59 protein-coding genes (1 of these 59 only partly in view) are annotated in these 55131 nt (G+C 66.4%); 37 read left to right on the top strand and 22 right to left on the bottom strand.

Going from position 1 to position 55131, the window contains the following annotated elements:
• The 3 genes from ACQI5H_RS16290 to kstD form a co-directional block, all read right to left on the bottom strand.
• Positions 1-200, bottom strand: the start of a protein-coding gene (locus tag ACQI5H_RS16290; RefSeq protein ID WP_427080374.1) for a patatin-like phospholipase family protein. The gene continues 1555 nt to the left of window position 1, outside the view; only the first 200 of its 1755 coding nucleotides appear in the window; it begins with the start codon at positions 198-200; the stop codon falls past the left edge of the window.
• Positions 201-281: 81 nt separating this feature from the next.
• Positions 282-1142, bottom strand: a complete 861-nt coding sequence (locus ACQI5H_RS16285; RefSeq protein ID WP_427080373.1) for a MaoC/PaaZ C-terminal domain-containing protein — start codon at positions 1140-1142, stop codon at positions 282-284.
• 1 nt (position 1143) lies between these two features.
• Positions 1144-2838: a 3-oxosteroid 1-dehydrogenase gene (kstD, locus tag ACQI5H_RS16280; protein ID WP_427080372.1), complete on the bottom strand. Its 1695-nt coding sequence runs from the start codon at positions 2836-2838 to the stop codon at positions 1144-1146.
• 72 nt (positions 2839-2910) lie between these two features.
• Between kstD and ACQI5H_RS16275 the strand changes: the two genes are divergently transcribed.
• The 7 genes from ACQI5H_RS16275 to ACQI5H_RS16245 all read left to right on the top strand — a co-directional run bounded on the left by ACQI5H_RS16275 (position 2911) and on the right by ACQI5H_RS16245 (position 9177).
• Positions 2911-3696, top strand: a complete 786-nt coding sequence (locus ACQI5H_RS16275) for a 2-keto-4-pentenoate hydratase (RefSeq protein ID WP_427080371.1) — start codon at positions 2911-2913, stop codon at positions 3694-3696.
• 44 nt (positions 3697-3740) lie between these two features.
• Positions 3741-4655 carry an acetaldehyde dehydrogenase (acetylating) gene (locus tag ACQI5H_RS16270; protein WP_427080370.1) on the top strand — a complete coding sequence of 305 codons (915 nt, stop codon included), beginning with the start codon at positions 3741-3743 and terminating at the stop codon, positions 4653-4655.
• Positions 4652-5692, top strand: a complete 1041-nt coding sequence (gene dmpG / locus ACQI5H_RS16265) for a 4-hydroxy-2-oxovalerate aldolase (RefSeq protein WP_427080369.1) — start codon at positions 4652-4654, stop codon at positions 5690-5692. The genes ACQI5H_RS16270 and dmpG overlap by 4 nt, the downstream gene beginning before the upstream one ends.
• Positions 5693-5725: 33 nt before the next feature.
• The gene (locus ACQI5H_RS16260) at positions 5726-6031 is read left to right on the top strand and encodes a hypothetical protein (RefSeq protein ID WP_427080368.1); all 306 of its coding nucleotides are present in this window, start codon (positions 5726-5728) and stop codon (positions 6029-6031) included.
• Between the two features lie 88 nt (positions 6032-6119).
• Positions 6120-7247 carry a hypothetical protein gene (locus ACQI5H_RS16255; protein ID WP_427080367.1) on the top strand — a complete coding sequence of 376 codons (1128 nt, stop codon included), beginning with the start codon at positions 6120-6122 and terminating at the stop codon, positions 7245-7247.
• A gap of 2 nt (positions 7248-7249) precedes the next feature.
• A complete protein-coding gene (locus tag ACQI5H_RS16250) occupies positions 7250-8032 on the top strand; it encodes an SDR family oxidoreductase (RefSeq protein ID WP_427080443.1) in 783 nt (260 codons plus the stop codon).
• The gene (locus tag ACQI5H_RS16245) at positions 8032-9177 is read left to right on the top strand and encodes a sulfotransferase family protein (protein WP_427080366.1); all 1146 of its coding nucleotides are present in this window, start codon (positions 8032-8034) and stop codon (positions 9175-9177) included. Before ACQI5H_RS16250 ends, ACQI5H_RS16245 begins: the two co-directional genes overlap by 1 nt.
• Here ACQI5H_RS16245 and ACQI5H_RS16240 read toward each other — a convergent pair whose 3' ends face one another.
• On the bottom strand, positions 9178-9468 hold the full coding sequence (locus ACQI5H_RS16240) for a hypothetical protein (RefSeq protein ID WP_427080365.1): 291 nt from the start codon (positions 9466-9468) through the stop codon (positions 9178-9180).
• Positions 9469-9577: 109 nt separating this feature from the next.
• Here ACQI5H_RS16240 and ACQI5H_RS16235 point away from each other — a divergent pair, with 109 nt between their 5' ends.
• Complete coding sequence (locus ACQI5H_RS16235; protein WP_427080364.1) at positions 9578-10150, top strand: TetR family transcriptional regulator; 573 nt, start codon at positions 9578-9580, stop codon at positions 10148-10150.
• Positions 10151-10152: 2 nt separating this feature from the next.
• Here ACQI5H_RS16235 and ACQI5H_RS16230 read toward each other — a convergent pair whose 3' ends face one another.
• Together ACQI5H_RS16230 and ACQI5H_RS16225 are read right to left on the bottom strand one after the other, a co-directional pair.
• The gene (locus ACQI5H_RS16230; RefSeq protein ID WP_427080363.1) at positions 10153-10605 is read right to left on the bottom strand and encodes a hypothetical protein; all 453 of its coding nucleotides are present in this window, start codon (positions 10603-10605) and stop codon (positions 10153-10155) included.
• A gap of 4 nt (positions 10606-10609) precedes the next feature.
• Positions 10610-11779 (bottom strand): Rieske 2Fe-2S domain-containing protein, encoded by a 1170-nt coding sequence (locus tag ACQI5H_RS16225; protein ID WP_427080362.1) that lies wholly within the window; start codon positions 11777-11779, stop codon positions 10610-10612.
• A 110-nt stretch (positions 11780-11889) separates the two neighbouring features.
• Between ACQI5H_RS16225 and ACQI5H_RS16220 the strand changes: the two genes are divergently transcribed.
• Positions 11890-12414, top strand: a complete 525-nt coding sequence (locus tag ACQI5H_RS16220) for a gamma carbonic anhydrase family protein (RefSeq protein ID WP_427080361.1) — start codon at positions 11890-11892, stop codon at positions 12412-12414.
• Here ACQI5H_RS16220 and ACQI5H_RS16215 read toward each other — a convergent pair.
• The 4 genes from ACQI5H_RS16215 to ACQI5H_RS16200 are packed head-to-tail and all read right to left on the bottom strand — an operon-like array spanning position 12411 to position 16100.
• Positions 12411-12836, bottom strand: coding sequence for a nuclear transport factor 2 family protein (locus ACQI5H_RS16215; RefSeq protein ID WP_427080360.1), 426 nt, complete (start codon positions 12834-12836; stop codon positions 12411-12413). The genes ACQI5H_RS16220 and ACQI5H_RS16215 overlap by 4 nt on opposite strands.
• A 2-nt stretch (positions 12837-12838) precedes the next feature.
• A complete protein-coding gene (locus ACQI5H_RS16210) occupies positions 12839-14026 on the bottom strand; it encodes a thiolase domain-containing protein (protein ID WP_427080359.1) in 1188 nt (395 codons plus the stop codon).
• Entirely contained in the window at positions 14026-15090 is a 1065-nt protein-coding gene (locus tag ACQI5H_RS16205; RefSeq protein WP_427080358.1) for a thiolase domain-containing protein, read from the bottom strand. Before ACQI5H_RS16205 ends, ACQI5H_RS16210 begins: the two co-directional genes overlap by 1 nt.
• Positions 15091-15104: 14 nt before the next feature.
• Positions 15105-16100: a Zn-ribbon domain-containing OB-fold protein gene (locus tag ACQI5H_RS16200; protein ID WP_427080357.1), complete on the bottom strand. Its 996-nt coding sequence runs from the start codon at positions 16098-16100 to the stop codon at positions 15105-15107.
• A 64-nt stretch (positions 16101-16164) separates the two neighbouring features.
• On the opposite strand from ACQI5H_RS16200, the gene ACQI5H_RS16195 reads away from it, so the two are divergent.
• Genes ACQI5H_RS16195 through ACQI5H_RS16185 form a run of 3 tightly spaced genes read left to right on the top strand, consistent with a single transcriptional unit; the run spans position 16165 to position 19155 of the window.
• Positions 16165-17196, top strand: a complete 1032-nt coding sequence (locus tag ACQI5H_RS16195; protein ID WP_427080356.1) for an LLM class F420-dependent oxidoreductase — start codon at positions 16165-16167, stop codon at positions 17194-17196.
• Between the two features lie 43 nt (positions 17197-17239).
• On the top strand, positions 17240-17956 hold the full coding sequence (locus ACQI5H_RS16190) for an acetoacetate decarboxylase family protein (protein ID WP_427080355.1): 717 nt from the start codon (positions 17240-17242) through the stop codon (positions 17954-17956).
• Between the two features lie 8 nt (positions 17957-17964).
• Entirely contained in the window at positions 17965-19155 is a 1191-nt protein-coding gene (locus ACQI5H_RS16185; RefSeq protein WP_427080442.1) for a cytochrome P450, read from the top strand.
• 207 nt (positions 19156-19362) lie between these two features.
• On the opposite strand, the gene ACQI5H_RS16180 is transcribed toward ACQI5H_RS16185, so the two are convergent.
• A complete protein-coding gene (locus tag ACQI5H_RS16180; RefSeq protein ID WP_142245456.1) occupies positions 19363-20205 on the bottom strand; it encodes a crotonase/enoyl-CoA hydratase family protein in 843 nt (280 codons plus the stop codon).
• Between the two features lie 34 nt (positions 20206-20239).
• Between ACQI5H_RS16180 and ACQI5H_RS16175 the strand changes: the two genes are divergently transcribed.
• The 4 genes from ACQI5H_RS16175 to ACQI5H_RS16160 all read left to right on the top strand — a co-directional run bounded on the left by ACQI5H_RS16175 (position 20240) and on the right by ACQI5H_RS16160 (position 25158).
• Positions 20240-21892 carry an acyl-CoA synthetase gene (locus ACQI5H_RS16175; RefSeq protein WP_427080354.1) on the top strand — a complete coding sequence of 551 codons (1653 nt, stop codon included), beginning with the start codon at positions 20240-20242 and terminating at the stop codon, positions 21890-21892.
• A gap of 13 nt (positions 21893-21905) precedes the next feature.
• A complete protein-coding gene (locus ACQI5H_RS16170; RefSeq protein WP_427080353.1) occupies positions 21906-22670 on the top strand; it encodes a fructosamine kinase family protein in 765 nt (254 codons plus the stop codon).
• Between the two features lie 116 nt (positions 22671-22786).
• On the top strand, positions 22787-23611 hold the full coding sequence (locus tag ACQI5H_RS16165) for an amidohydrolase family protein (protein WP_427080352.1): 825 nt from the start codon (positions 22787-22789) through the stop codon (positions 23609-23611).
• Positions 23608-25158, top strand: coding sequence for an acetolactate synthase large subunit (locus tag ACQI5H_RS16160; RefSeq protein ID WP_427080351.1), 1551 nt, complete (start codon positions 23608-23610; stop codon positions 25156-25158). The genes ACQI5H_RS16165 and ACQI5H_RS16160 overlap by 4 nt, the downstream gene beginning before the upstream one ends.
• On the opposite strand, the gene ACQI5H_RS16155 is transcribed toward ACQI5H_RS16160, so the two are convergent.
• Genes ACQI5H_RS16155 through ACQI5H_RS16140 form a run of 4 tightly spaced genes read right to left on the bottom strand, consistent with a single transcriptional unit; the run spans position 25144 to position 29669 of the window.
• On the bottom strand, positions 25144-25857 hold the full coding sequence (locus ACQI5H_RS16155; RefSeq protein ID WP_427080350.1) for a serine hydrolase: 714 nt from the start codon (positions 25855-25857) through the stop codon (positions 25144-25146). The two genes, ACQI5H_RS16160 and ACQI5H_RS16155, sit on opposite strands and share 15 nt — an antisense overlap.
• Before the next feature lie 4 nt (positions 25858-25861).
• Entirely contained in the window at positions 25862-27376 is a 1515-nt protein-coding gene (gene fadD17 / locus ACQI5H_RS16150) for a long-chain-fatty-acid--CoA ligase FadD17 (protein WP_427080441.1), read from the bottom strand.
• Positions 27369-28466: an acyl-CoA dehydrogenase family protein gene (locus ACQI5H_RS16145; RefSeq protein ID WP_427080349.1), complete on the bottom strand. Its 1098-nt coding sequence runs from the start codon at positions 28464-28466 to the stop codon at positions 27369-27371. The genes fadD17 and ACQI5H_RS16145 overlap by 8 nt, the downstream gene beginning before the upstream one ends.
• A 21-nt stretch (positions 28467-28487) precedes the next feature.
• Positions 28488-29669 (bottom strand): acyl-CoA dehydrogenase, encoded by a 1182-nt coding sequence (locus ACQI5H_RS16140; RefSeq protein ID WP_427080348.1) that lies wholly within the window; start codon positions 29667-29669, stop codon positions 28488-28490.
• A 202-nt stretch (positions 29670-29871) separates the two neighbouring features.
• On the opposite strand from ACQI5H_RS16140, the gene ACQI5H_RS16135 reads away from it, so the two are divergent.
• The 13 genes from ACQI5H_RS16135 (at position 29872) to ACQI5H_RS16075 (ending at position 42232) form a co-directional block, all read left to right on the top strand.
• Positions 29872-30063, top strand: a complete 192-nt coding sequence (locus ACQI5H_RS16135; protein WP_076064349.1) for a ferredoxin — start codon at positions 29872-29874, stop codon at positions 30061-30063.
• 45 nt (positions 30064-30108) lie between these two features.
• Positions 30109-31023: a 3-oxoacyl-ACP reductase gene (locus ACQI5H_RS16130; protein ID WP_427080347.1), complete on the top strand. Its 915-nt coding sequence runs from the start codon at positions 30109-30111 to the stop codon at positions 31021-31023.
• A 237-nt stretch (positions 31024-31260) separates the two neighbouring features.
• Positions 31261-32025 carry an MlaE family ABC transporter permease gene (locus ACQI5H_RS16125; RefSeq protein WP_427080440.1) on the top strand — a complete coding sequence of 255 codons (765 nt, stop codon included), beginning with the start codon at positions 31261-31263 and terminating at the stop codon, positions 32023-32025.
• A gap of 19 nt (positions 32026-32044) precedes the next feature.
• Positions 32045-32890, top strand: a complete 846-nt coding sequence (locus ACQI5H_RS16120) for an MlaE family ABC transporter permease (protein WP_076122714.1) — start codon at positions 32045-32047, stop codon at positions 32888-32890.
• Between the two features lie 18 nt (positions 32891-32908).
• Complete coding sequence (locus ACQI5H_RS16115) at positions 32909-34111, top strand: MCE family protein (protein ID WP_427080346.1); 1203 nt, start codon at positions 32909-32911, stop codon at positions 34109-34111.
• Positions 34111-35166 carry an MCE family protein gene (locus ACQI5H_RS16110; protein WP_427080345.1) on the top strand — a complete coding sequence of 352 codons (1056 nt, stop codon included), beginning with the start codon at positions 34111-34113 and terminating at the stop codon, positions 35164-35166. Before ACQI5H_RS16115 ends, ACQI5H_RS16110 begins: the two co-directional genes overlap by 1 nt.
• Positions 35156-36223, top strand: a complete 1068-nt coding sequence (locus ACQI5H_RS16105; RefSeq protein ID WP_427080344.1) for a virulence factor Mce family protein — start codon at positions 35156-35158, stop codon at positions 36221-36223. Before ACQI5H_RS16110 ends, ACQI5H_RS16105 begins: the two co-directional genes overlap by 11 nt.
• On the top strand, positions 36220-37656 hold the full coding sequence (locus ACQI5H_RS16100) for a virulence factor Mce family protein (RefSeq protein WP_427080343.1): 1437 nt from the start codon (positions 36220-36222) through the stop codon (positions 37654-37656). Before ACQI5H_RS16105 ends, ACQI5H_RS16100 begins: the two co-directional genes overlap by 4 nt.
• Positions 37653-38816, top strand: a complete 1164-nt coding sequence (locus ACQI5H_RS16095; RefSeq protein ID WP_427080342.1) for a virulence factor Mce family protein — start codon at positions 37653-37655, stop codon at positions 38814-38816. Before ACQI5H_RS16100 ends, ACQI5H_RS16095 begins: the two co-directional genes overlap by 4 nt.
• Positions 38817-38828: 12 nt before the next feature.
• Positions 38829-40553, top strand: a complete 1725-nt coding sequence (locus ACQI5H_RS16090) for a virulence factor Mce family protein (RefSeq protein WP_427080341.1) — start codon at positions 38829-38831, stop codon at positions 40551-40553.
• A 10-nt stretch (positions 40554-40563) separates the two neighbouring features.
• Positions 40564-41250, top strand: coding sequence for a mammalian cell entry protein (locus ACQI5H_RS16085; protein WP_427080340.1), 687 nt, complete (start codon positions 40564-40566; stop codon positions 41248-41250).
• On the top strand, positions 41251-41760 hold the full coding sequence (locus ACQI5H_RS16080; protein ID WP_427080339.1) for a mammalian cell entry protein: 510 nt from the start codon (positions 41251-41253) through the stop codon (positions 41758-41760).
• Positions 41761-41806: 46 nt separating this feature from the next.
• Positions 41807-42232, top strand: a complete 426-nt coding sequence (locus tag ACQI5H_RS16075) for a nuclear transport factor 2 family protein (protein WP_427080338.1) — start codon at positions 41807-41809, stop codon at positions 42230-42232.
• Between the two features lie 124 nt (positions 42233-42356).
• Here the strand turns inward: ACQI5H_RS16075 and ACQI5H_RS16070 are convergent, their stop codons facing one another.
• The 3 genes from ACQI5H_RS16070 to ACQI5H_RS16060 all read right to left on the bottom strand — a co-directional run bounded on the left by ACQI5H_RS16070 (position 42357) and on the right by ACQI5H_RS16060 (position 44663).
• Entirely contained in the window at positions 42357-42935 is a 579-nt protein-coding gene (locus tag ACQI5H_RS16070; protein WP_427080337.1) for a hypothetical protein, read from the bottom strand.
• Positions 42936-43016: 81 nt separating this feature from the next.
• Positions 43017-44498 (bottom strand): alpha,alpha-trehalose-phosphate synthase (UDP-forming), encoded by a 1482-nt coding sequence (locus tag ACQI5H_RS16065; RefSeq protein ID WP_427080336.1) that lies wholly within the window; start codon positions 44496-44498, stop codon positions 43017-43019.
• A complete protein-coding gene (locus ACQI5H_RS16060; protein WP_156763737.1) occupies positions 44499-44663 on the bottom strand; it encodes a hypothetical protein in 165 nt (54 codons plus the stop codon).
• Between the two features lie 198 nt (positions 44664-44861).
• Here ACQI5H_RS16060 and ACQI5H_RS16055 point away from each other — a divergent pair, with 198 nt between their 5' ends.
• Positions 44862-45785 (top strand): enoyl-CoA hydratase, encoded by a 924-nt coding sequence (locus tag ACQI5H_RS16055; protein ID WP_427080335.1) that lies wholly within the window; start codon positions 44862-44864, stop codon positions 45783-45785.
• Between the two features lie 70 nt (positions 45786-45855).
• Positions 45856-46686, top strand: a complete 831-nt coding sequence (locus tag ACQI5H_RS16050; protein WP_427080334.1) for an SDR family oxidoreductase — start codon at positions 45856-45858, stop codon at positions 46684-46686.
• Here the strand turns inward: ACQI5H_RS16050 and ACQI5H_RS16045 are convergent.
• On the bottom strand, positions 46669-47562 hold the full coding sequence (locus tag ACQI5H_RS16045; protein ID WP_427080333.1) for an NAD(P)-dependent oxidoreductase: 894 nt from the start codon (positions 47560-47562) through the stop codon (positions 46669-46671). The two genes, ACQI5H_RS16050 and ACQI5H_RS16045, sit on opposite strands and share 18 nt — an antisense overlap.
• Before the next feature lie 48 nt (positions 47563-47610).
• Here ACQI5H_RS16045 and ACQI5H_RS16040 point away from each other — a divergent pair, with 48 nt between their 5' ends.
• Entirely contained in the window at positions 47611-48402 is a 792-nt protein-coding gene (locus ACQI5H_RS16040; RefSeq protein ID WP_427080332.1) for an SDR family NAD(P)-dependent oxidoreductase, read from the top strand.
• Between the two features lie 11 nt (positions 48403-48413).
• Here the strand turns inward: ACQI5H_RS16040 and ACQI5H_RS16035 are convergent, their stop codons facing one another.
• Both ACQI5H_RS16035 and ACQI5H_RS16030 read right to left on the bottom strand, forming a co-directional pair.
• Positions 48414-49970, bottom strand: coding sequence for an LCP family protein (locus ACQI5H_RS16035; protein WP_427080331.1), 1557 nt, complete (start codon positions 49968-49970; stop codon positions 48414-48416).
• Between the two features lie 291 nt (positions 49971-50261).
• Positions 50262-50531 (bottom strand): hypothetical protein, encoded by a 270-nt coding sequence (locus ACQI5H_RS16030; RefSeq protein WP_170874549.1) that lies wholly within the window; start codon positions 50529-50531, stop codon positions 50262-50264.
• A 94-nt stretch (positions 50532-50625) separates the two neighbouring features.
• On the opposite strand from ACQI5H_RS16030, the gene ACQI5H_RS16025 reads away from it, so the two are divergent.
• On the top strand, positions 50626-51504 hold the full coding sequence (locus ACQI5H_RS16025) for an alpha/beta fold hydrolase (protein ID WP_427080330.1): 879 nt from the start codon (positions 50626-50628) through the stop codon (positions 51502-51504).
• Here the strand turns inward: ACQI5H_RS16025 and ACQI5H_RS16020 are convergent.
• The gene (locus ACQI5H_RS16020; protein ID WP_427080329.1) at positions 51476-52138 is read right to left on the bottom strand and encodes an MFS transporter; all 663 of its coding nucleotides are present in this window, start codon (positions 52136-52138) and stop codon (positions 51476-51478) included. The two genes, ACQI5H_RS16025 and ACQI5H_RS16020, sit on opposite strands and share 29 nt — an antisense overlap.
• A gap of 158 nt (positions 52139-52296) precedes the next feature.
• Here ACQI5H_RS16020 and ACQI5H_RS16015 point away from each other — a divergent pair, with 158 nt between their 5' ends.
• From ACQI5H_RS16015 to ACQI5H_RS16000, 4 genes are all read left to right on the top strand, one after another.
• Positions 52297-52956, top strand: coding sequence for a S1 family peptidase (locus ACQI5H_RS16015; RefSeq protein WP_427080328.1), 660 nt, complete (start codon positions 52297-52299; stop codon positions 52954-52956).
• A gap of 81 nt (positions 52957-53037) precedes the next feature.
• A complete protein-coding gene (locus tag ACQI5H_RS16010) occupies positions 53038-53685 on the top strand; it encodes a S1 family peptidase (protein ID WP_427080327.1) in 648 nt (215 codons plus the stop codon).
• A 218-nt stretch (positions 53686-53903) separates the two neighbouring features.
• On the top strand, positions 53904-54329 hold the full coding sequence (locus ACQI5H_RS16005; protein WP_427080439.1) for a lipoprotein LpqH: 426 nt from the start codon (positions 53904-53906) through the stop codon (positions 54327-54329).
• Between the two features lie 49 nt (positions 54330-54378).
• Positions 54379-55131: MAP_0585 family protein (locus ACQI5H_RS16000; protein ID WP_427080326.1), on the top strand; the 753-nt coding region annotated here is incomplete at its 3' end.

The raw sequence follows: 55131 nt of genomic DNA, 5'->3' as shown, positions 1-55131 counted from the left end.
CCCGAGGCGATGACATAGAAGGCGTCGGGCGGGTCTCCCATGCGAAAGAGCCACTCGTTGGCGGGGATGTACTGGCGAGCTACGGCGCTCGAGAGTCGATCGAGTTGCTCGTCGTCGATCTCAGCGAATATCGGAATACTCCGCAGTGCGGTTCGCTCATCGACCGCACGCGGTACGGGTGACTCCCGTTTGGGGCTCATGACGTGCTGCTATTGGTGTCCCGGCCCAAGGACGGAAAGCATGTTCCGCAGTTTAGCGGTAACCCGCCGCGCACAAAGGCGCTATGCGGGCAGAAGCTCGACGCCGCTCAATACGACGGCGTTGTCACGCGAAGGCGCGACGACGCTGGCCAGGAATCGGCCGTTCTCCTTCCAGATGCCGACCGTGAGCGTTTCACCGGGGAACGCCACACCGGCGAAACGCGCGCCGTAGGCCGCCACCGCGCCAGCGTCGCCGTCCAGCAGCGCGTCGGTGATCGCCTTACAGGTCATGCCGTAGGTGCACAGGCCGTGCAGGATGGGCCGGGAAAAGCCTGCGGCCGCGGCGAATTCCGGATCCGAGTGCAGCGGGTTGCGATCGCCGCATAACCGGTAGAGCAGCGCCTGCTGCGGCAGGATCGGCATGTCGACCTCCAGGTCGGGGGCGCGGTCCGGCGCCGCATCAGCCGAAGACGGCCCGCGCTCCCCGCCGAATCCGCCCTCGCCGCGGGCGAAGATCGATCGCTTCTGGGTCCACAGCAGGGTTCCGTCGGGCGCGCTGACCGTCGTCTCGCTCCAGATCACTGCGGCCTTGCCCTTGTCCCAGATGTCGGTGAACCGCGTGACGGCGCGCGCGGAACCCGACGGCGGCAGCGGCCCGGGCACTTCCACCCGCTCGCTAGCGTGCAGCACCTTGCCCAGCTCGATGTCGATGCCCGGAAACTTCACGGTCGGCGGTTTGGTGGCGTGAAAAGTCGCGGCCACGTTGCCGAACGTCGGTAGCACCTGCGGCGTGTCGTCGATCAGGTAACGAAGCTCGCGGGCATCCATCGGGTCGGCGCCGGCACCCAGCCCGAGGTGGTAGAGCTGGATATCGCTGCTGACCCAAGAGAATTCGATCGGGTCCAGCTCCGCCGCCAGCGCGACGTCCACGTCAATCGGCATATCAGTTCTCTCCAGCAATGTGCAGCGCCGCCAGGTATCCGAAGGTCATCGCCGGTCCGATCGTGCCGCCAGGGCCGGGATAGGTGTGCCCCATCACCGGGGCACTGACATTGCCTGCGGCGTAAAGGCCTTCGATGATCGTCCCGTCATCGCGCAGGGCACGGCCGTGGACGTCGGTGCGGATGCCGCCCTTGGTGCCGAGGTCCCCTGGCACCATCTTGGCGGCGTAGTACGGCGCTTGATTGATCTCGCCGAGATTGGGATTCGGCTTGTTGGTCGGGTCGCCGTAGTACTGGTCGTAGGCGCTTTCGCCGCGGTGGTAGTCCTCGTCAACCCCTGACCGCGCAAAGTCGTTGAACCGCTCTACCGTCGCAGTGAAGTCGGTCATGGGCAATCCGGCCTTGGAAGCCAGCTCCTCCAGTGTGGCGGCCTGGATGATCACGCCGGATTCCAGCCACTTGCGCGGAATGCGTTGCCCGGGCTGCAAACCCGCGAAGATGTAGCGGTCGCGGTATCGCTGGTCGAACACCAGCCACGCCGGGATGTTCTCGCCCGGCCCCGGCCCCTGGCCAAATTCCCCGCCGTACATGTGATGGCAGGCTTCGACATACGGCATCGATTCGTTCATGAACCGTTTGCCGGACATGTTGACGATGATCGATCCCGGCGAATTGCGCTCCGACAGGGCGAACCACGGCGCACCGACCAGCGGCACGGTCGGCCCCCACCACGCGTCTTCCATGAGATCCAGGGCGGCACCGAGCTTTTCACCGGCGATGATGCCGTCGCCGGTATTGGCCTTGGCGCCGACGGTCCATTCGGTGGTGATCGGCGCGCGCTGGTATTTCACCCGCATCTGTTCGTTGTGCTCGAATCCGCCGCTTGCCAATATCACGCCGCGTCGGGCCCGGATCAGCTGGGGCTCAGCTGATTCCGATGCGCGGGTGTCGCGGACGTACACCCCGCGCACCACCCCGTCCTCGACGTACAGGTCGGTGAGAGCGGTGTTGAGCAGGACCGGGACGCCGGCACGTTGCAGACCGATCCGCAGCGGTCCGATCAGGGCCCGCCCCATACCGACCAGATTTTTTCCGGTCGCCTTGGCCCACATCGTGCGCGCGCCGACCTTCAGGCTGCGCAGCACCCCCCGCGGGTGTCGCTTCAGCTGATTCAGCCGTACGTAGTCCTGTTGCATCACAACCACATTCAGCGGCACCTTGCCATAGGCGGGCTCCAGCCCGGACTCGTCGGCGCCGAGCTTGCGGGCGTTGAACGGCTTCGGCTCGATCGAACGCCCTCCGGCGCGGCCACCCGGCTCCTCGGGGTAGTAGTCGGAGTAGCGCGGCACCCAGCACATCTTCAGCGGCGTGTGCTTGAGCACGAACGACAGCATCTCGGGCCCGCGTTCCAGGTAGGCGTCGATGCGTTCGGGCTCGACCTTGCTGACCGACGAGTCGCCGATGATGCCGTGCAAGTAGGTGCGGGCGGCGTCGGGCGTGTCTTTGACGCCGTCGCGCCGCAGCACCTCGTTGTTCGGAATCCAGACCCCACCCCCCGACCGCGCGGTGGAGCCGCCGAAGTGGGGGGCCTTTTCGATGACTACTGTCGAAAGGCCGCGGTGCGCGGCGGCGAGGGCAGCAACCATGCCGGCTCCGCCGCTCCCGACCACGACGACGTCGTACTCCTGCGCTGTCATGTAGAACACGTTATAGAATTGCCCGGGTCGGGCGCTACTGGCCCGGTCACACGGACGAGGGGACTTCGGTAAATGCTCAGTGTTGCCACGCGCGACGAGCTGGCAGCCGACCTGGCGCAGGCCGAGCGAAGCCGTGAGGCGATCGCTCCGCTGACCGCGGCCTACCCGGACATCGACGTCGTCGACGCTTATGAGATCCAACTGATCAATATCCGGCAGCGCGTCGCCGAGGGGGCCCGGGTCTTGGGCCACAAAGTCGGGCTCTCGTCGAAGGCGATGCAGCAGATGATGGGTGTCGACGAGCCGGACTACGGGCATCTGCTCGACGAGATGCAGGTGTTCGAGGACACCCCGGTCAAGGCGGGCCGCTATCTGTTGCCGCGGGTGGAGGTCGAAGTCGCTTTCATCCTGGGCGCCGACCTCCCGGGGGCCGGTTGCACCGAGGACGACGTGCTTGCGGCCACCGAAGCCCTGGCTCCATCGATCGAACTGATCGACACCAGGATCACCGACTGGAGGATCGCGCTGTGCGACACCATCGCCGACAACGCCTCGTCGGCGGGCTTCGTGCTGGGGCAGGCCCGGGTGGCGCCGGGCGATGTCGACGTCAAGACGATCGACGCGGTGCTGACCCGCAACGGCGAGGTGATCGCGGAGGGCCGCAGCGACGCCGTGCTCGGTAACCCGGTCACCGCGGTCGCATGGTTGTCCCGCAAGGTGGAAAGCTTCGGCGTCCGGCTGCGAAAAGGTGACATCGTGTTACCCGGATCGTGCACCCGCGCGATCGACGCACGCGCCGGAGACGAGTTCGTTGCGGACTTCACGGGCCTGGGTTCGGTCCGGTTGTCCTTTGAATAGTCTCGAATTACTTTTGAACTAGTCCAAATACCAGGAGCGTCGACATGCCGTCTAAGGCAAGCGTGGCCATCGTCGGGTCGGGAAATATCAGCACGGATCTGCTCTACAAGCTGCTGAGATCGGACTGGCTGGAACCGCGCTGGATGGTGGGGATCGACCCGGAAAGCGAGGGCCTGGCCCGGGCCCGCAAGCTGGGTCTGGAGACCACCCACGAAGGCGTTGACTGGCTGCTGGCGCAGTCCGAGAAGCCCGACCTGGTATTCGAGGCGACGAGCGCCTACGTCCATAGGGATGCCGCCCCGAAGTACGCGGCCGCGGGGATCCGGGCCATCGACCTGACGCCCGCCGCCGTGGGCCCCGCGGTGATCCCGCCGGCCAACCTGCGCGAACATCTGGATGCGCCCAACGTCAACATGATCACCTGCGGTGGGCAGGCGACCATCCCGATCGTGTACGCCGTGTCTCGGGTGGTCGGCGTGCCGTACGCCGAGATCGTCGCGTCGGTGGCATCGGTGTCGGCCGGGCCGGGAACCCGCGCGAACATCGACGAGTTCACCAAGACCACCAGCAAGGGCGTGGAAACCATCGGCGGGGCCGAGCGCGGCAAGGCGATCATCATCCTCAACCCGGCCGACCCGCCGATGATCATGCGCGACACCATCTTCTGCGCCATCCCCGAGGACGGCGACCGCGACGCGATCGCCAAGTCCATCCACGACGTGGTGGCCGAGGTGCAGACCTATGTGCCGGGCTACCGGCTGCTCAACGAGCCGCAGTTCGACGAGCCGTCGATGAACTCCGGCGGCCGGGCGCTGGTCACCACATTCATCGAGGTCGAGGGGGCGGGCGATTACCTGCCCCCGTATGCGGGAAACCTCGACATCATGACCGCGGCGGCCACCAAGGTCGGCGAGGAGATCGCCAAGGAAACGCTTTCCGTTGCGGGAGGTACACGATGACCGGCATTTGGGACGTCCGGATCACGGACACTTCGCTGCGCGACGGGTCGCACCACAAACGCCATCAGTTCACCAAGGACGAGGTCCACGCCATCGTGGCCGCCCTGGATGCGGCCGGCGTTCCGGTCATCGAGGTGACGCACGGCGACGGGCTGGGCGGCTCGAGCTTCAACTACGGGTTCTCCAAGACGCCGGAGCAGGAGCTGATCAAGCTCGCGGCCGAGACCGCCAAAGAGGCCAGGATCGCGTTCTTGATGCTGCCCGGGGTGGGCACCAAAGACGACATCAAGGAAGCGCAGGACAACGGCGGGTCGATCTGCCGTATCGCCACCCACTGCACCGAAGCCGACGTGTCGATCCAGCACTTCGGGCTGGCCCGCGAGCTGGGCCTGGAGACCGTCGGATTCCTGATGATGTCCCACACCATCCCGCCGGAGAAGCTGGCCGCGCAGGCCCGCATCATGGCCGACGCCGGATGCCAGTGCGTCTACGTGGTCGATTCGGCCGGGGCGCTGGTCCTCGAAGGGGTGCGCGACCGGGTGGCCGCGCTGGTCGCCGAACTCGGCGACGACGCTCAGGTCGGCTTCCACGGCCACGAAAACCTGGGCCTGGGGGTGGCCAACTCGGTGGAGGCCGTCCGGGCCGGCGCCAAGCAGATCGACGGCAGCGTGCGCCGTTTCGGGGCGGGCGCGGGCAATGCCCCCGTCGAGGCCCTCATCGGGGTGTTCGACAAGATCGGCGTCAAGACCGGCATCGACTTCTTCGACATCGCCGACGCCGCCGAGGACGTGGTGCGGCCCGCGATGCCTGCCGAGTGTCTGCTCGACCGCAACGCGCTGATCATGGGCTACTCCGGGGTGTACTCGAGCTTCCTCAAGCACGCGGTGCGCCAGGCCGAACGCTACGGGGTGCCCGCGGCCGCGCTGTTGCACCGGGCCGGTCAGCGCAAGCTCATCGGCGGCCAGGAAGACCAACTCATCGACATCGCGCTGGAAATCAAGCGCGAGCAGGATCGCGGTGCGGCCGTAACGCACTGACGTAGCTAATCGTGCGCGAGTAGCCTGGCGCTCATGACCGTGACATCCAAGACAGCGAGCCGTTCTCGCCGCGGAATCTGCGGCACGCTCGCCGGGGGACTGCTGGCTGCTGCCGCGTCGGCGGTGGTCGCACTGCCGGTGGCCAACGCGGATCCTCCGTGCAATCAGACCGTGGGTAATTCGATCGACTCGTACCTGCAGCGGCATCCCGACCTCCACCAGCAGCTGGAATCCAAGTCGCGGGCGGAGGGCGGCAATGGCACCGTCCTCGACTACCTCAATCGGCATCCGGACGTGCGGCAGCATCTGATCGACCTGTCCCAGCAGTGCGTGCCCTAGTGATCGGCAGTCGTCGCCGCGCGCCGTCGACGACGCGCGGGAATGTTCGCCATTGACGAAAAAGTAGAACACGTTCTAGCGTCTAGGCGTGTTCTCTAAACCCCTAACTGACGCCATCGCCGAGGCCGAAGAGTTGGTCGCCGCGGCGCCGTTCATCGAGACCGAAGCCGACCTGCTCGAAGGACTGCAATACCTGGCCGGCGGCATAGCCGCGTGTGAGCACCTGGCTTTCGACTACGAGCGTGACCACCCCTTCCTGCTGTCGGGCACCGGCCCCTTCACCAAGATGGGCCTCGACAATCCCGACACCCTCTACTTCGGCACGCGGGTGCACGCCGACCACGACTACGTGGTCACGGGCCGGCGTGGCACCACCACCGACCTGAGCTTCCAGCTGCTCGGCGGCGAGTACACCGACGACAACGTGCCCGCCAGCCAGGCCGCGTTCGACGACCGTGAACTCGAGATCGCCGCGGACGGCAGCTTCGAGTGGCGGGTGCGCCCGACCAGCAACGGGCAGTTGGTGATTCGCGAGGTGTACGGCGACTGGGCGGCGCAGCGCGGCACGCTTACCATTTCCCGACTGGACACCGCGGGCACAGCGCCGCCGCCGTTGACCCGTCAGACGATCGAAAAGCGTTACGCCACAGCGGGAAAGCAGCTGGTGAACCGGATCAAGACCTGGTTGCAGTTCCCGGAGTGGTTCTACCTCAACATCCCGGTCAACACAATGGTCGCGCCCCGGCTGACCCCCGGCGGCCTTTCGACCCAGTACTCGTCGGCCGGGCATTTCGATCTGCGGCCCGACCAAGCGATGGTAATCACGATCCCGGTCTCCGACGCCCCGTACCTGGGCTTCCAGCTGGGCAGCCTGTGGTACATCTCGCTGGACTACATCAACCACCAGACCTCGCTGAATAACACCCAGGCTCAGGCGGATCCGGACGGCAAGGTCCGCATCGTCGTCGCCGATCAGAACCCGGGCGTGACCAACTGGGTGGAAACGCTCGGCCATCGGCGCGGCTACGTGCAGTTCCGCTGGCAGCGGGTATCGCGCGAGCTCACGGACGCCGACGGGCCCACCGTCGAGGTAGTCGACTTCGACGCCGTACCGGGCGCGCTGCCGTATTTCGAGCACAACAAGATCTCCGAGGAACAGTGGCGCGAGCGAATCGCGTTGCGCCAAAGCCAAATTGCGGCCAGGATGCTGGGGTGACGATGTCAGGAATGCTCAAGCGAAAGGTCGTGGTCATCAGCGGCGTCGGGCCGGGCCTCGGCACCACGCTGGCGCACCGATGCTCGCGTGACGGTGCCGATCTGGTGCTGGCGGCCCGCTCCCTGGACCGGCTCGAGGCCGTCGCCAAGGAGATCAACGACTTGGGGCACAAGGCGGTGGCGGTGCGCGCCGACATCACCAACGACGAGGAGGTCGCCTACCTCGTCGAGAACACCACGGCGGCCTACGGCAAGGTCGACGTGCTGATCAACAACGCGTTCCGGGTGCCGTCGATGAAACCGTTGGCCGGCACGTCGTTTCAGCACATTCGGGACGCGATCGAGCTCAGCGCGCTGGGCGCACTGCGGCTTATCCAGGCTTTCACCCCGGCGCTGGAAAAGTCGAGCGGATCGATCGTGAACGTCAACTCCATGGTGCTGCGGCACTCACAGGCGAAATACGGCGCCTACAAAATGGCCAAGTCAGCCTTGCTGGCGATGTCGCAGTCGCTTGCCACCGAGCTCGGTGAGAAGGGGATTCGCGTCAATTCCGTTGCGCCCGGTTACATCTGGGGCGAGACACTGCAGGCCTACTTCGACCACCAGGCCGGCAAGTACGGCACCACGGCGGACCAGATCTACCAGGCGACAGCCGCGAACTCCGACCTCAAGCGGCTGCCCACCGAGGACGAGGTGGCTTCGGCGATCCTGTTCCTGGCCAGCGACCTGTCCAGCGGCATCACCGGGCAGACGCTGGACGTCAACTGCGGGGAGTACCACACCTGATGACCGAGCGCACTGATGTCGGTACCGTCGACGAACTGCACGCATCGGCCACCAAGCTGACCGGGCTCGATGACTTCGGCACCAACGACGACAACTACCTCAAAGCGCTGGAGGTGCTGCTGGACTCCTACCGGCGCGAGGCGGACCTAACTGTGTTGGGCAGCAAGATGAATCGGTTCTTCCTGCGCGGTGCGCTGGTGGCCCGGCTGCTGTCCGAATCATCCTGGAAGCAATATCCCGAGCACGTCAACGTCGCGATCGAACGGCCGATCTTCGTCACCGGGCTGGTGCGCACCGGCACGACGGCGCTGCACCGGCTGCTCGGAGCCGACCCCGCGCACCAGGGCCTGCACATGTGGCTGGCGGAATTCCCGCAGCCGCGCCCGCCCCGGGAAACCTGGGACTCCCACCCGCTGTACCGCCGCTTGGACGACCAATTCACTCGGCACCACGCGGAGAACCCCGGTTACACCGGCCTGCACTTCATGGCCGCATACGAGCTGGAGGAATGCTGGCAGCTGCTGCGGCAGTCGGTGCATTCGGCGTCCTACGAAACGCTTGCGCACCTGCCGAGCTACTCAAAGTGGTTGTCGGAGCAGGACTGGACGCCATCGTATCGTCGGCACCGCAAGAACCTGCAATTGATCGGGCTCAACGACGCCGACAAGCGTTGGGTGCTGAAGAACCCCAGTCATCTCTTCGCGCTGGACGCCTTGATGAAGACCTACCCCGATGCGCTGGTGATCCAGACTCATCGACCGGTCGAGACGATCATGGCCTCGATGTGCTCGCTGGCCCAGCACACCGCGGAGGGCTGGTCGACGAAGTACGTCGGCGCCCAAATCGGTGCCGACTCAATGGAAACCTGGTCGCGCGGGTTGGAGCGGTTCAACACCGCACGCGCCAAATACGATCCGGCGCAGTTCTACGACGTCGAATACCGGGAATTGATCGCCGATCCCTTGGGTACGGTCGCCGACATCTACCGGCACTTCGGGCTGACGCTGACCGACGAGGCGCGGGCCGCCATGGAAAAAAGCCATGCCGAAAGCCAGTCCGGCGCCCGCGCGCCCAAACACACGTATTCGCTGGCCGATTACGGGCTCACCGTCGACGCGGTCAAGGAGCGCTTCGCCGGGCTGTAGTCAGCCGTCAATCCGCTGCGCCCCCAACCACACTCCATCGGGCGAGCCGATGGCGCCCGCCCGCTCCCGTGCCTCGGCGAGCTCGGCCGAGGCCGCGAATTGTCGTGCGGCGCCGATGTTTTCCATGTCCATGACGACGAGCACGGTGTTCGGATCGTCGCCGTCGACGTATGTCCCGGTTACCACCAGCCCATGCCGGCGCCGAGTCGCGTCCAGCTCCGGGTCGCGAAACACGTCGTTCCACCGATCGACGCTTGCTACTCGCTGCTTGACCAGCATGACTCCGGTCATGAGGACCTCCTTCGAGTAACTTGTATGTCTACACTCGTAGACAAACCTACTACGCTAGTGCAACGCCGCCGTTATGTCTACAGTTGTAGACATAACTGAAAGGAGCGGCATGGACAGTGCAGCGACGCGGCGCCGCGACGCCGGTGCGACCAGAGGCCGACTGCTGGCAGCGGCGCGAGAGCTGTTCCTCGGACAGGGGTACGACGCCGTCGGCCTGCGTGAGGTGGCGGCGAAAGCCGGTGTCGACGTCACCCTGGTTCGCCGCTATTTCGGCTCGAAGCAACGGCTTTTCGCGGAAGCCACCGACGTCTCGGAAGACACCGACGAAATCCGGAACGCCGCCGACGACACCGTGGGCAGACAAATGATTGCCCGGGTCCTCGGGGCGCGACGGGACGTCGAAGCCCCGCTGTTCGCCCTGCTGCGGTCCAGCGGAGACCCGGCGGTGGTGACCCGACTGAACTCACAACTCGAGCACGGCCTCACCCGCAACCTGTCCAAGCGGATAACCGCCGACCACGCCCGGATTCGCGCGGACATGGTGACGGCTTTGCTCCTGGGCATCGGCGTGCAGCGTGTCCTATTGCAGAAGAAGCCGATGGCCAGCGCCCGTGACGACGACATCGCGGCGGTGTTCCTCGAGGCCTTCGAAGCGATCACCAAACTGCCCCAAGGCGATTGACCTCAGTGGTCGTCGGCAACCGAATCCAGATAGCCCTCCGCTACTGCGTGCTCGATGCTGTCGCTCAACTTCGGGCAGGACCGGGTGCGTGCGGTATCGCCGCCGGACTCGCGCACCTCGGCGAAGTGCGCGCAGCGCTGCGACGCCTCGGTGTTCCATTGCACCGCGGTGTGGCCCGGACCCAGGCGCCTGACGGTGACGGTGACGTGACAGAACCGGCAATCCACCGGCAGCAGCCCCGAGGTGAGGTAGCGATCGCGGTCCGCGCGTGTGGCGTCGGCGACCGCGGCGGCGCGCTGCGGATCGTTGGCGAAATCTCTTGACTTCGACCAGGATCCACCGCCCCGGCCGGTCCGGCTCTCGCGCTCGTCGTGGTCGTGATGATCGCCGTGCAGCAATAACATCGAACGCGCGAGTCGGTCGACGTCGGGGACCGCGGGCTGATCTTCGGACATGGGCCTAGTGTTGTTCGGCGGGTACCTCTTCGGTTGCGGGCTCGGAATCCCGCGCCTTCAGGTTCTCTTCGACCTCGGCGTTCCAGTACTCGTTGGCGCGTGTGGTGTCCACCTCGATCTCGAAGCGCTCCACCATTTCCGGCTTGATGTCGGCGACGTCAACATAGAACTGCTCGTACCAGCGGCGCAGCTGATAGACGGCGCCGTCCTCCTCGACCAGCAGCGGGTTGTCGATCCTGGTCTTGTGCTTCCAGATCTCCACGTCCTGCATGAAGCCCTTGCTGACGCCCTCGGTGAACACCCGCGACAGCTTGTCGGTCATCTTTTCGTCCATGCCCTTGGGCTTTTCGACGATGACGCCCCACTGCAGGACGAACGAATTCTGCGTGACCGGGTAGTGGCAGTTGATCAGGATCGACTCGGCCTTGTAGTCGCCGTATTTGTTGTGCAGCCAGTTGATCATGAACGACGGCCCGAAGTAGGACGCCTCCGAATCCAGGTGCGCCTCCCCGTACGAGGTCCCCAGGTCGTCGACGTCCGGGCGGCCCACGTTGTGCAGGTACTGCGAGGCGATGTGGCCCTCGAAGACGTTCTTGAAGTACGTCGGCAGTCCGAAATGGATGTAGAAGAAGTGCGCCATGTCGGTGACGTTGTCGATGATGTCGCGGCAGTTGGAGCCCTCGATCAGGACGCTGTTCCACCGCCAGTCGGTCCATTCGTCGCTGGCGGCCTCGGGGAGCTCGGGAACCCGCACCGCCGGATCCGGCGGATTGCCCTCGTGGTCGTGCCAGACGAACAGCAGGCCGCTGCGCACGTCGGTCGTCCAGGAGCGCGTGCGCGCCGTTTTCGGCGTGCGCTTGGCGTACGGGACGAGCTTGCAACGGCCGTCGCCACCCCAACGCCAGTCGTGGAACGGGCAGGCGACCTCGTCGCCCTTGATGGTGCCCTCCGACAGGTCACCACCCATGTGGCGGCAGTAGCCGTCCAGGATCTTCAGGTCACCGTGAGAGTCGGCGAAAACCACCAGCTTGGTGCCGAAGGCCTGCACCGCGTGCGGTTTCCCGTCCAGGAAGTCCTTCGCGACGCCCAGGCAGTGCCAGCCCCGGGCGTATCTACTCGGCAAGGCGCCGGGATCGATTTCCCGGATGCCGACCGCCTTGGTGTCGGTAGTCACCAGTCACCTCCAGTGGGTCTCTAACTAGAACACGTTACAGTTTTACGGTCGCCATGCGCAATGACGGTGGGTCTGGCCACGTGATATTCGCGCTGCGGTATATGTAAACGATGCCGCTGTTTTCTTTCGAGGGTCGCTCGCCTCGGATCGATCCCACCGCGTTCGTGGCCCCGACGGCCACCCTGATCGGCGACGTCACGGTCGAGGCGGGCGCATCGGTGTGGTTCAACGCCGTGCTGCGCGGCGACTACGGGCCCATCGTCGTACGCGAGGGCGCCAACGTGCAGGACGGGTCGATACTGCACGCGCCGCCGGGCATCCCGGTGGACATCGGTCCCGGCGCGACGGTGGCGCATCTGTGCTGCATCCATGGGGCTCACGTCGGATCCGAGGCGCTGATCGCCAACCACGCCACCGTGCTCGACGGCGCGGTGATCGGCGCGCGCAGCCTAATCGCGGCCGGGTCGCTGGTGCTGGCCGGCACCCAGATTCCTGCCGGGATGCTCGCCGTCGGATCACCGGCCCAGGTGAAGGGACCGATCGCCGGAACCGGCGCGGAAATGTGGGTCAACCTCAACCCGCAGGCCTATCGCGACCTGGCGCAGCGGCATATCGCCGGCCTCGAGCCGATCTAGACCTTCTTGGTGTTGGCGATCGCGCGATCCATCTCCCAGTACGCGCGCAGGGCGAGCATCTTGCCCTCGTCGTCGGCCTTGTAGGTGAACACGCCCTCCGCGGTGGTCTGGTAGTCGCCCGTGGTGATCAGGATGTGCCCGACGTTGGCTTCCTCGTTGCCGCACTGGTAGGTGTCGCGGAAGACGAACTCGATCTTGGTGGTGGGGGCGATCGCCTTGTCCCAGAACGCCGAGATCGCGTCGCGGCCCCGGTGCCCCTTGCCCTCCGGGTCGAAGGGCGACGGCCCGATGGGGTCCTCGACGATGGCGTCGTCGGCGAACACCGCCAGCCACGCGTCTTTGTCCCTGGCGATGACCGCCTCGCGGGAGCGGCGCCCGGCCTCGTGCGCGGGGTTCTTGGTCTTTTCCTGAGTCTCGGTCATTGTCAACCCCTTTCGGGCTTGTCGGCGCCGACCACCCACATCGAGTAGTACTGCGAGCCGCCGCCGTATGCGTGCCCCAACGCCTTTCGCGCGTTGGGCACCTGGTGATCCCCGCCCTTGCCCATCACCTGGATCGCCGCCTCGGCAAAGCGAATCAGGCCGGACGCACCGATCGGGTTCGACGACAGCACGCCGCCCGACGGGTTCACCGGGAGCCGCCCGCCGATCCGCGTTTCACCGGCCTCGGTGAGCTTCCAGCCTTCGCCCTCGGGCGCAAACCCGAGGTTTTCCAACCACATCGGCTCGAACCACGAGAACGGCACGTAGATCTCGGCGGCATCGATCTCGTCGATGGGGCTGGTGATGCCGGCCGCCTTCCACAGCGCGGCGGCCGCGTCGCGGCCCGCCTGCGGGCTGACCTGATCGCGTCCGGAGAACTGCAGCGGCTCGGTGCGCAGCGCCGTCGCGTGGATCCACGCCACCGGATGTCCTTGCGCCAGACGAGCATCGGCGATCTCCTCATTGCCGATGACGACCGCGGCCGCGCCATCGGACGATGGGCACGTCTCGTCGTAGCGGATCGGGTCCCACAGCATGGGGGACTCCATCACCTTCTCCAGGGTGATGTCGGGCTGGTGCAGGTGCGCCAGCGGGTTGCGGGCCCCGTTGAGCCGGTCCTTCACCGCGACCATGGCGCCGATGTTCAACGGAGCGCCCGAGCGGCGGATGTACGAACGGACGTGCGGTGCGAAATAGCCACCCGCGCCGGCGCCGACCGGCTTGATGAACGGGATAGGAATCGACAACGCCCACATGGCATTTGATTCCGACTGCTTTTCCCAGGCCATCGCCAGCACGCGCCGGTATTTCCCCGACTGGACCAGGCTGGCGGCCACCACACCGGTGGACCCACCCACCGAGCCCGCGGTGTGCACCCGGATCAGTGGCTTGCCGGTGGCTCCCATGGCGTCGGCCATGAACAGCTCCGGCATCATGACGCCCTCGAAGAAGTCGGGCGCCTTGCCGACCACGACGGCGTCGATGTCATCGAAGGTGGACCCCGAGTCGGCCAGCGCCCGGTCGATGGCTTCGCGCACCAGGCCGTTCATCGAAACGTCTTGCCGCTTCGCGACATACTTGGTCTGCCCGGTACCCAGTACCGCGGCGAGGACCGCTCCCGCACCGGCCATCAGTTCTTCCCTTCCATGACCGCGACCAGGTTCTGTTGCAGCGCCGGCCCGCTGGTGGCATGCGCCAACACACGCTCGGCCGATCCATCCCAGATATGTTGGGCCGCAAATCCGATGCGCTCGAGACCGGCGACGAACATCGGGTTGGCCGACAGCGTCCCGCCGGACGGGTTGACCTTCGTCGCCCCCGGAATCCGGATCGCCTCCGCGATGATCAAGTGCTGATGGGTGAAGGGCGCATGGATTTCGGCGACGTCGAGGTTGCGGATGTTCCCGCCGGTGGCCGCCTTGGTCGCGGCCGTCGTCGAGAGCGACTCGGTCAGGTCGCGTGCGCCCAGCACCGGCGTCTCGATGCGATGTTCGATTCCCGTGATCCAGGCGGGGTTTTCGCGCAGTTCACGGGCACGATCGTCGGCCGCGAGCACGATCGCCGCGGCACCGTCGGTGATCGGTGCGATGTCGTGGCGCCGCAGCGGGTCGGCGAAGAACGGCCGGTCGAGCAAATCGTCGATGGTGATCGCGGACTCGACGGAGTCCACCCGTTTGGCCTGCGCGAAGGAATCCAGGGCGACGCGCGCCATCTGCTCGAAACTCCACTTCTCGGCGTCGAGCCCGATGCGGGCCTGTAGCCCCGCGATCGACACCGAGTCCGGCCAGAGCGGCGCGACGGTGTAGGGGTCGGTCTGCCGCGACAGGACACGGCGCAGGGTTCCGGCCGAGGACTTGCCGAAGCCGTACACCAACGCGGTGTCGACCTCGCCCGTCAGGATTTTGATGTAGGCCTCGTAGAGGGCCCACGCGGCGTCCATCTCCACGTGCGATTCGTTGATCGGCGGAACCGCGCCGATCGAGTCGATCGCCGAGATGAACGAAAACGCCCGTCCGGCAAGGTAATCCGAAGAACCCGAACACCAGAAGCCGATGTCGGCCTTGGTGATGCCGAGGTCTTCGTAGAGCTCGGCGAAGCACGGCATCAACATCTCGACGCCGTTGGTGGTGCCGTCGGTGCGGCGGACATGCGGGGCGTGGGCAAAGCCGACGACCGCAACGTTGCGAGCGCTCATTGCAGGTAAGCCCTTTACAGGTGGTGCTTGTAGGTGTCGTACTCGGCGTCGGGTTCGCCCGTCGGCCGGAAGAACTCGATGTTGTCGATGCCAAAACCCCACTCCTCGCGAGGTTTCCACACCGCCTCGACGCGCATGCCCATCCGCACCTCGTGCGCATCGATATCGGCGACCAGATGCAGGAAGGGGATGTCGGCGCCGTCGAGCAGCACGTAGGCCGCCACATAGGGCGGTTTGATGCGCTGGCCCTTGAACGGGATGTTGATGATCGCGAACGTCGTCACCGTGCCCTTGTCGGGCAGCTCGACGAACTCGGTGGTGGGCTGGCCGGTGGCGGGGTCGGCGCCGTGCGGCGGGAAATAGACCTTCCCGTTCTTGCCGGTCTTCGCGCCCAGCAGCTTGCCCTCGGCGATGGCGCGCAGGTACGCGCTTTCCTCGTGCGAGGCGGTGTGCTGGATCGTCATCTCGATGGGCGTGACGATCACGTTGACCGGTTCCCGGTCGCCCTCGGTTTGCTCCGGCACCGGCTCGGCTTCCCCGCCCAAGGCGAAGTACGCGATGTCGGTGATCGCACCTACGGGCTCGTCGGCCCAGTGCACGTGCACCCGGGCGCCGCGCTGGATGGCCTCGGGTTCGCCGGCATCCACAGCGTGGAGCAGCGGGACGTCGGCACCGTCGAGCTTGATCAGCGCCCACGCGAACGGCCGGTCCAGCGGCTGGCCTTCGAGCGGCTCGGGCTGCCAGGTCCAGGACACGACGGTGCCGACCGCCGACACCGGTACCATCTCGCCCAGCGGCTCATAGGTAACCGGGTCATATTCCGCCGGCGGTACGTGTACCCGGCCATCGGATCCGCGCACCCCGAGGATGCGGCGCTCACGCAGTGCTGTGAAGAACTTGCTCAGCGTGGGGCCGACCGAACGGGTGTAGTCGAAGGACAACGTCAGTGGCGCGGAGAGTGGTGGCTCAGGGTGATCGATCAGGGTCGGGCCGCTCGAACTGGGTGTCACGCCTTCGAGTAGAACAGGTTCTAAGAATGGTTTCAACATCGGGTCGGCTGGAAGGGCGAACGTCATGAAGCTGGGTTTGCAGCTGGGGTATTGGGGCGCTTCGCCGCCGGAGAACGCCGGGGAACTCGTCGCCGCGGCAGAGTCGGCCGGTTTCGACGCCGTGTTCACCGCCGAGGCGTGGGGGTCCGACGCCTACACCCCGCTGGCCTGGTGGGGCTCGTCGACGCGGCGGTTGCGGCTGGGCACGTCGGTGATCCAGCTGTCCGCGCGCACCCCGACGGCCTGCGCGATGGCCGCGCTGACGCTCGATCACCTGTCCGGCGGCCGGCACATCCTCGGCCTGGGCGTTTCCGGCCCGCAGGTGGTCGAGGGCTGGTACGGCCAACGATTCCCCAAGCCCCTGGCTCGCACCCGGGAGTACATCGACATCCTGCGGCAGGTCTGGGCCCGGGAGAAGCCGGTGACCAGCGACGGCCCCCACTACCCGCTGCCGCTCAGTGGAGAGGGCACGACCGGCCTGGGTAAGGCGCTCAAGCCCATCACCCACCCGCTGCGCGCCGACATCCCGATCATGCTGGGCGCCGAGGGACCGAAGAACATCGCGCTGGCCGCCGAGATCTGCGATGGCTGGCTGCCCATCTTCTACACCCCGCGGCTGGCCGGCATGTACAACGAATGGCTCGACGAGGGGTTCGCCCGGCCCGGGGCGCGCCGCAGCCGCGAGGACTTCGAGGTCTGCGCGACGGCCACCATCGTCATCACCGACGACCGCGGCGCTGCCTTCGCGGCGATGAAGCCGTACCTGGCCCTCTACATGGGCGGCATGGGCGCCGAGGACACCAACTTCCACGCCGACGTCTACCGCCGGATGGGCTACGCCGAGGTGGTCGACGACGTGACGAAGCTCTTCCGCAGCAACCAGAAGGACAAGGCCGCGGAGATCATCCCGGACGAACTCGTCGACGACGCCGCGATCGTCGGCGACATCGACTACGTGCGTGAGCAGGTCAAGGTGTGGGAGGCCGCGGGCGTGACCATGATGGTGGTCAACGGACGCACTGCCGCGCAGATCAGCGAGCTTGCCACCCTGGTCTAGCGGGGTATTGCCGAACGAATAGAACGCGTTCTAGATTGGCCCGATGACAGCCTCGCAGCACACCATCGCGGGCACCGTACTGACGATGCCGGTACGGATCCGCAAGGCCACCCAGCACATGGCGATGTTCTCGGTGGACGCCGACGCCGCCCAGCGGATGATCGACTACAGCGGCCTGCGGGTCTGCCGTTACCTGCCCGGGAGGGCGATCGTGGTCCTGATGTTGATGCACTACATCGACGGCGACCTCGGCCAGTACCACGAGTTCGGGACCAGTGTGATGGTCAACCCGCCCGGATCGGACGCGAGCGGGCCCCGCGCCCTGCAGTCGGCGGGCGCCTTCATTCATCACCTGCCCGTCGACCAGCCGTTCACGCTGGAAGCCGGAACGAAGATCTGGGGTTACCCGAAAGTCATGGCGGACTTCACCGTTCGCGAGGGCCGTCAGTTCGGGTTCGACTGCACCGTCGACGGGCAACTGGTGATCGACATGGAATTCGGTCGCGGCCTGCCGTTTTCGCTGAGTCCACGCCAGCAGGAGCAGCGCACCTACTCCCACCGCGACGGTGTCACCCGCGAGACGGCGTTCGAACACACGCTTGACGGCGTGCGCACCCGACTCGGCGGGGTGCGCGTCCGGCTGGGCGATCACCCGTATGCGAAAGAGCTGGCGTCGCTGGGCCTTCCGAAGCGCGCGATGCTGTCCAGCTCGGTGGAGAACGTACAAATGATATTCGGTGACGCTCAGGAGATCTCATGACGACCGCGATGACCAGGCCCGACGTTGACCTGACCGACGGCGCTTTCTACGCCGGTGACTCCCGAGCCGTTTACCGCTGGATGCGGGAGCACGAGCCGGTCTTTCGCGACCGTAACGGGTTGGCCGCCGCGTCGACGTATCAGGCCGTGATCGACGCCGAGCGCAACCCCGAGTTGTTCTCCAATGCCGGCGGCATCCGACCCGACCAGGACGGCGTCGAGATGATGATCGAGATGGACGATCCGCAACACCTGTTGCGCCGCAAGCTCGTCAACTCCGGTTTCACCCGCAAGCGCGTCAAAGACCAAGAGGCCAAGATCGTTTCGCTGTGCGACACGCTGATCGACGCGGTGTGCGAACGCGGCGAGTGCGACTTCGTCTGGGACCTTGCGGCGCCGCTGCCGATGGCGGTCATCGGCGACATGCTCGGTGTGCGCCCGGAGGAACGCACGATGTTCCTCAAGTGGTCCGACGATTTGGTCAGCTTCTTGAGCAGCACCGCCGCACAAGAGGATTTCCAGGTATCGATGGATGCCTTCGCGGCCTACACCGAATACATGATGGGGATGATCGCGGCCCGCAAGGAGGAGCCGACCGACGACCTGGTCAGCGTCCTGGTGCACGCGGAGGTCGAGGGATCACGCCTGGAGGACCACCAAATCGTCACCGAGGTGCTGCTGCTGCTGATCGGTGGCGACGAGACCACCCGTCACACGCTGTCCGGCGGGACGAGGCAGCTGCTGCTGCACCCCGATCAGCACCGCCGTCTGGTCAACGACCTGGAGCTGCTGCCTAACGCCATCGAAGAGATGCTGCGCTGGACCGCGCCGGTGAAGAACATGGCGCGCACCATCACCGCCGACACCGAGTTCCACGGCACTCCGCTGCACCAGGGCGAGAAGATGATCCTGCTCTTCGAGTCGGCGAACTTCGACGAGAAGGTCTTCGACGACCCGGAGAGCTTCGACATCGAGCGCTACCCGAACAACCACCTCGCGTTCGGCTTCGGGACGCACTTCTGCCTCGGCAACCAGCTTGCCCGGCTGGAGCTGTCGATCATGCAAACCCGCCTGCTGCAACGGCTTCCGGACTTGCGGCTGGCGTCTCCAGACACCGCGCTGCCCCTGCGGCCAGCGAACTTCGTGTCCGGCCTCGAGAAGATGCCGGTCGCGTTCACCCCGAGCGCGGCGCTGGGCTGAGCATCGGTTTGCGCCTCGCGCAGGCTCCAGTCACATTGGCACCATTGGCCTCCGGCGGAAGGGACCATGCGTTGTGCCCGCCTCCGAGCGACAACGCATCAGCGCGCTAGAGCGAACGCACAGCTTGAGTTGTCGCTGCGAGGCGGGCAAATAGTCAGTCGGCCGGACGAGAGACTGATGTGGCAGGTGTGGCAATGCACCTTGCCGTTAGCGGTTTTGGAAATTCGGCTTGCGTTTCTCGGCGAACGCCCGCGGCCCTTCCTTGGCGTCGTCGGACAGGAACACCTTGATGCCGATCTGGGTGTCGATCTTGAAGGCGTCGTTCTCGTTGAGGCCCTCCGTCTCACGGATTGCCCGCAGGATCGCCTGCACGGCCAGGGGACCGTTGTTTTCGATCAGCTCCGCGATCTCCAGCGCCTTCGTCAGCGCCTGCCCGTCGGGGACGAGGTAGCCGATCAGGCCCATCTCCTTGGCCTCGGCGGCGGTGATGTGGCGTCCGGTCAGCAGCAGGTCGCAGGCCACCGTGTAGGGGATCTGCCGCACCAGTCGCACGGCCGATCCGCCCATCGGGTAAAGGCTCCACTTGGCCTCCGAGATGCCGAACTTGGCGCTTTCGCCGGCGACGCGGATATCGGTGCCCTGCAGGATCTCGGTTCCGCCCGCGATCGCGGGGCCTTCGACGGCGGCGATCAGTGGTTTGGTCAGCCGGCGGCCCTTCAGCAGGGCGTCGATGCGCGACGGGTCGTAGCTGCCGTCCTTGAATGAATCGCCCGGCGGCTTTTTGGTTGCTGTCTTGAGGTCCATCCCCGCGCAGAAATAGCCACCCGCCCCGGTGAGGATGCAGCACCGGATGTCGTCGTCGTTGTCGACGCGATCCCAGGCCTGGACCATGATTTCCATCATTTCCGTGCTCAGCGCGTTGCGGGCGTGGGGCCGGTTCAACGTGACGATCAGGGTGTGGCCGCGCTGCTCGACCAGCGCGTCGGGACCGGTCTGTTCGTTTGCTGGAGCGTCGGCCACGGCTACCGCCTTTCCGTCGACATGGGGCATGAGCTTGTCAAGAAATGTAACACGTTCTAATTTGGTGGCCGTGGCCCTGAATATTGCCGATCTCGCAGAGCACGCCATTGACGCTGTGCCGGACCGTGTCGCCCTGATCTGCGGCGACGAGAAGCTGACCTACGCGCAACTCGAGGAGAAGGCCAACCGCCTGGCGCACTACCTGATCGATCAGGGGGTGAAGAAGGACGACAAGGTCGGGCTCTACTGCCGCAACCGCATCGAGATCGTCATCGCGATGCTCGGCATCGTCAAGGCGGGCGCCATCCTGGTGAACGTCAATTACCGCTACGTCGAGGGCGAGCTGCGCTACCTGTTCGACAACTCCGACATGGTTGCGCTGGTGCACGAGCGCCAGTACTCCGACCGCGTGGCCAACGTGCTGCCGGACACCCCCAACGTCAAGACGATCCTCGTCGTTGAGGATGGCAGCGACGACGACTATCAGCGTTATGGCGGCGTCGAGTTCTACGCGGCGATCGCGCAGGGCGCGCCCGAGCGGGACTTCGGCGAACGCAGCGCCGACGACATCTACCTGCTGTACACCGGCGGCACCACCGGCTTCCCGAAGGGCGTGATGTGGCGCCACGAGGACATCTACCGGGTGCTGCTCGGCGGAACCGACTTCGCCACAGGCGAATTCGTCAAGGACGAGTACGACCTCGCCAAAGGCGCCACCGAGAATCCGCCGATGATCCGGTATCCGATTCCGCCGATGATCCACGGCGCCACCCAGTCCGCCACGTGGATGTCGATCTTTTCGGGCCAAACCACCGTGCTGGCACCGGAATTCAACGCCGACGAGGTGTGGCGCACGATTCACCGGCACAAGGTGAACCTGCTGTTCTTCACCGGTGACGCGATGGCCCGGCCGTTGCTCGACGCGCTGCTGGCCCATCAGGAGAAGGACAACGAGTACGACCTGTCGTCGCTGTTCCTGCTCGCCAGCACCGCGGCGCTGTTCTCGCCGAGCATCAAGGAGAAGCTGCTGGAGCTGCTGCCCAACCGGGTCATCACCGATTCCATCGGTTCCTCGGAGACCGGCTTCGGCGGCACCAGCATCGTCGCCAAGGACGCACCGCACAGCGGCGGCCCACGGGTGACGATCGACCACCGCACCGTCGTCCTTGACGAGGAGGGCAACGAGGTCAAGCCGGGCTCGGGCGTGCGGGGCTTCATCGCCAAGAAGGGCAACATTCCCGTCGGCTACTACAAGGACGAGAAGAAGACCGCCGAGACGTTCAAGACCATCAACGGCGTGCGCTACGCCATCCCCGGGGACTGGGCGCTGGTCGAGGAGGACGGCAGCGTCACGATGCTGGGCCGCGGGTCGGTGTCGATCAACAGCGGCGGCGAGAAGATCTACCCCGAGGAGGTCGAGGCCGCGCTGAAGGCGCATCCGGACGTGTTCGACGCGTTGGTGGTCGGGGTGCCCGACCCCCGTTACGGCCAGCACGTGGCCGCCGTCGTACAGGCCCGGCCGGGCTCCCGGCCGACGCTGTCGGAGCTGGATGCCTTCGTGCGCTCCGAGATCGCGGGATACAAAGTGCCGCGCAGCCTTTGGCTGGTCGACGAGGTCAAGCGCTCGCCGGCCGGCAAACCCGACTACCGCTGGGCCAAGGAACAGACCGAGGCGCGGCCCGCCGACGACGTGCATGCCGCTCACGTAACTGCCTGATCCGTCGGGCTGTGTGACCGATTTCGTCAAACACCATCCGGCGGCGCCCACCGGTTTCTTCGGCTGGGAAGCGGCCGGCCTGCGCTGGCTTTGTGTTGACGGCGGCGTGCCGTGCGCGCAGGTCGTTTCTTTCGACGCGACCAGCCTGACCCTGCGGCGGCTTGAGTCGGCGGCTCCGAGCCGCGAGGCGGCGCGCGTGTTCGGCAATCGGCTCGCGGTCACCCACGACGCGGGTGGCGCGGCGTTCGGCGCGGGTCCCGACGGGTGGGAGGGGCCCGGGTTCTTCGGGCCGCTATCCCAGCCCTTGCCGATGTCGCTGCGGCGGCATTCGCGCTGGGGCGATTTCTACGCCGACGAGCGGTTGGTCCCGATGGCCGAGCTCGCGGCGCCGCGGCTGGACGCTTCGACGCGCGACGCGGTCGACTCCGTGGTGGCGCGCTGCCGTGCGGGCGACTTCGACGACGACGACCCGCCCGCCCGGCTGCACGGCGATTTGTGGAGCGGCAACGTGATGTGGACGCCCGGCGGGGTGGTCGTGATCGATCCGGCCGCGCACGCGGGGCACCGCGAGACCGACCTGGCGATGCTCGCGCTGTTCGGCTGCCCGCACTACGACATCGTCCTCGCCGGCTACCAAGAGGTGCGACCGCTGAAACCCGGCTGGCGCAACCGCATTGGGTTGCACCAACTCTTTCCGCTGCTGGCGCACGTCGTGCTCTACGGCGGCGGGTATGCGGAGCAGACGCGCGCCGCTGCCCGCGCCGCGCTAGCCGCCTGAAGGCCGGTCCACTGCCCGATTGCTCGCCTCGCCCCCTCGCCGCTGCGCGGCTGGGGGTACCCCCACCTCCCGCCGCTTCGCGGCGCGCATCGTCGGCGAGCTAGTGTCAAATCTCGATGACGATCGACGTGTGGATGCAGCATCCGACCGCGCGGTTCCTGCGCAGCGACATGCTGGCGTCGCTGCGGCGCTGGACCGGTGGCACCATTCCGGACGGCGACATCCCCATCGACGCGACCGTCGCGTCGATGGACGCCGCCGACGTGGGGCTGGGCCTGCTCAGCGCGTGGCGCGGGCCCGGGGGCCTGGATCTCGTCTCCAACGACGAGGTCGCCGAATGGATTCGGTTGCACCCCAACCGGTTTGCCGGCCTGGCGGCCGTCGATCTCGATCACCCGATGGAGGCGGTCCGCGAGCTGAGGCGCCGCGTGAGTGAGGGATTCGTGGGCCTGCGGGTGGTGCCCTGGCTGTGGAATGCGCCGCCCACCGATCGGCGCTATTACCCGCTGTTCGCCGAATGTGTCGAATCCGGTGTGCCGTTTTGCACGCAGGTCGGTCACACCGGCCCGCTGCGGCCGTCGGAGACCGGACGTCCCATCCCTTACATCGACCAGGTGGCCCTCGACTTTCCGGAGCTGGTGATCGTGTGCGGGCACGTCGGCTATCCGTGGACCGAGGAGATGGTCGCCGTCGCCCGCAAGCACGAGAACGTCTACATCGACACCTCGGCCTACACGATCAAGAGGCTCCCGCAGGAGCTCGTCCGGTTCATGAAAACCGGTACCGGACAACGCAAAGTCCTGTTCGGCACCAACTACCCGATGATCGGCCACGCCCACGCGCTCGCGGGGCTCGACGAACTCGGATTAGACGACGAGGCTCGCCGCGACTTTCTGCGCGGCAATGCCGAACGCGTTTTCAAACTGGAGGCAGTCAAGTGAACGGTGCCCAGGCCCTGATCAACACCCTGGTCGACGGCGGCGTCGACGTCTGCTTCGCCAACCCGGGCACCTCGGAGATGCATTTCGTCGCCGCACTCGACGACGTCGCGGGGATGCGCGGTGTGCTGGCCCTCTTCGAAGGCGTCGCCACCGGCGCGGCCGACGGTTACGCGCGCATCGCCGACCGGCCGGCGGCGGTGCTGCTCCATCTGGGCCCCGGATTGGGCAACGGCCTGGCCAACCTGCACAACGCGCGCCGGGCCCGGGTGCCGATGGTGGTCGTCGTCGGCGACCACGCGACGTACCACAAGAAGTACGACGCGCCACTGGAATCCGACATCGACGCGCTGGCCGGCAGCGTCTCGGGGTGGGTGCGCCGGACGGGTTCGGCCGGCGATGTCGCGTCCGACGCTGCCGAGGCCGTCGCGGCCAGCCGGTCGGGCTCGTGCATTTCCACCCTGATCCTGCCCGCGGACGCGTCCTGGTCGGACGGCGCCCAGCCCGCCAAGGTGGTACCCGTGCAACCCGCCAGCGCCGATCCGCTCCTGGCACCCAAGGTGCTGGAGGTGCTGCGGTCGGGGGAGCCCGCGGTGATCATGCTGGGCGGGGACGCCACCCGCGGACCCGGGCTGGCCGCGGCCGCGCGGATCGCCGCGGTGACGGGCGCGCGTCTGCTCTGCGAGACGTTCCCGACGCGGCTGGAACGAGGCGCCGGTGTGCCCGCCGTCGAGCGGCTCGCGTACTTCGCCGAGGCCGCCGCGGCCCAGCTGGACGGGGCCAAACATCTGGTGCTGGCCGGCGCGAAGTCGCCGGTGTCCTTCTTCGCCTACCCGGGGATGCCCAGCGACCTGGTCCCGGCCGGCTGTGAGGTGCACACGCTCGCCGGACACACCGGCGCGGCCGGCGCGCTGGCAGCGTTGGCCGACGAGATCGCGCCCGGAACCGTCGCGGAAGTGGCACCCCCGTCGCGCCCGCAGCTGCCGTCCGGGCAGCTGACCTCCGCGTCGGCCGCCGACGTGATCGGTGCGCTGCTGCCGGAACGGGCGATCGTCGTCGACGAGGCCAACACGTCGGGCGTGCTGCTGCCGCAGGCCACAGCCGGCGCGCCGGCCCACGACTGGCTGACGCTGACCGGCGGGGCGATCGGCTACGGCATCCCGACCGCGGTCGGCGCCGCGGTCGCCGCGCCTGAGCGCCCAGTGCTGTGCCTGGAGTCCGACGGGTCGGCCATGTATACGATTTCGGGCCTGTGGAGCCAGGCGCGGGAAAACCTCAATGTGACCACCGTCGTCTACGACAACAGCGCCTACGACATCCTGCGGATCGAGCTGGCCCGGGTGGGCGCAGGGTCTGCGCCCGGCCCCAGAGCGCTGGACCTGCTCGACTTATCGCGCCCGACAATGGATTTCGTCAAGATCAGCGAAGGGATGGGTGTTCCGGCCCGCCGCGTCACCACCGCGGAAGAATTCGCCGATGCCCTGCAAGCGGCCTTCGCCGAACCGGGGCCGCACCTGATCGACGCCGTCGTCCCGTCAATAACGCGCTAGCCCGGGGATTCGGCTGAGGAGCCACTCCGACAGCGCGTTGAGGACCTCGACGCCCGTCTCGAACACCCCGTCGTGGACCTCGGCCGCCAGCGCGACGCCCCATTGACCGGAGGGTGTGGGGACGATCCCGAACTGCCGGACCAAATAGTCACCATTTACCCCCGGGCCCCAACCGCCCTTCGCCGCAAGGCCTTTAGCGGCCAGGCCCCACCGCTGGCCGGCGGTGAGGCGCTGCATCAGGTCGACGACGTCGCCCGCGTCGGGGATAGACGTCAGCTCGGCGGCGAAGCGCGCCTGCCGCTGGAGGGTCCAGGGTGTTTGGCCAAATGCCGTGTAGCCGCGGCGAAGTCGGCGCGATTCGACCACGGTGGCGGTGTCACCCCCCTCGGCGATGACGCCCTGCACTAGCCGTGCCGCGTCCGCCGGATCGCCCAGGCCGGACCACAACTGCTCGGACGCGCGGTTGTCGGATTCCGTGATGGCTTTCACGGCCAGGTCTTTGGCGCGCAACCAGTCACTGCGCAACGCCGCGATGGCCAGCGGCACTTTGATCGTCGACCAGGCGACACCGGACCACCACCGGCCCAGCGAGTAGGTGCGGTCCGGGCGGGCGATCGCGATGCCGACGCTCGCGGGCACCGCGGCGGCAAGCTGTTCGAAGCTCGCTTCCAGCGCGAGTTCGAGGGGTCGGGACGTCATGTGCTTACCGGCGGATCGGCCACACGGGTTCGCTGCAGTCGACACCCTCGGACGACAACTGTCGCTTGAGCACCTTGAAGGTCACCGTCCGCGGCAGCTCCGCGCTGACCCTGACGTACGACGGCCACTGCTTGGGTCCTAAGTCCGGTTGTTCGGCCAGGAAGGCCCGGAATTTCTCGGGGTCGAACTCGCTCCCGGGCGCCAGCACCAACGCCGCCATCACCTGGTCACCGACGACCGGATCGGGCACCGCGTACACCGCCACCTCGGTCGCATCAGGATAGCGCAGCAGCACCCGCTCGATCGGCGCCGCGCCGAGGTTCTCGCCGTCGACCCGCATCCAATCGCCAAGTCTCCCAGCAAAGTAGGCGTAGCCGGACTCGTCGCGGTAGGCGAGGTCGCCGCTGTGATAGATGCCGCCGGCCATCCGCTCGGCCTCGGCGGCCTCGTCGTTGTAGTAACCCTCGAAACGGCCCGACCCGGCCGTGTTCACCAGCTCGCCGACCACTCCCGCCGGGCACGGCTTGCCGGTGTCGGGGTCGACGATGTCGAGCCCCTCGGTGAGCGGGCCCAACGCGCCGGGCGGCGTATCGGGGGTGCGCGCAATGGCCACCCCGCCCTCGGTGGAACCGAATCCGTCCTGCACCACACAGCCGAACCGCCGTCCGAAGCGCTCGACGTCGGCGGGGACGCCCTCGTTGCCGTACACCGCCCGCAGCGGATTGTCCGCGTCGTCGGGCCGCTCGGGCGTGGCAAGGACATACGACAACGGCTTGCCGACGTAGTTGGCGTATGTGGCGCCGTACCGACGAACATCGGTCAGGAAGTTCGACGCAGAGAACTTGCGCCGCAAGGCCATTGATCCCCGGCACGCTGCCGCCACCGCCCAGCCCACCAGCACCGCGTTGGAGTGAAACAACGGCATCGACACATAGCAGACGTCGTCGCGGCCGAGATCGAATCGCTGCGTCATCGTCGCGCCGGCGATCGCGACCTTGCCGTGGCTGCACTTCACCGCCTTGGGATCACCGCTGGTGCCCGACGTGAAGATCAGCATGAACAGGTCGGCGGGCGACGCGGACTGGAAGCTGGGTTCGGCGTCCCGGTGCGCGGCCACCTCGTCGGCCCATTCGGCGGAATCGACGTTGAGGTGCTCGGTATTGCCCAGTGTGGCAGCCGATTTCGAATCGGCCAGGACCAGCTGGCAGTCGGCCCGGTCGATATCGCGGACCAGCGCCTCGCCGCGTCGCACGGGATTGAGGCCGACCGGCACGATCCCCGACATCCCGGCCGCGACCAACACCGCCGAGAAGAACGGCGTGTTTTCCAGCAGCACGCCAACGTGCGGTGGTCGCGCGGGGTCGAGACGCTCGCGCAGCGTTGCCGCGATCGCGGCGCCCTGCTGGATGTGATCACGCCAGCTGATGAACGAGTCCTCGAAGAAGACACCCCGGTCGTCGATCTCAGCCAGTGGCACCAGCAGGTTGGTGACCGTAAGGTCACCCGCGGCGCTAGGCAGGGGTTTCCGCCAGCTCACGGCCGATCCGACGCAGCTGGCCGGTCGCGCCGCCCAGCGCGAACTCGGTCTCTTTGGCGGCCAGGAAATAACGGTGCACCGGGTGATCGGTGTCGACGCCGACGCCGCCGTGCACGTGCACGATGGTGTGCGCCACCCGATGTCCGGCATCGGCGGCCCAGAATGCCGCGCTGGCCACGTCGATGTCCGCCGGCAGGTCTTCCGAGACGCGCCATGCCGCCTGCGTGAGCGTCAGCCGCAATCCCTTGACGTCGATGTATCCGTCGGCCAGCCGCTGCCCGACGGCCTGGAAACTGCCGATCGGCCGGTCGAACTGCTCGCGGGTGCGCGCGTATTCGGCCGTCATCTGCAATCCCCGCTCGAGCGCGCCGAGCTGAAACGCGCTGCGGCCCAGGGTGGCGAGCGTCTCGAGCCAGACCACCACCTCGGCGCCGCCGACCTTCCGGCCGGCGCCTACCTCGGTCCCGTCCAGCGTCAGCTGCCCCGCGCTGCCCAAGCCCGTGGTCTGCAGCGCGGTCACCGTGACGCCCGGGTCGTCGGCAGCGATCAGAAAAACGGCGGCGCCGGAATCGGTTTGGGCGGGAACCAGAAACGCGTCTGCGACCGGCCCGAAGCTGACCTGGGTGCGAGTGCCGGTGAGACGGTGGCCGTCGCCGGCGGCGGCGGCCTGCACTGGCCCCTCACCCATCTCGCCGTCGAGGGCGACGGTGAGGATCTTCTCCCCGCTTACTGCCGGCGCTCCCCACTCCTGCTGCAGTTCCTCGGAGCCAAACCGGGCCAGCGCCCCGGCGGCCAGGACGACCGAGTCCAGGTAGGGCACCGCGGCCAGTTGGTGGCCCAGCGCGACCAGCACGGCCGTTTGCTCGAGCACGCCGAAACCGTCGCCGCCCAGCGTCGCCGGCGCCGCGCTGGTCAAGATGTCGGCGTCGACGAGCTTGCTCCACAGCTCGCGGTCGAACCGTTGGTCAAGCCCGTCCAACTCGCGTTGGTGTTCCGGTGTGCACACCGCGTCCACGATGGTGTCGACCAGCCCACCGAGGTCGTTCGCCGCTTCGGTTGTCGTGAAATCCATGAATGTTTCGTCCTTAGAAAGTCAGCGGCTGGCTCGGGGCAATCCCAGCGCGACCATCCCGATGATGTCGCGCTGCACTTCGTTGGTGCCGCCCCCGAAGGTCAAGATCAGGCACGCCCGGTGCATCCGCTCGACGCGGCCGCGCAACAACGCGCCCGGCGAGTCCTGACGCAGCGTGGCCGCGGTGCCCAACACCTCCATCAGCAGCCGGTAGGCCTCGGTGGCCAGCTCGGTGCCGAACACCTTGGCCGCCGACGCGTCGGCTGGCGACAAGTTCTCACTTGCCGCCGACGCCAGCTCCCAGTTGATCAGTTTGAGAACCTCGGCCTTGGCGTGCACGCGGGCCAGGTTGAGCTGCACCCACTCCGAGTCGATGAGCCGGGCCCCGCTGGCGTCCTTGGTGTGTTGCGCCCACTCACGAACCTCGCGCAGGGCCACGATGATGGGCTGCGCTGACACCAGGGCGACCCGCTCGTGGTTCAGCTGGTTGGTCACCAGCTTCCAGCCGCCGTTCTCCTCGCCGACCAAGTTGGTCACCGGCACCCGGACGTCGGAGTAATAGGTGGCGCTGGTGTCGGGGCCGGCCATGGTGTGCACCGGCGTCCAGGAGAAGCCGTCCGCGCTGGTCGGGACGATCAGCACCGAAATGCCGCGATGCTTTTTCGCCTCGGCGTTGGTGCGCACCGCCAACCAGACGTAGTCCGCGTACTGAATCAGGCTGGTCCACATCTTCTGACCGTTGACCACGTAGTCGTCGCCGTCGCGGACCGCGGTGGTGCGCAGGTTAGCCAGGTCGGTGCCGGCGCCGGGCTCGGAGTAGCCGATCGAGAAGTGCAGGTCGCCCGCCGCGATCTTGGGCAGGAAGAACTTCTTCTGCTCGTCGGTGCCGAAGGCCATGATCGTCGGCGCCACGCTGTTGATGGTCAGGAACGGCACCGGCGCCCCGGCGATGGCGGCCTCGTCGGTGAAGATCAACGAGTCCATCGGCGACCGATCCTGGCCGCCGTACTCCTTGGGCCAATTCAGGGTCAGCCAGCCGTCCTTGCCCATCTGCGCGACCGTCTCCCGGTACACGTTGCCGACGCCGATTTCGCCCTGCGTCGAGCTCAGCGCCTCGCGGCGCTCCGGGGTCATCAGCGTGGTGAAGTACGACCGCAGCTCGCGACGCAGCTCCTCCTGTTCAGGGGTGTAACTGATGCGCATTCCAGCCGTCCTTTGTTCAACGTGACGGGCCATTCTGGCCGCCGCGGCTCGACCAACGGCTACCCGTTCGTCTTCCCGGTTGTAACACGTTCTAGTCTGGGAATCCAGCGACCGTTTCGCCAGACGCACCGGGGCCCTATGGTGGAGCTACCTACCGATGGGGCGCGTGCTCAGGTTGAAGGCCAGGTTCAAGGAGGGTGCCGTGCGGGTGATCGTCGATCGTGACCGGTGTGAAGGTAACGCGGTGTGCTTGGGAATCGCGCCGGATATCTTCGACCTGGACGATGAGGACTATGCCGTCGTGAAGACCGATCCGATTCCCTCCGACCAAGAACAACTGGCCGAGCAGGCGATCGCCGAATGCCCGCGCGCCGCGTTGCTGCGCGAGGACTAGGCCGCGACCGGCGCCGGGCAACCCGAAACTAGAGGTATTCATAAATTGACTAGCAGCACGAACGCGACCGATCTATCCGGAAAGGTCGCGGTGGTGACCGGTGCGGCCGCGGGCCTGGGACGGGCCGAGGCGCTGGGCCTGGCCCGGCTCGGCGCCACCGTCGTCGTCAACGACATCGCCGCGGCGCTGGATTCCTCCGACGTCATAGACGAGATCACCGCCGCCGGCTCCAAAGCCGTCGCGGTTGCCGGCGACATCAGCCAGCGCGCGACAGCCGACGAGCTGGTGGCCACGGCCGACGGGCTGGGCGGCCTGGACATCGTGGTGAACAACGCCGGGATCACCCGCGACCGGATGCTGTTCAACATGTCCGACGAGGAATGGGATCTCGTCATCGCGGTCCACCTGCGCGGCCATTTCCTGCTCACACGCAACGCGGCCACCTACTGGCGCTCCAAGGCCAAAGACGCGGGCGGATCGGTCTTCGGCCGGCTCGTCAACACCGCGTCGGAGGCGGGCCTGGTGGGCCCGGTCGGGCAGGCCAACTACGGGGCCGCCAAGGCGGGCATCATCTCGCTGACCTTGACGGCCGCCCGGGCGCTGGGCCGCTACGGGGTGTGTGCCAACGCGATCTGTCCGCGGGCCCGCACCGCGATGACGGCCGACGTGTTCGGCGACGCACCAGATATAGAGGAAGGCGGCGTCGACCCGCTGTCGCCGGAGCACGTGGTGAGACTGGTCCAGTTTCTGTCATCGCCCGCCGCGGCGGAGGTCAACGGGCAGGTGTTCATCGTCTACGGCCCCCAGGTGACGTTGGTCTCGGCACCGACCGCGGAGCACAGATTCATCGCGGAGGGAGCGGCCTGGGACCCTGCTGCACTGAGCAACACGTTGCGGGATTACTTTGCTGGACGTGATTCGGAAAAGAATTTTTCCGCGACCGGGCTGATGGGGCAATAGCGATGTAGAGCTGGTTCACGGGGGGAAATCGGCCAGTAGAACATGTGTCAGATTGATAACAGCGCAACCGGCCTGACCTGGACAAATTGACGCTCTGGATAGAGAAATGCTGTTCATTGACAGCGTGCACTTTCTCTGAGTTAATATGATCCGGCTTACTCCGAGCCGCTTGTGTCCGAAGGCCGCGCTAAGGCGAAACATAGGCTTCGCCGCGAGCAGCAGAGGGGGGTGCGTGAGTTGAGAGAGCAACTTGCGGTCCCGGCTCGCGCTGTCGGCGGGTTCTTCGAGATGATGATCGATACGGGCCGCGCGGCTTTCCGGCGACCATTCCAATTCGGCGAGTTTCTGGACCAGACGTGGATGATCGCCCGCGTCTCACTGGTTCCCACCCTGCTGGTCTCCATCCCCTTCACCGTCCTGGTGGCATTCACCCTCAACATCCTGCTGCGCGAAATCGGTGCGGCCGACTTGTCCGGCGCCGGAACGGCATTCGGGACCATCACCCAGCTGGGCCCGGTGGTGACGGTGCTCGTCGTCGCCGGGGCCGGCGCCACCGCTATCTGCGCCGACCTGGGCGCCCGCACCATCCGCGAGGAAATCGACGCGATGCGGGTGCTGGGCATCGACCCGATCCAACGGCTCGTTGTCCCACGGGTTTTGGCGTCCACCGTGGTCGCGCTGCTGCTCAACGGCCTGGTGTGCGCGATCGGTTTATCCGGCGGCTATGTGTTCTCCGTCTTCCTTCAGGGCGTCAACCCGGGTGCGTTCATCAACGGGCTGACCGTGCTCACCGGGCTGCGCGAGCTGGTGCTCGCCGAATTCAAAGCGCTGCTGTTCGGTGTGATGGCCGGCCTGGTCGGGTGTTACCGCGGCCTGACCGTCAAGGGAGGGCCCAAGGGCGTCGGCAATGCCGTCAACGAAACCGTCGTCTACGCGTTCATCTGCCTGTTCGTCATCAACGTGGTCATGACCGCCATCGGTGTGCGGATTACGGCTAAGTGATGAGACGAGTGGGCAACCGATGAGCTACGACATCACGTACCGGCTACGCAATGCGGTGTCGCGGGTGCTCCAAGGGCCGGTTGACGACTTCGGCGAGCAGGCGCTGTTTTTCGGCGAAACCATTCGTTACGTCCCCAACGCGCTCACCCGCTACCGCAAGGAGACGATCCGCAACGTTGCCGAGATGACAATGGGCGCAGGCGCGCTCGTCATGATCGGCGGCACGGTCGGCGTCGCGGCCTTCCTGACGCTGGCCTCCGGCGGGGTCATCGCCGTGCAGGGTTATGCGTCGCTGGGCAACATCGGTATCGAGGCGCTGACCGGCTTCCTCTCGGCATTCCTCAACGTCCGCGTCGTCGCCCCGGTGATCGCGGGTATCGCGCTGGCGGCCACCATCGGTGCCGGCGCCACCGCGCAATTGGGTGCCATGCGGGTGTCCGAAGAGATCGACGCCGTCGAATGCATGGCGGTGCACTCGGTTTCCTACCTGGTGTCGACGCGCTTGATCGCGGGCCTCATCGCGATCGTTCCGCTGTACTCGCTGTCGGTGCTCGCCGCGTTCTTCGCCGCCCGCTTCACCACGGTGTACATCAACGGACAGTCCAAAGGTCTCTACGACCACTACTTCAATACCTTCCTCATCCCGTCGGACCTGTTGTGGTCGTTCCTGCAGGCGATCGTGATGTCCATCGCGGTGATGCTCGTCCATACCTATTACGGCTACAACGCCCACGGCGGACCGGTCGGCGTGGGCATCGCGGTCGGCCAGGCCGTGCGGACCTCGCTGATCGTCGTCGTCGTCATTACTTTGTTCATCTCGCTCGCCGTTTACGGCGCGTCCGGTAACTTCAACCTCTCCGGATAAGAGGACTGCTTAAAAGACATGGCAGAAGGCGAATCGCGACGTAGCACCGTCCGGCTGGCAGCAGCGCTGCTGGCCGGCTTGATCGTGGCGTTCACCGTCGGGACTTACCTCTCCTACACGGCGGCTTTCGCCTCGATCGACACGGTCACCGTCTCGGCGCCGCGGGCCGGACTGGTCATGGACAAGGGCGCCAAGGTCAAATACCGCGGCCTCCAGATCGGCAAGGTCTCCGACATCAGCTACAGCGGCGACCAGGCACGGCTGACGCTTGCCATCAACAGCGACCAGATGCACTTCATCCCTTCCAACGCGGCGGTGCACATCGCGGGCAACACGATCTTCGGGGCCAAGTCGGTGGAATTCATTCCGCCCCAGACGCCCTCGCCGACAACGCTGCGTCCCGACGCGCATGTAGAGGCCTCGGCGGTGTCGCTGGAAGTCAACACCTTGTTCCAGTCGCTCATCAACCTGCTGCACAAGATCGACCCGCTCGAATTGAACGGGACGCTGAGCGCGCTGGCCGAAGGCTTGCGCGGTCACGGTGACGACTTCGGCTCGCTGCTCTCCGGACTGAATACGCTGGCGCGGCAATCGAACCCGAAGCTGCCCGCCCTGCAAGAGGACTTCCGCAAGACCGGCGTCGTCACCAACAACTACGCTGATGCCGCGCCCGACCTGAACACCATTTTCGACAACCTGCCGACGATCAACAAGACGGTCGTCGACCAGCAGCACAACCTCAACGACACGCTGCTGGCAACGATCGGTCTGGCCAACAACGCCTACGACACGTTGGCGCCGGCGGAGCAGAACTTGATCGACGCCATCAACAGGCTGCGCGCCCCGATCAAGGTTGCCCACGACTACTCGCCGGAATTCGGCTGCCTGTTCGCCGGTATCGAGCGCGGTATCAAGGAATTCGCGCCGTTGCTTGGTGTCCGCAAGGCGGGTCTGTTCACGTCTTCGAGCTTCGTGTTGGGCGCGCCGTCGTATACCTATCCGGAGTCGCTGCCGATCGTCAACGCCTCCGGGGGCCCGAACTGCCGCGGTCTGCCCGACATCCCGACCAAGCAGACCGGTGGGTCGTTCTATCGTGCGCCCTTCCTGGTCACCGACAACGCGAACGTCCCGTACGAGCCGTTCACCGAACTTCAGTTCGACGCACCCTCGACGCTGCAGTTCTTGTTCCACGGCGCCTTCGCGGAACGGGATGACTTCTGATGGCCGCCACCGCGGGCATGCCGTCGCATCGGTCGATGGTGATCAAGGTCAGCATCTTCGCCGTGGCGATGCTGATCGTGGCCTCGGGCCTGGTGGTGATCTTCGGTGACTTGCGGTTCGGTTCCGAAAACACCTACCACGCAACCTTTGTCGATGTCACCAAGCTGAAGGCCGGCCAGAAGGTGCGCATCGCAGGCGTGCCCGTCGGCTCGGTGTCCGGCGTAAAGCTCAACCCCGACAACACCATTGATGTGAAATTCGGAGTCGACCAGCGTTACACCCTGTATTCGTCGACGCGCGCGGTGATCCGGTACGAAAACCTGGTCGGTGACCGATTCCTCGAAATCACCTCGGGGCCTGGGGAATTGCGCAAGCTGGCGCCGGGCGGCACGATCAACGCCCAACACACCCAGCCCGCCCTGGATCTCGATGCGCTGCTGGGTGGGCTGCGGCCGCTGGTCAAGGGCCTGGACGCCGAGAAGGTCAACACCATCAGCAGCGCGGTGATCCAGTTGTTACAGGGCCAGGGTGGAGCGTTGTCGAACGTGCTGGCCGATACCAGTGCGTTCTCGACGGCACTGGGGCAACGCGACCAACTCATCGGTGACACCATCACCAACCTCAACACGGTGCTGGGAACCGTCGACCAAAAGAGCGCGCAGTTCTCCGCCAGCGTCGATCAGCTGCAGCAGTTGATCACCGGACTGGCCAAGAACAAGGACGTGATCGCCGGGGCCATCCCGCCGCTGGCGTCGACGACGACGGATTTGACGGAGCTGCTGAAGAATTCGCGCCGGCCCCTGCAGGGCATCCTGGAAAACACGCGGCCGCTCGCGACCGAGCTGGACAACCGAAAGGCCGAGGTAAACAACGACGTTGAGCAACTGGGCGAGGACTACCTGCGGCTGGCGGCACTCGGCGCCTACGGGTCATTCTTCAACATCTACTTCTGCTCGGTCTCGCTCAAGATCAACGGACCGGCGGGCAGCGACATCTTGATAAACATGGGTGGCCAGGTGGATCCCAGCAAGGGGAGGTGCTCGTTTGTCAAGTAGTGGAAAGCGCGACCGTGACCCGCTGCGCACCGGCATCTTCGGTGTGGTGCTGGTGGTCTGCGTCGTGTTGCTCGCCTTCGGCTACGCCGGCTTGCCGTTTTGGCCGCAGGGCAAGACGTATGACGCCTACTTCAGCGACGCCGGCGGCATCTCGCCAGGTAACGCCGTGTATGTCTCAGGCTTGAAGGTCGGCAAGGTGACCTCCGTCGGCCTCGCCGGCGACAGCGCCAAGGTGACCTTCACCGTGGACCGCCACGTCGCCGTCGGCGACCAGTCACTGGCCGCCATCCGCACCGACACCATCCTCGGCGAGCGCTCCATTTCGGTGACCCCGGCCGGCACCGGTAAGGGCAGCACCACCATTCCGCTGAGCCGGACGACCACCCCGTATACGTTGGCCGGCGCGCTCGAGGATCTGGGGCAAAACGCGAACGATCTGAACAAGCCGCGGTTCGAGCAGTCCCTGAACGTGCTCAGCGACACGCTGCGCGACGCCACCCCGCAGCTGCGCGGCGCGCTGGACGGGGTCACGTCGCTGTCCCGCACCCTGAACCGCCGTGACGAGGCGCTGCAAGGGCTGCTGGCACACGCGAAGTCGGTGACATCGGTGCTGGCGCAGCGGGCCGATCAGGTCAACAAGCTGGTCGACGACGGTAACGAGTTGTTCGCCGCGCTCGACGAGCGGCGTGCCGCGATCGGCCAGCTGATCGCGGGTATCGGCCCGTTGGCGCAACAGATTTCCGGTTTCGTTGCCGACAACCGAAAAGAGTTCGGCCCGGCGCTGAGCAAGCTGAACCAGGTGCTGTCCAACCTCAACGAGCGCCGCGACTACATCACCGAAGCCCTCAAACGACTGCCCACCTACGCCACCGAACTCGGTGAGGTGGTCGGATCCGGGCCGGGGTTCAACGTCAACGTCTACAGCGTGCTCCCCGCGCCGATGATGGCCATGGTGTTCGACTTCTTCTACCAGCCCGGCAAGCTGCCGGCCAGCCTGTCGGACTATTTGCGCGGACTGATTCAGGAACGCTGGGTGATCAGGCCGAAGTCACCATGACCAAACGTATCGTCGGCAGCCGGGGGCTGCGCTACGCCACCGTCATCGCGCTCGTCGCGGTGTTGGTGGGGGGCGTGTATGTCCTTTCGTCGCAAGGCAATAACCGAACGATCGTCGGCTACTTCACCTCTGCCGTCGGTCTCTATCCCGGAGATCAGGTGCGCGTTCTCGGCGTCCCGATCGGCTCGATCGACACGATCGAACCGCGGCCGTCGGACGTGAAGATCACCATGTCGGTGGCCAAGGACGTAAAAATCCCCAAGGACGCCAAGGCGGTCATCATCTCGCCGAACCTGGTGTCGGCGCGGTTCATTCAGCTCGCCCCCGCATACACCGGCGGGCCGGCGCTGCCCGACGGCGGAAGCATCGACCTCAATCACACCGCGGTCCCGGTGGAATGGGATGAGGTGAAACAGGCACTGACGCAGCTGGCCGTCCAGCTGGGTCCCACGGCGGGGTCGCCGCAGGGTCCGTTGGGACGTGCGATCAACCAGGCCGCGGACACGCTCGACGGCAAGGGCGAATCGTTTCACAACGCGCTGCGCGAACTTTCGCAAGCCGCTGGGCGGCTTGGGGATTCGCGCAGCGACATATTCGGTACCGTCAAGAATCTGCAGGTACTGATCAACGCGCTGTCGTCGAGTAACGAACAGATCGTGCAGTTCGCCGGGAACGTCGCGTCGGTGTCGCAGGTGCTCGCCGACAGCTCGCGCCGTCTCGACAACACCCTGGGCACGCTCAACCAGGCGCTCTCGGACATCCGGGGATTCCTGCACGAAAACAACTCGACGATCGTCGATACGGTCAACAACCTCAACGACCTGACGCAGACGCTGAGCGACCAGAGCGACAACATCGAGCAGGTGCTTCACGTCGCCGGTCCCGGTATCGCCAACTTCTACAACATCTATGACCCCGCGCAGGGCACACTGAACGGCCTGTTGTCGATACCCGAGTTCGCCAACCCGGTGCAGTTCATCTGCGGTGGCTCCTTCGAGACCGCCGGCGGGCCGGAGGCGCCAGACTACTTCAGGCGCGCCGAGCTCTGCCGTGAGCGGCTGGGGCCGGTGCTGCGCCGGCTCGCCGTCAACTATCCGCCGGTGATGTTCCACCCGCTCAACACGATCACGGCGTACAAGGGCCAGATCATCTACGACACCCCGGAAACCCAGGCCAAGGCCGCAACTCCGGTTCCGCAGCTGACTTGGATACCCGCCCAAGGTGGGCACCCGCCGCCGCCCGCGGCGAACCCGGCGGATCTGCAGAGCCTGCTACTGCCTACCGCCCCGCAGGCCGGCCCCGCACCGGCCGCCGCCGGCGCGGGTCCCGCGCCCGGACCTCTTCCTGGGTCCGCGTTCGGTCCGCTGCCCGGGCCCCCGCCGAACCAAGCGCCAAGCGCGCCGGCGCCGACCGACCAAGGCGGCGGCCGATGAACCGGATCTTGTTGCGCGGGAGCGCTTTAGCTGCGGGCAGCGTGCTGCTGGCCGGTTGCCAATTCAGCGGGCTGAACTCTCTGGTGATGCCCGGAACTGCGGGCCACGGCGCGGGCGCGTATTCGATCACCGTCGAGATGCCCGACGTGGCGACGCTGCCACAGAACTCGCCGGTCATGGTCGACGACGTCACCGTAGGCAGCGTCTCCGGCATTTCGGCCGAGCAGCGGGCCGACGGATCCTTCTACGCCGCAGTGAAGTTGGCGTTGAACAAGAACGTCGTGTTGCCGGCCAACGCGACCGCGACGGTCGCCCAGACGTCGCTGCTGGGCTCGATGCACATCGACCTTGCCGCGCCCAAGGACAAGCCGGCCACGGGCAGGCTCAAGGACGGGTCGAAAATCGCGGAGTCCAGCACCGGCCGGTATCCCACTACCGAAGAGGTGCTGTCGGCGCTCGGTGTGGTGGTCAACAAGGGCAATCTCGGTGCGCTGCAAGAGATCACCGACGAGACCTACCAGGCCTTCGCCGGCCGGCAGGACCAGTTCGTCGACTTGATCCCCAGGCTGTCTGAATTGACCGCCGGACTCAACCGGCAGGTCAACGACATCATCGATGCGGTCGACGGGTTGAACCGATTCTCCGCGACCCTGGCGCGCGACAAGGACAACCTGGGCCGGGCGATCGACACGCTGCCCGAAGCGCTGCGCGTGCTCAACAAGAACCGGGACCACATCGTCGATGCGTTCGCCGCACTCAAACAGCTGGCGACGGTGACATCCCATGTGCTGTCGAAAACCAAGGTGGACTTCGCCGAGGACCTCAAGGGGCTGTATTCAGTTGCTAAGGCCCTCAACGACAACCGGAAGAATTTCGTCACCTCGCTGCAGCTGCTGCTGACGTTCCCGTTCCCCAACTTCGGGATCAAGCAAGCCGTTCGCGGCGACTACCTCAACGTCTTCACCACCTTCGATCTCACCCTGCGCCGGCTCGGTGAAACGTTCTTCACCACAGCGTATTTCGACCCGAACATGGCTCACATGAACGAGATCCTCAACCCGCCCGATTTCTTGACCGGTGAATTGGCGAACCTGTCGGGGCAGGCGGCCGACCCGTTCTCGATTCCGCCCGGCACGGCTTCGGGTTCTGAAGGGCACTGAGGGGCGGCGCAGATGATCGACAAACTGACCAGGATCCAGCTGTGGATTTTCGCGGTGATCACCGCCGTCACGCTGACCATCATGGCGATCTTCTACCTGCGGCTGCCGGCCACGTTCGGAATCGGGACCTACGGTGTGAGCGCCGACTTCGTCGCGGGCGGCGGCTTGTACAAGAACGCCAACGTCACCTACCGGGGTGTCGAGGTGGGTCGGGTGGAGTCTGTCGGGCTGAACCCCAACGGGGTTACCGCCGAGATGCGGCTCAACAGCGGCACGCCGATTCCGTCGAACGTCACCGCCACCGTCAAGAGCGTGTCGGCTGTCGGCGAGCAATACATCGACCTGGTGCCGCCGAGCAGTCCGTCATCGGCCAAGCTGCGCAACGGATCTCGCATCGAGCGGCAGAACACCCGGATCGGCCAGGACGTCGCCGACCTGTTGAAGCGGGCGGAGACGCTGGTCAACAGCCTCGGCGACACGCGGTTGCGCGAGCTGCTGCACGAGACGTTCATCGCGGCCAACGGTTCGGGTCCGGAACTGGCCCGGCTGATCGAGTCGGCCCGGTTGCTGGTGGACGAGGCCAACGTCAACTATCCGCAGGTTTCGCAGTTGATCGATCAGGCGGGTCCGTTCCTGCAATCGCAGATCCGTGCCGGCGCCGACATCAAGACGCTGTCGGATGGCTTGGCGCGGTTCACTTCCGATGTGCGTCAGGCCGACCCGCAGCTTCGCTCGACGTTGGCCAACGCCCCGAGCGCGGCCGACGAGGCCAGCACCGCTTTCTCCGGTATCCGCCCCTCCTTCCCGGCGCTGGCCGCTAGCCTGGCCAACCTGGGTCGGGTGGGCGTCATCTACCACAAGTCGATCGAGCAGCTGCTGGTGGTCCTGCCCGCGTTGTTCGCCGCGATCACCACCGCCGCCGGCGGCGCTCCGCAGGACGAGGGCGCCAAGCTGGACTTCAAGCTCGACCTGAACGACCCGCCGCCGTGCGCCGTCGGCTTCCTGCCCCCGCCCTTGATGCGAACGCCGGCCGACGAGACGCTGCGGGAGCTCCCGAGGGACATGTACTGCAAGGTCGCCCAGAACGATCCGAGCACCGTGCGCGGCGCCCGGAACTACCCGTGCCAGGAGTTCCCCGGCAAGCGGGCGCCGACGGTCCAGCTGTGCCGTGACCCGAAGGGCTACGTGCCGGTCGGTCGCAACCCCTGGCGCGGCCCGCCGGTGCCCTATGACACGCCGGTGACGAACGGGCTGAACACGTTGCCGCCCAACAAGTTCCCGTACGTCCCACCGGGCGCCGATCCCGATCCCGGCACTCCGATCGTCGGCCCACCCCCTCCCGGGGTAGTCCCCGGGCCCGGGCCGGCGCCGCACCAGCCGGCGTACGACCCACCGCCGCCCAACGACAACGGGCCGCCGCCGCCATTCACGTCGTGGCAGCCGCCCGGAATACCGCCCGTGCCGCCCCAGCTTCCCTATCCGAAGTGGCTGCCGCCGCCGCCACCGCCGGAGGGAATCAATCCTCCGCCGGCGGGGCCCGGGCCGGAGAAGCCCTGGGGGCCGCCGCCCGGGCAGCCGACCCCGCAGGCCAGCGGTCCGGCCTACGCCACCTATGACCAACGCACCGGAGCCTTCGTCGACCCGGCTGGCGGCACTGGTATCTTCGCGCCCGGCGCCAGTGGCACATCCGGCGCCGAGAATTGGGTGGACCTGATGCTTGATCCAAGGCCTCTTTAGTGGGGCTGCAATGACCGAAACGACACAACGCGTTCGGCGGCGCGCATCGCGCGCGGCGGGCCCGGCGAAGGGCGCGTCGGACGAGGGCTTTACCGCCCGCGTCGACGTTCCGGACGGGCCGAAGCGGCCCGCGAAATCCGTCAAGGCCCTCAAATCGGTCAAGCCGCCGCCGCGGCGGCGGCCGAACCGCGTCCTGGTCGGGTGGATCTCGTTTGCCGCCGCGCTGTTGGCGATCGGTGCGCTGGCGGGTGGGCTGGCGTTCATGCTCGTCCAACAGCGGCACGCCGAAGCGGCACAGGCCCGCAACCAACGCTTCGTGGACACCGCCACGCAGACGGTGGTCAACATGTTCAGCTACAAGCAGGACAACATCGACGACAGCGTGAACCGCTTCTACAACGGCACCAGCGGCCCGCTGCGCGGCATGCTCGGCGCCAACAACAACATCGAGAACCTCAAGGGCATCTTCCGCTCGACCAACGCGACGTCGGAGGCCGTCGTCAACGGCGCCGCCCTGGAAGGCGTCGACGCGGTGAGCGACAACGCCTCGGTGCTCGTATCGGTACGGGTGACGGTGGCCGACATCGACGGAAACAACAAGCCGTCCATGCCGTATCGGCTGCGGGTGATCGTGCACGAAGACGAGCAGGGGAAGATGACCGGCTACGACCTGAAGTATCCCGACGGGGGCAACTAGATGGGTCGGGCGCGCTGGAACCGCTTTCGGAGGTGGCTGACCGTCGTCGCGGGTTCCCTGTCGATCGCGCTCGTCGTCGGGTTGTCGGCGGCGGCCGGGTGGTTCTACTGGGAGCGGGTGGAGACCCGCGGCGAGGCGGTGGCGCGCGCGGAGCTGCCCGGGCTGGCGACCAAGCGCATACCCGAGGTCTTCGCCTACGACTACCAGACGGTCGAACGCAGCCTCTCCGCCGCTTACCCGTTGCTGACTCCCGAATATCGCGCGGAGTTTCAGAAGAGCGCCAACACGCAGATCATCCCCGAGGCCAAGAAGCGCGAGGTGGTGGTCCAGGCCAATGTGGTTGGCGTCGGCGTCATGACCGCCACGCGGGATTCGGGATCGGTGATGGTCTACATGAACCGCACTGTGAATGACAAGTCACGCCAACCGCTTTACGACGGCAGCCGATTGCGCGTCGACTTCAAAAAGATCGGCAAGCAATGGCTGATCGCCTACATCACGCCGATTTAGGGCTGCGACTTGACCTCAAGTGTTGTTGAGGTTCTAGCGTGGGCGGATGGACATTGGGATCAAGAGCGAGATCGCCGAATTGGTCGACCGATACCTGTGCTCCTTGGACGAGCGCAACTTCGACGAGGACTGGGCGCGTAGATTTTTCACCGAGGATGCGGCCGTCGCATTTCCCATCGGGAATGCCGACGGGATCGACGAGATCCTGGCGAATACACGCCACGGCGTGCTGCGCTTCGCCCGGACCCAACACCTCGGCTTGAACTACCTGGTTGATGCGAGCCCCGGCGGCTCTGGAGCATCGGCCCGCTGGAACCAGGTCAATCATCACGTCCACCCCGAAGGCGATCTGTTCAGCTCAGGCACCTGGAGTGAGGCCGATTTTGTGCAAATCCCTGCCGGGTGGCGAATCGCCCGCACCACGATGCATGTCACCTGGACGTCCGGTCGGCCGCCGGGGCGGCCGTCCTGAAGGGCGATCAAAACCGCGTCGAGCGTGGGGGATACGCACACAAAACGAACGCTTTTCCTTCATATCACCCACGTTCGGCGAACCGAACCGAACTCCGCTCGGCCGCGCCGTTAACGACGAAAGCTCAGTAGCACATCGCAATGCCGTTGCAGTACAACGGATAACGTTGGATCGGGCTGGGCGGCGGCCCGGTCATCTGCAGCGAGAACGGTTGCTTCTTCATCTCCGGCTGCATCCCGCAGACGGGACCATGGAGGCTGGTGTGGGTGCCGCTCATGGTTTCGTCGCTGAACGCGTAGGTTTCGGTGGACGGTGCGGTGCCGCCGCCCGGGCATGACACGCCGTCGCTCTTATCCACCTTGAAGGTCCACAGCATGCTGGAGTAGCGCGCCCTGCCGCTGAAGTTCTGCAACTTGTCCGCGCGGCTGATCTGTTCGGGTGTCGCACTCACGACATTCAGAGCGCAGTTCATCGCAAAAACGATCGGGTCGGAATAGTCGTTCATGTTCCGGGTTCCGGATGGCTGATCGCACAGTGCCGTGATCGTCCAGGTAACTCCCGACACGCCGGCCTCGTTGAAGGTGTAGTTGCCATCCGCCGGCGGCCCCACCGCGTGCGCCGGGTTGCCCGACTCCAGCGCGATCCCGATTGCAACTGCCGAGACGATGCCGGCACCAGCGGCCAGCCCGCGACGGAGCTTCACAGTGCCCTCCCTTCGGGCCTTCCCTCACTGCTGCATCGAGTATCACAGCGTTTGAGTGGCAACACCATGGGTTCGCGGCCGCTACTTGGCGTCATGGGGATTCGCCTCGGCGAGCGCATCGAGAAACGACCGCGCCCAGCGGTCCACGTCGTGGGCTAGCACCTGCCGCCGCAACGCGCGCATCCGGCGTCTCCCCTCTTCCGCCGGCTGGTTCAGCGCCGCCTCGATCGCGTCCTTGACCCCTTCGAGGTCGTGCGGGTTGACCAGATAGGCCTGCCGGAGTTCGGATGCCGCTCCGGTGAATTCGGACAGCACCAGCGCGCCGCCGAGGTCGCTGCGGCAGGCGACGTATTCCTTGGCGACCAGGTTCATCCCGTCGCGGAGCGGCGTGACCAGCATGACGTCGCTGGCCACGAAGAACGCGACGAGTTCTTCGCGCGGCACCGGCCGGTGCAGGTAGTGCACCACCGGGTGTCCGACTTCGGCGTATTCGCCGTTGATGTGCCCGACTTGGCGTTCGATGTCGTTGCGCAGAATCTGGTAGCTCTCCACGCGTTCGCGGCTCGGTGTCGCCAGCTGCACCAGCACCGTGTCATCGCGTTTGGCGCGACCCTCGGCGAGCAGCTCGGAAAAGGCCTTCAGCCGGACGTCGATGCCCTTGGTGTAGTCCAGCCGGTCGACCCCGAGCAGGATCTTGCGGGGGTTGCCGAGTTCGGCGCGGATCTCCCGGGCGCGGTGCCTGATGTTGCGATCGCGGGCCGTGTGGTCGAGCGCCCCGGAGTCGATGGAGATCGGGAAGGCGCCGACGCGAACGGTACGAGATTCCAGCTCCACCTCACCGAACCGCGACCGCACGCCGACCGCTCCCCGCGAGGTGTTGGCTCCGGCCAGCCGGCGGGACAGGAACAGGAAATTCTGGGCACCGCCGGCCAGGTGGAAGCCCACCAGGTCGGCGCCGAGCAGCCCTTCGATGATCTCGGTGCGCCACGGCATCTGCATGAACAGCTCCACCGGCGGGAACGGGATGTGCAGAAAGAAACCGATGGTCACGTCGGGACGCAGCGTGCGGAGCATTTTCGGGACCAGTTGTAGTTGGTAGTCCTGAACCCAGACCGTGCCACCCTCGGCGGCGGCGCGCGAGGCGGCTTCGGCGAATCGGCGGTTGACGTCGACGTAGCGCTCCCACCATTCGCGGTGGTACATCGGCTTGACGATGACGTCGTGGTAAAGCGGCCACAGCGTGGCGTTGGAGAAGCCCTCGTAGTACTGGGCGACGTCGTCGGCGGACAGGCGTACCGGATGAAGTTGCAGTTCGTCCTGGGTGACGGGCTCGTCGACCACGTCCACGACATCGTCGACAACACCCGGCCAGCCCACCCAGGCCCCGCGGCGGCGGCGCAGGAGTGGCTCTAGTGCGGTGACCAATCCGCCGGGACTGCGTTTCCATGAGGTCGTGCCATCGGGGAGCCGCTCGAGATCGACGGGCAGCCGATTGGCGACCACCACGAAGTCGGAATCGCCGTAGTGCCTAGTTTTCGAGTTCTGGCCTCCCTTGGGAGCCATTTACGTGTCGAGTTTTGCCGGTCCAATACCGAGCATGGACAAGAAAACGCGGCACTCGTCGGCGTCGTTGGCATAGGCCGCGACGACACGCCTGGCCTGGCTGGCGGTGCTGTCAGCCAGCGGCTCCACATCGCCGAGTTCGCCAGGGTCAGATTTCGTAGGCATGACATAACTCTATGCGACGCGAATATTCGCCCGCATGCGTCTCTCGGAATGCTGCCCAGAGGGCGGGCGCCGGTTGGCGCTGGTATCGACCCAGTGATCAGCGCTTTCGGCGGTGGCCGTAATGTGCAAGGAGTCGGCACGGGATTTACGGATCGACGCCAACTTGTAACGAGCCCGACAACAAGGTAGGTGGGCGGAATGACACTCTCCGACCAGGCCGGCACCGAGGCGACCAACGCCGGCGCCACTGAGCTGGTGGCGTATGAAACCCTCGACGAGGGCCGCATCGCGCGGATCTGGCTCAACCGGCCCGAGGCCCACAATGCGCAGAGCCGCGGCCTGTTGGTGCAACTCGACGAGGCGTTCCTGCGCGCCGAGGCGGATGACTCCGTTCGGGTGGTGATCCTGGCGGCGCGCGGCAAAAACTTCTCCGCCGGTCACGACCTGGGCTCGGAGTTGGCCATCGCCGAGCGCAGCCAGCTGCCGAGCTTCCGCATCAACGGCGGGACTCGCGACCCCATCGCGGAGAAGATCTACCTGCAGGAGTGGCACTACTTTTTCCAAAACACCTGCCGTTGGCGCGATTTGCGCAAGATCACCATCGCCCAGGTCCAGGGCAACGCGATCTCGGCCGGCCTGATGCTGATCTGGGCGTGCGATCTGATAGTCGCCGCCGACAATGCAAAGTTCAGCGACGTGGTCGCCGCGCGCCTGGGGATGCCGGGCGTCGAATATTTCGGTCACCCTTGGGAATTCGGCCCTCGTAAGGCCAAAGAGCTGCTGCTGACCGGTGATGCGCTGGACGCCGACGATGCCTATCGGCTGGGCATGGTGTCGAAGGTATTCCCGGTCGATGAGCTAGCGGACAAGACTTTGGAATTCGCGCGGCGCATCGCCGACCGTCCCACGATGGCGGCGCTGCTCGTCAAGGACTCGGTCAACGCCGCCTCCGACGCAATGGGATTCACCGAGGCGTTGCGGCACGCGTTCCACATTCACGAGCTGGGCCATGCGCACTGGGCTGCCCACAACGAGAACAGGTACGCGGTCGGCCAGCCGCCGGATGTTGAGGACTGGCGCAACGCGAAACCGACGAAACTGGCCCGCCGCGATACGCCCTAGCGGACAGCTCGCCCACCCGCATGGTTCTATTACTAGAACGTGTTTCAGTTTTGGCGTGAAGGGGCGCGGCGTGCAGCTTTCTTTCGAGAACCGGACGTATCTGGTCACCGGCGGTGGCAGCGGCATCGGCAAAGGGGTGGCGGCCGGCCTGGTCAAGTCCGGCGCCTCGGTCATGATCGTCGGCCGCAATCCCGACCGCCTGGCGGGCGCCGTCAAAGACATCGAGGCGCTCCAGGCCGACGGCTCCATTCGGTATGAACCCACCGACGTCACCAACGAGGACGAGGCTGCCCGCGCGGTGGACGCGACGACGGCCTGGCACGGCCGGCTGCACGGTGTGGTGCATTGCGCGGGCGGGTCGGAGACGATCGGGCCGATCACCCAGATCGACTCGGAGGGCTGGCGACGCACGGTCGACCTCAACGTCAACGGCACCATGTACGTGCTCAAGCACGCGGCGCGTGAACTGGTGCGCGGCGGCGGCGGTTCGTTCGTCGGGATCTCGTCGATCGCGGCCAGCAACACCCACAGGTGGTTTGGCGCCTACGGGGTCAGCAAGTCCGCCGTCGACCACATGATGCAACTGGCCGCCGATGAACTCGGTGCCTCGTGGGTGCGGGTCAACAGCATCCGTCCGGGCCTGATCCGCACGGATCTGGTTGCGCCCGTGTTCGAGTTGCCGGCGGTCAGCGAGGACTACCGGGTGTGCACGCCGCTGCCGCGGCCCGGTGAGGTCGAGGACATCGCGAATCTCGCGATGTTCCTGCTCAGCGATGCGGCCAGCTATATCACCGGCCAGGTCATCAACGCGGACGGCGGCCTGATGCTGCGGCGCGGCCCGGACTATTCCGCGATGCTGGAACCCGCATTCGGCGCCGACGGGCTACGCGGAGTCGTCTGACGTCAGGCCCGCGTCCCGGTCCGCGAGCGTGGCCAGCGCCGACCAGTCCAGGTGCCCGCCGCCGGTTGCCACGAGCGTGAGCAGACGGTCGCGCAGCACGCTGGCCACGGGCAGCGGCACCCGCAGGCCCTCGGCGGCGGCGAGCACCAGCCGGACGTCCTTGAGGCCGAGGCGCGACGCGAACCCCGCCGGCTCGAATTCCCGTCGCGCGATCAGCCCGCCGTAGGTCTCATAGGCCGGCGCGGTGAACAACGTCGAGGTGAGGATGTCGACATACTGCTGCCGGTCGACCCCCGCCTTGGCGACCAACGCGACGGCCTCGCTGACGGTCTCGATCGCCGACGCGAGCAGGAAGTTACCGCTCAGCTTCACCAGGTTGGCGGTGTGCGGCTGGTCGGACACCACGAAGGTCCGCTGACCGATGGCGTCGAACAGCGGCACCAACAGCTCAAGAACCTGAGGTGCACCCGCGGCGATGACGAAAAGCTTTGCGGCAGAAGCGGCTTCGGGACGACCGAACACTGGTGCCGCGGCATAGCGTTGAAGGGCTTCGGCATGCGCGGCCGCCAGGCGCTCCGACAACGCGACGCTGATGGTGCTCGACGAGACATGGGTGGCGCCGGGGGCCAGCGAAGCCACGACGCCGTTCGCACCGAACGCGACCTCCTCGACGGCGTCGTCGTCGGAGAGCATCGTGAACACGACCTCACCGGTGCTGGCTTCGGCCACGCTGCGCGCCGCGGCCGCACCCCGCTGGACGAGCGCCTCCGCCTTGTCTGGCGAGCGGTTGTAGACGGTGACCCGGTGACCCGCCTCCAGCAGGTTCGTCGCCATGCCGTGGCCCATGTTCCCCAGACCGATGAATCCGATCTCCATACTGTCCACCATGCCGCGTTTGAGGGGCCTTGGTGAAAGATGTGCTAGATGAACCGACTCGAGGGCAAGCGGATCCTGGTGACCGGCGCGGCGTCAGGCATCGGTCAGGCCACCGCACTGCGGTTGCTCGACGAGGGCGCCAGGGTCGTGGCCTCAGACGTCGCGGAAGACGGGCTGGCCGCCACCCAGTCCCAGGCGGAGGAGGCCGGAACGGCCGACCGCCTCACCACCATGCCGATGGACGTCGGCAGCGAGGATTCGGTGATCGACGGCGTGTGCCGGGCCGTTCAGACACTCGACGGGCTCGATTCGCTGGTCAACGCGGCCGGCGTCCTGCGGGCCGCGCACACCCACGAGACCAGCCTCGAACTGTGGAATCGGATCGTCGGTGTCAACCTCACCGGCACGTTTCTGGTGGTCCGCGAGGCGCTTCCGGCGCTGCTGGGGAATTCGCGCAGCGCGATCGTGAACTTCAGCTCCACGTCGGCTTCGTTCGCCCATCCCTACATGGCGGCCTACGCCGCGAGCAAGGGCGGAATCCAGGCCTTCACCCATTCTTTGGCACTCGAGTACGCGAAGGATGGTCTGCGTGCGGCTTGCGTGGCGCCGGGCAGCATCAAGTCCGGAATCACCGACGCGACTGGGGGATACATTCCCAAAGACGCTGACTGGTCCTTGTTCCCCCGCCTCATGCCGATCCTGCCCACGACCGTCGAATCCAGTGGCGCCGGGATGGCCGAGCCCTCTGCGATCGCCGGCGTGATCGCCATGCTGGTGTCCGACGACGGCGCCTGGATCACGGGCACCGAAATCCGCATCGACGGCGGCACGCACGCCTAGCCGTATCGCGGCTAGTTAACGCAGGGCACCCCGCCGCCACCGATGGGCTTGCCCTGATCGGGCGTGGGATAGGTGCTAGTGGCGTATCCGTAGCGATTTGTCTTGGTCGTCGTGGTCGTGGTGGTGGTGGTCTCGTCGGTGGTGCTGGTGTCGTCGGCGGCGGGCATCGAGTAAGTGGTGTCCACGGTCACGCGGATGTGTCCGGGCTGCACGCTTGGATCGGGTTGTTTGGGGGCATCGAGGCCGAGCAGCGTGGCGAGGCTCTGCGCGTCGGTTTCGGCGCCCGCGCCGTACTGGATCGTGGTGGACGTCGGATCGCCCGATTGACGGTCGCGGACCTGACCCGCGGTGTAGCCGCGCTTTTTCAGCGCGCGGGATACCTCACTGGCCGCCCCGCTCATGCTGCCCGCGTTGATGACGTCGACGACCGTGGACGGGCTGGGCTTGCTTGCCGTCGTGGCGGGCGTGGTCGTCTCTGGCGCGGCACCGATCGCTTGGGCCACTTCGGCTTTGATCGCGGCCTGGTCGATGATGTTGACGTCCTGGCCGCCGATGTTGTCGTAGCGCACCACGGGCAGCGTCCGGAACTCGACGTTGCCGCCGCCCGCGAGTTCGCCCATGCGGCGGAACAGGTCCTCGTCCCAACCGGTCGACAGCACAACATCTTTGCGCGCCACCGCCATCAGGCCCTTGAGCTTGTCGATGTTGGTGAAGGTCCCCGAATCCTGCAGTTCCCGCATGACTGAGGAGATGAACGCCTGCTGCCGGTGCGTACGGTCCAGGTCTCCGTTGTCCAGGCCGTGACGCTGCCGGACGAACGCGAGCGCCTGTGAGGCATCCAGCCGCTGGGGGCCGGCCGGGAAGTCCGCCCCGGAGTACGAGTCGTACACGGCGTGGTTCAGGCACACGTCCACGCCGCCCAGCGTCTGCGCCAAGTCGTAGAAACCGGCCAGGTTGACCTCGGCGAAGTAGTCGATCGGGACGCCGGTCAGGCTGCGCACCGCGCGCAGGGTCGCGGCGCGGCCGGCCTCGCGGCCGCGGGTCTCGAGCTCCCGCTGGCTGCTCCCGCCCTGGTTGGCAAGCTTCTGCGCCACGTACTGCTTGGTGAGCCCGTAGGCCTCTTTGATCTTGATGTGGTTGTAGCCCGGTACCCCGTTGAACGGCACCCAGTCGTCGCGCGGAATCGAAAAGGCGGTCACCTTGTTGTCGGCCCCGACGTGCACGAGTATCAGCGTGTTGGTGTTGTAGCCGCCGTCGTCGGAATCGCCCGCGTGCAGCTGCCGCAAAATCGACGAGGGCAGGTCGTTGCCATCCTGATCTTTTCGCGAATCCAGGCCGATGAGCAGGATGTTCATGTTGTCGCCGCTGGATCGCGGATCGTCGGGGCTCAGGGCGTCCGAGACGGTGATGCCGCCCAGCGCCCCGTGAGCCACGTAGTATCCCGCTCCGGTCATCAGGATCGCCCCGACCGAGACCAGCGACATGAAGCTGCGCGTCAGTCCTTTGCGAAGAGCTGACGGCTGACGAACGGCTCGATGGCGGCGATGGGCGCCGCCCGAGCGTGCCATCACAAACCTCGACCCTTATCCAGCGCAGCACTCGCTACCGCTACGGCGGTTTGCGGTGACGGCGCTAAAAGCATGAGGTCAAGTATGCGTTAGCTTGCTGTGAAGCCCCCAATCGAGAAGGCCGCGGATCGGCCGACTGTGGGCAGGCTCACCCGCTGGAAATGATGGAATCGGCGGCGCCAATCTTCCCGCTACCAGCCTGTTTGGCCGGGCTCTGCCCCCGCCCGGGGCGGGCGCGTCTCGGGACGGTCTCGGGTGGGCCACTCGGCCGCCGAGATCGACGCCAACTCGTCACCGAGCCGGTACGAGGTCCTCGCCCGATGAGTAGCAGAGGCGAATGTTCGAGCCCGTGGCGAACTCGGCGAGGTACACGCCGAGCGGTTCGACCTCGTAGTAATAGTGCACGTATCCCCGTGTATCCAACGCGGTCGCGCACGAATAACCGGGCGCACCGCAGCGCTGCTTGACCGGAATCGCGAGCACGCCGAGCAGCACGACGACGACAATCCCCACTACAACCGGGATTTTGGTCAGCGTGCGCGTCGCCTGCGCGGGATGCATCACAGGAGTGTAAGCGCCCCGCTTACCGGCTCTGCGGAAGCCAGGCGTCGCGGCAGGGCTGATCCCCCTGGGCGGGCCGTCTTACGATCTCCTGATGGCGACCGCACCAGAGCAGTTCTCCACCCACGGGCCGGGCGGAGTTCGTATCGTCGCGGATCGCTGGGGCGATCCCCACGCGCGTGCCGTGGTTTTCCTGCACGGCGGTGGGCAGACCCGACGTTCGTGGGCCCGCGCGGCCGCCGCAGTCGCCAGGCGCGGGTGGCAAGCCGTCACGATCGACTTACGCGGCCACGGCGAGTCCGACTGGTCCAGCGACGGCGACTATCGCGTCGTCAGCTTCGCCGCCGACGTTCAACAGGTTCTGGACAACCTGCCGCCACAACCGGTTCTGGTGGGGGCGTCGCTGGGTGGATTCACCTCGATGCTGCTCGCGGGCGAGCTCTCACCGGGCATCGCCAGCGCGGTGGTTCTGGTCGACATCGTGCCGAACATGGAGCAGTCCGGGGCGACGCGGATACACAACTTCATGGCCGATCGCGTGGAATCGGGATTCGCCTCACTCGAAGAGGTAGCCGACGCGATCGCCGAGTACAACCCGCACCGGCCCCGGCCGACCGATCTCGACGGTCTGACCGCCAACCTGCGCCGCCGCGGCGACCGCTGGTATTGGCATTGGGATCCGCAATTCATCAGCGGCACAGCACCGTTCCCCCCGTTCGAGGTCACCGACGCCGATCGCATGCACGCGGCCGTCGGTGCGATCCTGCGCGACGGCGTGCCCATGCTCTTGATCCGGGGCCAGATGAGTGACCTGGTCAGCCAGCAGAGTGCCGACGCATTCCTTGAGCGTTTCCCTCAGGTCGAGTTCACCGACGTGCGCGGCGCCGGGCACATGGTTGCCGGGGACCGCAACGACATTTTCGCCGGAGCCGTCCTGGATTTCCTCACTCGGCGCGTCGACCAGGCGGGCTGACAATCGCGCAGCCGTCGGTCGCCGTTGGAACATCCTCGGGGAGAACGAATCCCGCGACGATCAACGTGAGAACTCCGATCGGGATGTTGATCAGGAAGATCGACTTCCAGCCGAACGAGTCGATCAACCAGCCGCCGACATCCGGCCCGCAGATCGGGGCCAGCAGGATGGGAACCATGCTGATCGCCAGCACTCGGCCCAGTCTTCGGGGTCCGGCGGCGTGGGCCAGGATGATCAGCAAGAGCGGTATGAGCATGCCACCGCCGAGGCCTTGGAATGCGCGAAAGACCGCCAGCAGACCGACATTCGGCGCCTGCACGCACAGCAGAGATGCCCAGGAGAACAACAGCACCGAACCCAGGAATAGCGGTTTCGCGCCCACCCGGCGGGCGGCCCAGCCGGCGAGTGGGATCACCGCCGCCATCGCCAGGGTGTAGCCGGTCACCGACCACGCGACGGCCCCGGTCGATGCGAACCGCTCGTTCAACCGCGGCGCCGCGTTCACGACGGTGGCGTTCAGGGTGATCATCACCGGGAGCAGTGTGCACGCCGCCGTGATCAGCCAGAGTCTGGAATCCAGCCGGGCGGTATGGGCCTCGGCGCTGGCTTGTTCCATTGTCGTCGGCGGCGTCACGGCTGAAATCGTCAGGCCACGCGCTTGAGGAATCCTTGCGAAATTCTTGGAACGGTCATCCACGCGACCATCGGGGCGCCACATTCCCGTTCCGCTCGCCAGGTAGGAGGCGCCGCACACTGCTAGCATGCTGCCCGACACAACTGGAGGAGGACGGCGTGACCATTCGGTGGTTGCGGGCGCCGGCGGTGGTCGGTGCGGTGATCGTGGCCGCCACGGCGGTCGCCGGCACGGCGGCGGCGGACCCGGACTTGGCGTCACGCCCCATGCCGGGCATGCACGTTGCCGACGGAACCGGCGGGTGCACAGCCGCTTTCGCGGCGCAGGACAACGACGGCAGCTACTACCTGCTCACCAGTGGACACTGCGATCCGCACGACGGTTCGGTTTGGACCTACGGGGAGGATCGTCCGCTCGGGATGATCACCGCCAGCGAGAAGGTGGGCGACACCAGGGACGCCGCGATTATCCGCCTGGACCCGAGCGTCGGAGCGCCGACGGGCGATGTCGGTGACCGGTATCCGGTCCGGGATGTGTTGAGCCTCCCACAAATTCGGGTAGGCATGCCGTTCTGCAAACTCGGCGCGGTGACCGGTGAGACCTGCGGCGTCGTCAAAGGCGAGAAGGGCGACGTCATCGAGGCGAGCGTGTACAGCCTCAACGGCGACAGCGGGAGTCCCGGTTTCGTCAAAAACGCCGATGGCACCGTGAGCGCCGTCGGGATCTTGATGTCTTCGCCCGACGGCGACGACAACACGACGTACTTCACACTCGTGTATCCGCTACTTGCCAAGTGGGGCTTGCACATTCTTCCCTGACGCGGCGGAAAACGCCCACGCGGCGCGTCTCCAGATGAGATCATCTGACGGTTCACACCGGCATGCCCGAAGGAGAGCGCCATGGCCAAACCGTGGTTACGGGGACTCGGCGGGGTCGGCGTCATGGCGATCTCCGCCACGGTGTTGGCGAGCCCGGCGCGACCAGACCCCGGTCTGACGCCGGGCATCCAGGTTCAAGACGAAAGCAGCTCGTGCACAGCTGGTTTCGCTGCCCAAGGCAACGACGGCAGCTACTTCCTCATGACGAGCGGGCACTGCGACGCACACGACGGCTCGGTGTGGACTTACGGCAACGACGTCCCGCTGGGCAGGATCGCGGCCAGCGAGAAGGAAGGCGACAAGAGGGACGCCGCGATCATCCTCCTCGACCCGAACGTCGGTGCGCCGGCGGGCGATGTCGGGGGCACGTATCCGGTGCGGGATGTGCTGAGCCTTCCCCAAATCAAGGTGGGCATGCCGTTTTGCAAAATGGGCGCCGTCACCGGAGAGACCTGCGGCGCCGTCACGGGCATCGAGGGCGACGTCATCGAAGCCAGCGTGTACAGCCTAGTGGGGGACAGCGGCAGTCCCGGCTATGTGAAAAACGCCGACGGCAGCGTGAGCGCGGTCGGTCTGTTGATGTCTTCGCCCGAGGGCGACGACAACACGACGTACTTCGCGCTCGTGAATCCACTGCTCGGCCGATGGGGTTTGCGAATTCTGCCCTGAGAGTGGCGGGACTGCCGGTCAGCGCACGCGTTCGCGCGGCTCGGTGGTTTGCAAATTTGGGCATCGGGTATTCGCGGGGCGGCATCGTGCGGCCCGTCCGAGGGGGCCCGGTAGGGTCTGCCTTTGTTGACGAGGTCTCGATGACGAGTCCGGGACCAGCGAGACGAAGGAGAGCAGTGCTAAAGCGTGGGATCGTAGTCGGCGTCGCCGGCGCGGCCATGGTGGTCGCGGCTTGCGCCGGCTGTTCGAGCAACAAGTCCAATACCGGTGCGTCGTCGAGCTCAGCGCCGGCCGGCCCGCAGGTCATCGTTGACGGGCAGAACCAGAACGTCAGCGGGCCCGTCACGTGCACCCCGGCGGGCGCCAACACCACTATCGGCATCGGCGACCCGACCGCCGGCGTCGGCGCGGTGGTCAGCAACGACAATCCGCCCATCGTCCATTCGGTCGGGCTGGGCAGCGTCAACGGCATCTCGCTCGGTTTCTCGGATGCCGCACCAAATAACCAGGGCGCCAACGCCGGAGCCGCGGTCAACGGCAAGTCGTATGCGATCAAGGGCACGGCCACGGGTGCCGACATGAGCGACCCGCAGCAGCCGAAGCAGGTGACCAAGTCGTTCGAGATACAGGTGACCTGCCCGTAGGGGCTAGTCAGACATCGTCGGGGCCCGAAGCCCCAGAGGGGACGCAGCTATGTCTAGGAAACGTGTCGTCAGCGCGGCGGCGGTCGCGGCGGGCTTGGGCATCTCCGCGCTGACGTTGAACCCGGGGTTCGCCAACTCCGCGCCGATGGATCCGCCGCCGCCGTGCCCGAACTGCCACGGTGGCGGTGGCGGGGTCTCCGGCGGTGGCGGGATCTCCGGCGGGGTGGGGCAGAACCCGCAGGCTCCGGCAACCACGGCGCCGGCGCCCACGCACAGCACGGCGCCGGCTCAAACCACCGCGCCGCCCGCGACCCAAACCACGGAGGCGCCGGCCACTCAGAGCACCGAGCAGCAGACCACCCAAAGCACGCAGCCGTCGACGAGCACGCAAACCACCTCGACGAGCGCGCAGACCACGACGCCGAGCACGCAGCCGTCGACGAGCACGCAGACCACGTCGACGAGCGCGCAGACCACGTCGACGAGCGCGCAGACGACGACGCCGGGTGCAAACACCAGCACGTCGTCCGGCCCAACTGAGCGTCAGGCCTTGAATCCGCCGAGCACTCAGCCTCCGCACCCGGCGTACATCCCGCCGCGCGGAGACATCGCACGGGGCAGCGCGGAAATCGGCGGCCCCATCGACGCGAGCGTTGGCTTCAGCATTCCGGGCCGCGGGGCGCCGACCCCGCCGCGGGAGCGAGGGTACGGCTGGAACGACGGCCCGCCTCCCCACCACCCGCCGCCGAACTGGTACGGCCCGCCACCTCCCGGCGGCGGGTGGTGGGGAGGCGGGCCGTCG

It is taken from the genome of Mycobacterium heidelbergense, from assembly GCF_050205645.1.
GTDB classification, from domain to species: Bacteria; Actinomycetota; Actinomycetes; order Mycobacteriales; family Mycobacteriaceae; genus Mycobacterium; species Mycobacterium heidelbergense_A.
The sequence above is the reverse complement of the archived record's forward strand: the minus strand, read 5'-3'. Positions and strand labels throughout refer to the sequence as shown.

Excerpts from the sequence above, each read along its gene's own strand:
- ACQI5H_RS16185 (WP_427080442.1), top strand. The coding sequence starts at position 17,965 with ATGACCAGGCCCGACGTTGACCTGACCGACGGCGCTTTCTACGCCGGT.
- ACQI5H_RS16010 (WP_427080327.1), top strand. The coding sequence starts at position 53,038 with ATGGCCAAACCGTGGTTACGGGGACTCGGCGGGGTCGGCGTCATGGCG.
- ACQI5H_RS16090 (WP_427080341.1), top strand. The coding sequence starts at position 38,829 with ATGATCGACAAACTGACCAGGATCCAGCTGTGGATTTTCGCGGTGATC.
- ACQI5H_RS16040 (WP_427080332.1), top strand. The coding sequence starts at position 47,611 with ATGAACCGACTCGAGGGCAAGCGGATCCTGGTGACCGGCGCGGCGTCA.
- ACQI5H_RS16220 (WP_427080361.1), top strand. The coding sequence starts at position 11,890 with ATGCCGCTGTTTTCTTTCGAGGGTCGCTCGCCTCGGATCGATCCCACC.
- ACQI5H_RS16230 (WP_427080363.1), bottom strand. The coding sequence starts at position 10,605 with ATGTCCGAAGATCAGCCCGCGGTCCCCGACGTCGACCGACTCGCGCGT.
- ACQI5H_RS16120 (WP_076122714.1), top strand. The coding sequence starts at position 32,045 with ATGAGCTACGACATCACGTACCGGCTACGCAATGCGGTGTCGCGGGTG.
- ACQI5H_RS16065 (WP_427080336.1), bottom strand. The coding sequence starts at position 44,498 with ATGGCTCCCAAGGGAGGCCAGAACTCGAAAACTAGGCACTACGGCGAT.
- ACQI5H_RS16180 (WP_142245456.1), bottom strand. The coding sequence starts at position 20,205 with ATGCCCCATGTCGACGGAAAGGCGGTAGCCGTGGCCGACGCTCCAGCA.
- ACQI5H_RS16285 (WP_427080373.1), bottom strand. The coding sequence starts at position 1,142 with ATGCCGATTGACGTGGACGTCGCGCTGGCGGCGGAGCTGGACCCGATC.
- ACQI5H_RS16075 (WP_427080338.1), top strand. The coding sequence starts at position 41,807 with ATGGACATTGGGATCAAGAGCGAGATCGCCGAATTGGTCGACCGATAC.
- ACQI5H_RS16155 (WP_427080350.1), bottom strand. The coding sequence starts at position 25,857 with ATGACGTCCCGACCCCTCGAACTCGCGCTGGAAGCGAGCTTCGAACAG.
- ACQI5H_RS16035 (WP_427080331.1), bottom strand. The coding sequence starts at position 49,970 with ATGGCACGCTCGGGCGGCGCCCATCGCCGCCATCGAGCCGTTCGTCAG.
- ACQI5H_RS16110 (WP_427080345.1), top strand. The coding sequence starts at position 34,111 with ATGGCCGCCACCGCGGGCATGCCGTCGCATCGGTCGATGGTGATCAAG.
- ACQI5H_RS16195 (WP_427080356.1), top strand. The coding sequence starts at position 16,165 with ATGAAGCTGGGTTTGCAGCTGGGGTATTGGGGCGCTTCGCCGCCGGAG.
- ACQI5H_RS16055 (WP_427080335.1), top strand. The coding sequence starts at position 44,862 with ATGACACTCTCCGACCAGGCCGGCACCGAGGCGACCAACGCCGGCGCC.
- ACQI5H_RS16270 (WP_427080370.1), top strand. The coding sequence starts at position 3,741 with ATGCCGTCTAAGGCAAGCGTGGCCATCGTCGGGTCGGGAAATATCAGC.
- ACQI5H_RS16205 (WP_427080358.1), bottom strand. The coding sequence starts at position 15,090 with ATGAGCGCTCGCAACGTTGCGGTCGTCGGCTTTGCCCACGCCCCGCAT.
- ACQI5H_RS16045 (WP_427080333.1), bottom strand. The coding sequence starts at position 47,562 with ATGGAGATCGGATTCATCGGTCTGGGGAACATGGGCCACGGCATGGCG.
- ACQI5H_RS16005 (WP_427080439.1), top strand. The coding sequence starts at position 53,904 with ATGGTGGTCGCGGCTTGCGCCGGCTGTTCGAGCAACAAGTCCAATACC.
- ACQI5H_RS16275 (WP_427080371.1), top strand. The coding sequence starts at position 2,911 with ATGCTCAGTGTTGCCACGCGCGACGAGCTGGCAGCCGACCTGGCGCAG.
- ACQI5H_RS16030 (WP_170874549.1), bottom strand. The coding sequence starts at position 50,531 with ATGCATCCCGCGCAGGCGACGCGCACGCTGACCAAAATCCCGGTTGTA.
- ACQI5H_RS16260 (WP_427080368.1), top strand. The coding sequence starts at position 5,726 with ATGACCGTGACATCCAAGACAGCGAGCCGTTCTCGCCGCGGAATCTGC.
- ACQI5H_RS16215 (WP_427080360.1), bottom strand. The coding sequence starts at position 12,836 with ATGACCGAGACTCAGGAAAAGACCAAGAACCCCGCGCACGAGGCCGGG.
- ACQI5H_RS16165 (WP_427080352.1), top strand. The coding sequence starts at position 22,787 with ATGACGATCGACGTGTGGATGCAGCATCCGACCGCGCGGTTCCTGCGC.
- ACQI5H_RS16060 (WP_156763737.1), bottom strand. The coding sequence starts at position 44,663 with ATGCCTACGAAATCTGACCCTGGCGAACTCGGCGATGTGGAGCCGCTG.
- dmpG (WP_427080369.1), top strand. The coding sequence starts at position 4,652 with ATGACCGGCATTTGGGACGTCCGGATCACGGACACTTCGCTGCGCGAC.
- ACQI5H_RS16240 (WP_427080365.1), bottom strand. The coding sequence starts at position 9,468 with ATGACCGGAGTCATGCTGGTCAAGCAGCGAGTAGCAAGCGTCGATCGG.
- ACQI5H_RS16095 (WP_427080342.1), top strand. The coding sequence starts at position 37,653 with ATGAACCGGATCTTGTTGCGCGGGAGCGCTTTAGCTGCGGGCAGCGTG.
- ACQI5H_RS16085 (WP_427080340.1), top strand. The coding sequence starts at position 40,564 with ATGACCGAAACGACACAACGCGTTCGGCGGCGCGCATCGCGCGCGGCG.
- ACQI5H_RS16025 (WP_427080330.1), top strand. The coding sequence starts at position 50,626 with ATGGCGACCGCACCAGAGCAGTTCTCCACCCACGGGCCGGGCGGAGTT.
- ACQI5H_RS16210 (WP_427080359.1), bottom strand. The coding sequence starts at position 14,026 with ATGGCCGGTGCGGGAGCGGTCCTCGCCGCGGTACTGGGTACCGGGCAG.
- ACQI5H_RS16100 (WP_427080343.1), top strand. The coding sequence starts at position 36,220 with ATGACCAAACGTATCGTCGGCAGCCGGGGGCTGCGCTACGCCACCGTC.
- ACQI5H_RS16250 (WP_427080443.1), top strand. The coding sequence starts at position 7,250 with ATGTCAGGAATGCTCAAGCGAAAGGTCGTGGTCATCAGCGGCGTCGGG.
- ACQI5H_RS16115 (WP_427080346.1), top strand. The coding sequence starts at position 32,909 with ATGGCAGAAGGCGAATCGCGACGTAGCACCGTCCGGCTGGCAGCAGCG.
- ACQI5H_RS16245 (WP_427080366.1), top strand. The coding sequence starts at position 8,032 with ATGACCGAGCGCACTGATGTCGGTACCGTCGACGAACTGCACGCATCG.
- ACQI5H_RS16080 (WP_427080339.1), top strand. The coding sequence starts at position 41,251 with ATGGGTCGGGCGCGCTGGAACCGCTTTCGGAGGTGGCTGACCGTCGTC.
- ACQI5H_RS16190 (WP_427080355.1), top strand. The coding sequence starts at position 17,240 with ATGACAGCCTCGCAGCACACCATCGCGGGCACCGTACTGACGATGCCG.
- kstD (WP_427080372.1), bottom strand. The coding sequence starts at position 2,838 with ATGACAGCGCAGGAGTACGACGTCGTCGTGGTCGGGAGCGGCGGAGCC.
- ACQI5H_RS16145 (WP_427080349.1), bottom strand. The coding sequence starts at position 28,466 with ATGGATTTCACGACAACCGAAGCGGCGAACGACCTCGGTGGGCTGGTC.
- ACQI5H_RS16235 (WP_427080364.1), top strand. The coding sequence starts at position 9,578 with ATGGACAGTGCAGCGACGCGGCGCCGCGACGCCGGTGCGACCAGAGGC.
- ACQI5H_RS16140 (WP_427080348.1), bottom strand. The coding sequence starts at position 29,669 with ATGCGCATCAGTTACACCCCTGAACAGGAGGAGCTGCGTCGCGAGCTG.